Origin of the sequence: Alishewanella sp. HH-ZS, from assembly GCF_001704375.1 — a bacterium.
In the GTDB taxonomy this organism is placed as follows: domain Bacteria; phylum Pseudomonadota; class Gammaproteobacteria; order Enterobacterales; family Alteromonadaceae; genus Alishewanella; species Alishewanella aestuarii.
The window spans coordinates 1-57,671 of sequence record NZ_LZEJ01000013.1 but is presented as its reverse complement, the minus strand read 5'-3'; the positions used below and the strand labels follow the sequence as shown (position 1 = coordinate 57,671).

The window sequence follows — 57,671 nt, the reverse complement described above, 5'->3', positions numbered from 1 at the left end:
AGGTGGTGTTTGAGCATATTACTACTGCTGACGCCGCCAGCTTTGTCGCCGAAGCCTCAGCTAATGTGGCGGCGACTATTACACCACAGCATTTACTGTTAAACCGCAACGATATGTTAGTCGGCGGCATCCGGCCGCATAACTACTGCTTGCCGGTATTAAAACGCCGCACCCATCAGGAAGCGCTGCGGGCTGCGGTGGCAAGCGGTTCAGCCAAGTTTTTCCTCGGTACCGACTCGGCGCCTCATGAAAAGCACCGTAAAGAATCGGCCTGCGGCTGTGCCGGCTGCTACAGCGCGCATAGCGCGATCGAGTTATATGCGCAGGTGTTTGACGAGCTGGGCTGCCTCGATAAGCTGGAAGCCTTTGCCAGCCATTATGGTGCGGATTTCTATGGTTTACCGCGCAACAGCGGCACTATTACGCTGGTACAACAGGAATGGCAGGTGCCGGCCGAAATTATGCTGCCAAACGGTAATCCGATAGTGCCATTTTTCGGTGGCCAGACCCTGAAATGGAAATTACAGCGTGGTATTCAGTAAGTCCGCGGTGCAGGGCTTATTGTTTCAGGTATTGTAATAAGCGGTCCAGTGCCCGGTAACTGAGCGCCTCCAGCAAATGGGGGCGTTCGATCCTGCTACTGTGCTGTAAATCGGCGATAGTACGGCTAACTTTTAACAGCTTGTGGTAGGTACGGGCCGAAAGTTTCAGCTTTAACAGGGTGTGCTCGAGGAAATCGGCATCGCTTTGGCCAAGTCGGCAAAACTGGTCCAGCTCCTGCCCCTGCAAACGGGCATTGGCTTTACCCTGGCGGTTCAGCTGTAGGTTTCGCGCCGCCAGCACCCGCTGTTGTACTACCTTGCTGCTCTCTTCGGCTTGCGGTTGACTCAGGCTTCCAGCCGGCAACAACGGCACCTCGATTTGCAATTCAATACGTTCTAAAAACGGGCCTGACAGGCGGTTCAGATAGCGCAGGATTTCGCCATGATTAGCGCGGCCATCTTCGTGATGACCGGTCGGACTCGGGTTCAGTGCCGCCACCAGTTGAAACTGTGCCGGAAACTCCGCCTGACGCGCCGCCCGCGACACGTGAATTTTGCCGGTTTCCAGTGGCTCTCTTAGTACATCCAGCACCTTGCGCGGAAATTCGGTCAGTTCGTCGAGAAACAGCACGCCGTGCTGTGCCAACGAAATTTCGCCGGGCCTTGGCACTGAGCCACCCCCAACCAGAGCTACAGCCGAGGCGGTATGATGCGGCGCCCGAAAAGGCCTTTGTTGCCAATCCTGATGATCGCGGGCAATACCGGCGATGGAATACACGGCAGCTGCGGCCAGGGCTTCCTGCTCGGTTAAGGGCGGTAAGATCCCGGCCAAGCGCTGTGCCAGCATTGATTTACCGGTACCGGGCGGGCCAAACATCAGTAAATTATGCTCACCGGCAGCGGCCAGCTCCAGCACCCGTTTCGCCTGCTGCTGGCCTTTAACATCGGCCAGATCCGGCAGTGCGTGACGTTGTCGTACCGGTAATGGCGGTATCGGTGGCAGGGCTTGCTGCGCCAGTAAGAAGCTATGTACCTGCAGCAGATGGGTAGCGCCATGCACCGCCGCATCCGGGATCAGCTGTGCTTGCTGCGCATTGCTCATTGGCAGGATGGCGGCACGGCCGGCGTCGCGGCTGGCAATCGCCAGCGGGATCTCGCCAAGGATCGGTCTTATTTCGCCGGATAGCGCCAGTTCGCCACAAAATTCGAAGTGATCGCTGCATTTTTCTGGGAGTTGGCCAGACGCGACGATAATTCCCAGGGCAATCGCCAGGTCAAAGCGGCCACCTTCTTTCGGCAAGTCAGCCGGTGCCAGATTAACGGTAATACGTTTATCCGGAAACTGAAACCCACTGTTTAGCAGGGCGCTGCGTACCCGGTCCCGGGCTTCTTTTACCGAGGTTTCCGGCAGGCCGACCAGCTGAAAAGCCGGTAAGCCATTACTCAGGTGCACCTCTACTGTGACCAAGGGGGCGGCCAGACCATAGCGGGCCCGGCTGTAGATAATCGCCAGTGACATCGTTGCTCCCTGCAAGCTACGCCTGGTTAAAGTTTATTTTAATGTTAAATAAATGCAAGTTTTTAGGGCGTGTAATGGCGGTTGACGCCGGCCAGCCGTGGCAAGCCATTCAACAAACAGAAATTTTGTAGTTTTTCAGCGGCAGGCCGATAATTCCGATATACACTTTAACCACATTCTTAAAGATGGAGTAAGCGGTAATGGAGTACGCCCTATGGCTTCAGTTCAGCCTCTGATCCTGCGCGGCCGCTGGTTAATTCTGGCGCTATCGCTTTGTTTTATCGTATTAAGCAGCATCGGGCTGGGCCAGTTGTATTTCCGCGGTGATTATCGGATCTTTTTTGCCAAAGATAATCCACAGCTGCAAGCCTTTGAACAGATGCAGCTGGAATTTAACAAAAGCGACAATATTCTGATCGGCATAGCCCCGCGCAGCGGTGACGTCTTTACACCAGAGATACTGCAGTTAGTACAGGAATATACCGAGGCTGCCTGGCAAACGCCCTATTCGATCCGGGTAGACTCGCTGAGTAATTTTCAGCACACCACAGCCGAGGCCGACGATCTGGTCGTGGCCGATCTGGTGCCCGCCGAGCCACTTTCTGCCAGCGACCTGGCGGCGATCCGTCAGGTCGCCATTACTGAACCGACCCTAGTCAAGCGGCTGATTGCGCCCAACGGTGCCGTGACGGCAATCAATATCACAATGCAATTACCTGAGCCGACGCAGCAGCAACAGGTTACCGAGATCTGGAGTTTTGTCACTGAGTTATCTGCCCAGTTCGCAGAGCGCTACCCGCAGGTTGAGTTTTATCATACCGGTATCGTGGCACTGAATTATGCCTTTGCCTCTGAGGCTGAGCAGGATGTCCGCAGCCTGGTGCCGATTATGTTATTGGCAATAGTGCTGTTACTGGCCTTGTTATTACGCTCCGTTGCGGCGGCATTGGCGACCCTGCTGATTATTCTGGTCACGGTAACCAGCACGCTGGGCATTGCCGGCTGGCTCGGGATTTTCATGAGCACTGCGACCGTCAATGTGCCAACCATCCTGATGACGCTGGCGGTTGCTGATTCGGTACACCTGCTAGCATCGATGCAGTTTGCGCTCGGCGAGGGCAAAACGAAAACCCAGGCGATCCACTATAGTTTGCAGCGTAACTGGCAACCGGTAGTGATTACCAGTGTCACCACCGCCATTGGCTTCTTAACACTGAATTTCTCCGAAGTGCCTATTTTGCGCGATCTGGGCAACTTGACCGCACTTGGCGTAATGCTGGCATGCGTATTCAGCCTGACCCTATTGCCGATTATGATGAGTGTATTGCCGCTTAAAGCCGCTAAGGTACCGCAAGGCTCGGCCATGCTGGACCGCTTGGCAGAGTTGGTGATCCGGCGTCAGCGCCCGGTATTATGGGGCTTTGTGCTGCTGACGCTGCTTTGCTCTGCACTGCTTAGCCTGAACAAAATTAATGACGAACCGAATAAGTACTTTGCCAGCAGCACCAGTTTCCGGCAGGCGAATGACTTTATGGAACAAAACCTCAGTGGCTTTACCAGCATTGATTTTGCGTTTAATGGTGGCGTTGCCGGCGCTGTTAATCAGCCGGAATTATTGCAGGCACTGGAACGCTTCAGCAACTGGTTAGCCGAGCAGCCGGAAGTGATGCATGTCAATACGCTCAGTGATGTGCTGAAGCGGCTGAATAAAAATATGCATCAGGATGACCCGGCCTTTTATCGTCTGCCGGAAACAGCAGCAGAGGCGGCGCAGTACTTACTGTTATATGAAATGTCCTTGCCGTTTGGCCTGGATCTGAACAATCAATTGAATATCGATAAAAGCGCGACCCGTTTAACCGCAACACTGTATAACCTTGGCAGCAAAGAATTAATTGCGCTGGAGCAGCGGGCGCTGGCTTATTTTGCCGCTAACTGGCCGGACTATCAGCTAACCGCTGCCAGTGCCGCCCTGATGTTTGCCTATATCGGCGAGCGCAATATGGCGTCAATGTTAACCACCTTGCCGTTAGCCTTACTGCTAATCTCAATTTTATTGGTAGTCAGTTTGCGTTCCTGGCGTCTTGGCCTGATCAGCATTATTCCGAATCTGGTGCCGGCAGTTATCGGTTTTGGTTTATGGGGGCTGTTGGTGGGGGAAATTAACCTGGCATTGTCGGTCGTGGCCAGCATGAGCCTGGGGATCATTGTCGATGATACTGTACATTTTCTCAGTAAGTACCGCCATGCCCGCGAAGAAGGACGGGACAGTGAGCAGGCAGTGCGCTATGCTTTTCACAGTGTTGGCCGGGCGCTCTGTATTACCACGCTGGTACTGGTAGCCGGTTTTTCAGTGCTGATGTTTTCTGGTTTCCGGCTTAACTCCGATATGGGCCTGCTGACCTCAGGGATTATTTTGATCGCCCTGCTGGTTGATCTATTCTTTTTACCCGCTTGTTTACTCAAGCTCGACAAAACAGGGAGAACTGCCGATGTTAGTCCGGCCACAACAAAATCAATCTGACGCCTGCCGACAGCCGGGTCGTTTTGCCAGCGTCACAGGCTGGCTGCTGGCCGTTAGCCTGCTGTGCATACCGCTGGCGCAGGCAGATGCTGAAAAAGGCCTGGCGATTGCCACCGAGCAAAAGGCGCGTGACCGCGGTTGGGGTGACAGTGAAAGCGAACTGCAGATGGTGCTGCGCACTGCTCAGGGCCGGGAAAGTGTGCGCCGCATGCGTACCCTGGCGTTGGAAGTGCAGGGCGATGGTGATAAAAGCCTGACCATTTTTGATGAGCCGCTGGATGTGCGCGGTTCGGCTTTTCTAACCCATTCCCATCCCACTGCTGAAGATGACCAATGGTTATATTTACCCAGTGTAAAACGGACACGGCGGATTGCCAGCCGCAATAAATCCGGGCCCTTTATGGCCAGTGAGTTTGCTTATGAAGATATGACGTCCTTTGAGCTGGAGAAATTCAGTTTTAACTATTTGCGCGATGAACCCTGCGCTGAGCTGACCTGCTATGTGGTTGAACAAACGCCAACCGACAGTTTTTCTGGCTACAGCAAAATTCTGGTCTGGGTAGATCAGCAACATTACCGCGTGATGCGTGCAGAGTATTACGATAAGAAACAAAGTCTGCTGAAAATTCTGGAGCTGAGTGATTACCGGCAGTATCTGGATAAGTTCTGGCGGGCTCACAAGCTGAGTATGCAAAACCAGCAAACCGGCAAAAGTACCGACTTGTTGCTGGAGAGCATCCGCTTTAATACTGGCCGCAGTGCAGCAGACTTTGATGTCGCTGCCTTAGAGCGGGCACGCTAGGGAGTGATGATGTTAGGTCGCACTAGCTGTATTGCTTTGCTGGCGTGGGCATTACAACAGCCGGCCCAGGCTGCCACCTTGGGGCCGGTCGATGCCAATACGACACTCTGGCGACTGGCGCTGGCGGCGCGCCCCGATGAGCAAGTAACGATGCCGCAGGTGATCTATGCGCTGTGGCAGCACAACCCGGCCGCTTTTCGCGACCAGAATTTGCATTATTTATTAAAAGGCGCTCAGTTAAAGGTGCCAAGCCGCGAGCAAATGCTGGCCACTCCGGCGGAACAGGCGCATCAATGGTATTACGGCGAACTGGCGAAGCAACAATTACCGACCCGTTTAGCGGCTGCTCAACCGGCTAAACCTGAACCCGTTGCCACGGCGCCGGAGCCTGAGGTAGCCGTGGCAGTACCGCAGCCAATCCGCCCTCCGGCACAACCGGCTAAACCTGTGGCAACAACACCCCGTCCTGCGCCGTCTCCTGCAGTAACACCAGCACAGGCACCACAAGTTGCCAGTAGCACCAGCCGTTTGCAGCAGGAGTTGGGTTTTGAACAACGTTTTTTTGCAAGCCGGGGCCTGGCAGCAGCCGAGCGCTCACCGCAGCTGTTAAGTTATCGCGCACTGTGGTCGTATGAAGATGCCAGTCGCAAGCATCAGCTTAATCTGGAGCCGTATTTGCGCTGGCACAGAGCTGACAGTGACAGCAACCTGGTCGATCTGCAGCAGGCTTACTGGCGCTATATCGGTGATGGCTGGGAATTTAAAGCCGGTATCGATACGCTATTCTGGGGGGTAACCGAATCACAACATCTGGTGGATGTACTGAATCAAAGCGATTTAGTCGCCGGCGTTGAACTGGAAGCTAAACTGGGGCAGCCGATGCTGCAGCTTAGACGCAGTGGTAATGCCGGCACCCTGGATCTGTTTGTACTGCCGTATTTTCGCGAGCGCTTATTTCCCTCACCACAGGGCCGGCTTAGTCCGCCGCTGCCGGTAAACCATGACCTGGCCTGGTATGAATCCAGCTCCGGTAAACACAATCTGGACTTTGCCTTGCGCTATAGCCAGCGCTTTGCCGGTTTGGATCTGGGGCTGAGTTTTTTTAGTGGTAATAACCGCGAGCCGGTTTTAGTACCTACCGCAAACGCCGGGTTACGACCACTTTATTACCAGATGGAGCAGTACGGACTGGATTTGTCATGGGTGCAGGGCGACTGGCTCTGGAAGCTGGAGTCGATTTACCGCCGTAGTGGGCCTTTTGACTATGTTGCCGCCACCGGTGGTTTTGAATACACCCGGGTCGGCGTCTTTGGGCAAAGCTGGGATCTGGGCTGGATTGCCGAATATCAGTACGATAGCCGCGGCAAGGCCGCGACCCTGCCGGGGCAGAATGATCTGTTCTTCGGTTGGCGGCTGGCGCTGAATGATATTGCCGGCACCGAGTTTTTATTTGGCGTGCTGCAGGATCTGGATCAGCGACAAAGCCGCAGCATCAAGCTGGAGGGCGCCCTGCGCCTGACTGACAGCCTGCGGTTAAGCCTGAACGGTTGGCTATTTCAGAGTAATAACCCGCAAGATGCGCTGTTCTGGTTGCGTCGTGATGATTATCTTGCGCTGCAACTGACCTACTTTTTCTGATTTCTGCTTATTTAGGCTTTGGTCTGTGCTGCCTTTACGGTAGCATAGGTCTTTTGCCTGTTGTGTTACGCCGAGAAAAACGTGTCTGAGCAAGATCCTGTTGATACCAATTTTCCATTGTCGGATGCCAAACTGCTGCAGTGGTTTGATCCGGCGACGGTCCATCGTGCCCGCGCTTATCTGCAGGCCGGTAAAGTGCTGAAACTGGAATACAACGACGATCTGAGTCAAATCAGCGCCCAGGTGTGGGGCGCCGGTTTTGCCCCTTACCGGCAAAAAATCAGTCTGCGTGAACAACAAGGGCATTGGCAGTTAGAAGATAGCTGCAGTTGCCCGGTCGGCGGCCGCTGTAAGCATGTGCTGGCCGTGCTGCTGCGCTTAAAGCGCGATTATGCGCAGCAGCAACTGCGGATCAAACAAATGCCGTTGTTGCAGCTGGATAACTGGTTTGCTGAAGTGGCCAGAGTACGTGAACCTGATGCTGCCAGCAGCGAAGAGAGTATCCTGTATTTACTGAGTTATGGCCAAAGTGGTTTGCAGCTCTATCCGCGACGGGTCAAGGTGCTGAAAAAAGGCGGCTACAGTAAAGGCCAGCCTTTGGGTAAGTACGATCTGGTCGCGCCACAGCCGCCAAGCTGGCTGGCCGAAGAAGACTACCGCCTGTTGACGTTATTCCGCTCCCACAATCAACAGGATCAGCATTTGCTTGAGGGCCGCTGGGGTTATGAGTTGTTACAGGCGTTTCTGGCAACCGGCCGCTGCTATTTTGGCGAGGCCCGGCAACCCTTAAGCTGGCAGGAGGCGCGACCGCTGCAACTGAGCTGGCAGGCCAGCAGTGGTGGACAACGGCTGCAGTGTCAGATCGCAGAAGACGAGGCGAACCAGCCAATCTTTACTGACCCCCCCTGTTTTATCAATACCGATCATTATGAACTGGGCCCGCTGGATACGGCATTAACGGGGCGCGAGTTAAAGCTACTGAGTAAGATGCCACTGATCCCGCCGGCACAGCTAACCCAGCGGCTGGGCCAGCTGCAAAAGCTATTCCCGGCAGTCACCTTACCGCTGCCGGAGGGCGCAGCCGCCAGTCAGCTGGATGTGGCACCGGTACCGGTGTTGGCACTGCAAATGCGGGTGCAACAACCGAAAATGCCGGCCAGACCCGTCGCTATTCTGGCCTTTGATTATGGTGCCCACCGGCTGCCGCTGAATTTACAGCAGCGGCAAACCGAGATCGTAACGGCGGCGCAAAGTATCTTTGTGCTACGCCAGCGTGGCGTGGAAGTGGCCGCTTTAGAGCAGTTGCTGGCACTGGGGCTGGTCAGTTGTGAACTGCCGGCACCGGCGAATACGCTAAGCGCCTTCTCAATAGGGGAAGGGCCGGATAATCCAGAGCTATGGCAACCGTTGCTGGAAGCCTTGCCCGAACTGCGGCAGCAAGGCTGGCGCATTGAGCAGGACAGTGACTTTAATCTGCAAATTCTGGATGCCAAGCCCTATTTACAGGTCAGTGACGGTAAACAAAGCGGTTTTGAGCTGGCGATCCAGGTCGATGTCAGTGGTCAGCAGGTGCCGTTATTACCGTTAATTAGTCAGTATCTGCGGCATTATGGCCTGCCCACCGCCGGTGAAACCATCTGGCTGAGTCTGCCGCAGGGCAAACTGGCGATCCCGATGGCGTTAATTCAGCCGCTGATTGATACCATCGTTGAGCTGCTGAACTTACAGAAATCGCCGCTAACGCTAGAGTTACCGGACTATAAAGCCGCGATCCTGCCGCCACCCGGTGCGGCGGAGATTCAGTATCTGAATGCCAACCGCCTGCAGCGTCTGAATGAGCAGTTACACAATTTTCAGGGTATTAGTGAAGTGCCGCTGCCAACAGGTTTGCAGGCGACACTGCGCAGCTATCAGCAGCAGGGTTTGAACTGGCTGGTGTTTTTACGCCACTTTGGCCTGGGCGGCATTCTGGCCGACGATATGGGCCTGGGTAAAACCCTGCAAACCTTAAGTTTCTTGTTGCATGAAAAGCAGCAGGGGCGTTTAACCCAGCCGGCGCTGATTGTTTGCCCGACCTCACTCCTCGGCAACTGGCAGAATGAAGCGGCGCGTTTTACCCCAGCGCTGCGGGTACTGCAAATTTACGGTGCCAAACGCCGGCCTTTATTTGAGCAACTGGCAGAGTTCGATGTGCTGGTGACCAGCTATCCGCTGCTGGTGCGGGATCTGCCGCTGTACCGGCAGCGCGCTTTTAGTGTGGTGGTGCTGGATGAAGCCCAGCATATTAAAAATGCCGGCAGTCAGGCCGCGCAGAGCGTGCGGGCGTTAAAACGCGACTTTAGCCTGGCCTTGTCGGGCACGCCGCTGGAAAATCATCTGGGCGAATTAAAGTCACTGTTTGACTTTGTATTGCCGGGGCTGCTTGGCACCGAAGCCCACTTTACCCAGGTATATCGCAAACCGATTGAGAAACATGCCGATACCGAGCGGGCACAGGCATTAAAACAAAAAGTGGCTCCTTTTATGCTGCGCCGCACCAAACGTCAGGTAGCCGCGGAGTTGCCCGAGAAGACCGAAATTGTTCAGCTGCTGGAGCTGGAAGCCGATCAGCGCAACCTGTATGAAAGTATCCGCTTGATTATGGAAACCAAGGTGCGGGAGCTGTTTCTGCGTAAAGGCGTTGCCGCCAGCCAGATCGAATTTCTGGATGCCTTGCTGAAACTGCGTCAGGCCTGCTGTGATGCCCGTCTGGTACCGATCGAGCAGGCGCAGCTGGTGCGGCATAACGCCAAGCTCAGTTGGTTGCGGGAGAATCTGCCGGAAATGATTGAAGAAGGCCGGCGGGTACTGTTATTCAGCCAGTTTGCCAGCATGCTGCACCTGATTGAGCAAGAGCTGCAATTTCTCGGCATCAGTTACAGTAAGTTAACCGGCCAGACCAAAAACCGGCAGCAACAAATTGATGCCTTTCAACGGGGTGAAACAGAAGTCTTTTTAATCAGTTTAAAAGCCGGTGGTACCGGCCTGAACCTGACGGCTGCCGACACCGTGATCCATTATGATCCCTGGTGGAACCCGGCGGCAGAAAATCAGGCCACCGACCGCGCCCACCGCATCGGCCAGGATAAAGCGGTCTTTGTGTACAAACTGATTGCCCGCAATACGGTAGAAGAAAAAGTCCAACAACTGCAGCAATACAAGCAGGGACTGGCCGATCAACTGCTTAGCAGCGGCAAGGGCCAGCTATGGCAGGGGAATGCCGAGGACTTGCTGGCGCTGTTTATGGCTGACTAGGGCTGGGCAACAGCGCATAATAAGCGGCGAGCAGCGCAATATCGTCATCGGTCAGGCCGCGCGCCTGCGGGCTCATTAACGCATGTTTGCGACTGCCATCGCGATATTGCAGCAATGCCTCAGTCAGCTGTGCTTCTGGTAAGCCAGCCAGACTGGGGTATAACGCCTGGCGCGAGATACCATTAGCGCCATGGCACGCCGCGCAACTGCGGGCACGCAGGCTGCCCTGCTGCAGCAACTGCTGCTGTTCCGATGTAAAACGTGCCGTTAACTCCGGTTCAGGGGCGGGCTTACCGCAGGCCGCTAAACCCAGTACTGCAACGAACAATGACAAACTACTACGCATTACCGCCTTCCTTTTAAAAAAATCCAAGCCAATTATTCTTACACTCAACACTCAACATTCAACATTCAACATTCAACATTCAACATTCAACACTAGCCTGCCATAAAATCTGGCTATTGCCCAGTTAGCCAAAACGGGTAGTGACAAACGCAGTACCTCGACTAAAGTTGCAGCAGCAAGCGCCAACAAGCCCTGCAATTTTTCTGTTATGGTTAATGCAGCTTAACTTAACGGATGCCCTATGTCAGACGCTACCCCAGAGCTGCATCAACAACCCTTTACAGACCGGCTAAGCTGGCTGGAGCAGTTAGCCAGCCGGCATAGTGCGGCCTTTATTGCCGGCACCGCTGCCCGCGAGGCCTATTTGGCGCAGCATCCGACTAAAATTATTGCGCTAAAATGTATGGATGGCCGGATCCATTTGCCGCATGCTACCCAAACGCCGCTGGGGATTATTCAGCCCTACCGCAATTTGGGTGGCATTTTTAACCTCGGCTGGCCGTATCTGGGCGATTTGCTGTGTGATGATATCAATCAGGCGCTGGCGCAAGGCAGGCCGGTGCTGGTACTGATTAGCTATCATTTCTCAGCCGGTGCCAGAGAGCGCGGCTGTGCCGGCTTTCAACATGATCGTGATGCCGCACTGGCGCAAGCGCTGCAGATCCGCGACCAGCTACAGAGCATTTTTGCCGCCAGTGAGCAGTGTTATGCGCTGGTAGTTGGTTTTGAAACCGACAGCGACGCGCTGGTATTGCATGGCAGTACTGGCCGGATGCTGGATTTAAGCCAGTACAGTCCGGACCTGAGTCCGCAGTTACCGGCCTTGTTGCAACAGCTCTGCCCGTTATTGCCAGCGGCGATGCAGCGCGATTTACTACCGCTGTTGCTTGGTAATTTGCGGCACAGCGCCTTGCAGCGGCAACAACGGCGGCAGCTGGATATTGAGCATCGGGAGTGGATGCTCTGTCTGGGGCGAGGCTTTGATTTTTTGCATGTGCCTAATATTGCCCTTATTATCGGCCCCTTTAGCCCGGACCTGTCGCAGCCGGTGAAAAAGGCCGCCGCGATCATCCTCAATAATATTAAGCAGCAGCGGATCCCGGCAGACGGCGTATTACTGCTGGCCTCGGTACCTTATCAACAGGCCGGTATTGACCGGCGCCGCGCTGAGTTAAAGGCCGCGTTTTTTTGTCAGTTTGCTAAAACCGTGATTGCCGAACAGGAACCGGCATTATTGCCGCTGCTGCAAAGTCGCAGTGCCGTGATGTATTGGCCAGAGCGGCGGCTGGAGTGGTTATAAGCTGGCTAAAACTTGGTGATTTTTACTAAATAGTGGTTTTGACCTGGCAGCCTGCTGAGTTGGTGCAGTATAAGCATCTGTTTTTACTTGCTATAAATTTTGGCCATAAATTTGCATTAACCGGTTGATAGCAATCAACAAGCTTAAAACAGAGGCGAATAATAAAATGCATAACGTAAAAAATAAAAAACTATGGTTAGTGCCGGTATTAGTGTTAAGTGGTCTGTTAAGTGGCTGCATTGTCGTGGTCGACGCCGCGGAAAAAACCAACAGTAGTTATCAGGGTACGGCGCAGCAAGGTGATATTTCGCGGGTAAATGGCAGTATTAGCCTGAATGAACAAAGCCGGGCGGGCAAAGTCTCTACCGTTAATGGCAGCATCCGTCTGGCGGAGCAGGTACAGATTGACAGTGCCGAAACAGTGAATGGCAGTATTAAAGCGGCGCAAAATTTAACGGTACAACGCGGTTTAAGCACAGTGAACGGCAGTATTGAAACGGCGGCTGGCTCGACCATTAAAGCCGATATTAGTACGGTCAATGGCAGTATCCGCCTCAGTGGCAGCGAAGTCGGTGGCAAGCTGCAAACCGTAAACGGTAATATCAGTTTGCTGGCAGGGACAGTGGTAAAGGGCGACCTGATCTATGCTGAGCGCAAACGTCAAAGCGGTTGGTTTGGTAAAGATGACAGCAACCAGCCGACTCTGACCATCAGTGCCGACTCGCGTGTGGAAGGGAAAATTATCCTGCGTCAGCCGGTACAGCTAAAGCTGGAAAATGCCAGTCTGGCTGCCCGGGTGGTGCGTGAGTACTAGATTTTCAAAAGGTTTCAGTAACTAAAGTGTTGTTGCAGGCGGCTAAATTCGTTCTGATAGACGATGATAGCCGCCGCCAGCTCATCTCTCACCAGATTGGCCTGTCCCAGGCTTTCATTTAGTTTGGCTAACTCATCGCGGATCTTAATCCGTTGCTCGCGGCTCAGACCATCGGCAACCAACTGCTCATTTAACTGACTAATGGTTTTTTCCAGTTGTTGCAGTTCCTGCTGCACTTTGCGTAATTCGCTGCGCGCGCCATCTAACTGGCTTCTGGCCTGATAGAGGGTCTGACCATCGCGATAACCGGCCGTAAAGGCACTGGCAAATTCGGCCGGACAACTGTTCTGATAACTGTGATTGCCACTGCCCTGGGCAAAGCCATTTTTGGCGGTACAAAACTGTGCTGAACCCTCAAAATGTCCGGCGCGGTAGGCATCCAGATCCGGCGTGATGCCATGTTTGGCACAGTCTTGCCGGTATTGCCGGATCTGACTTTCGTTGCGGCCTTTAATGCCATCTTCAAAACCCAGGGTGCGCCAGTCCGCATTGATACAGCCGGCCTGATCCAGACTACTACAGCCGCTTAACACCAGGGCAGCAAGCCAGAGTGGGTAGGTTTTTGCATAGGACATAGCGGGATTTCCTTTAATCAGTAGCGGACTGATCCGCCAAAATGGTTTCAATGCGGTTGCGGCCACGTTGCTTTGCCTGCATTAAGGTTTTGTCAGCCCGGGCGAACAATTGGTTAAAGCTTTCATCGCTTTGCTGTTCACAGATACCGAAGCTGGCAGTAACCTGTTGTCCGGCGGCTGCGATATGCAACTGTTCGATACTAAGGCGCAAACGTTCACAGATTTTGCTGGCTTCGCGGGTATCGGTATCGGGTAACAATAGCATTAGCTCATCCCCGCCGAAACGCCCCAGCAGATCCTGCTGTCGCAACTGGCGCTGTAAGGTTTGGCATACCTGCTGTAGCACTTCATCACCGATCTGGTGCCCCAGTAAATCATTCACCTGTTTAAAATGGTCCAGATCCAGCACCGCTAAACAGACTTTATCTTTGCGACGCCCGGCCCGGCCTAACAGTAAATTGGCCTGCTCGATAAAGCCTTGCCGACTTAGCACGCCGGTTAGCGGATCGGTATGCAGGCTGCGTTGTAACTGTTGATTGGTATTCTGCAATAAGGGCACTGCAGTGCCATACAGCATGGCAACCGCGATCATCGCAATGGTAAATTGATAAATGGCGGCATAACTATCCAGCTCCAGTAAGGCTGTCAGTAACACAATCGCCAGACTGATCACCGCCAGGCCGCTAAAGCTGCGCCAAATTGATTCGGTATAAACCAGCCACATCGCCGGTAAACTTAAGAACAGGATCAGAAAGGTAATTTCCTGCGCCCGAACCTGATGGGCCAGCAACATGCTAAAGGTGAGTAGCAACAGACACAGGACGAGTTTTAGCAGGAAGCTGTGTCGGGGGCCATGACCATGTTGCAGCAACCAGGGCGCCTGTGCAGCAATAGTTTTACCGGTAAAGCGATCAAGTAGCAGTACGAGAAACGGGCTCAGTGACAAAATAGCCACCAGATCGCCAATCCACCAACCCAGCCAGATCGCCAGGCGCTCACTCTGTTCAATGACACCGGCCAGCTGTAAAGACCAGGCACCGCTGTAAGCGGCAAGCAAGGCGGCAATCGCCGCCAGGATCAAATAAGCAACCAGAGTGCCGGAGTAATTAACCCGGCCACTTTGGATCAGGATGCGCAACAATAGGGCGCCCAGCAGGTAGCTCATGCCATGCGCCATCGCTGGCAAGATAGCTGCAGCGTAAGGGATCTGCTCGGCCGGATGATAGCGCTGAAAATGCCAGACGCTCATCAGGAAGCAAACCAGTAACAAAGCCGGGAAGGCTCTTAAACCAAATAGGGTTAAGGCGGCAAAACTCAACGCAGCCGGCGGATACCATAAGCTGGCATGGGGGCTGTACTCCAGCAACTCCGCACTCTGATAAAGCAGTACCCAAGCTAGCATCAGCGCCAGTTGTAAACCGAGCTGAGAACTGATGCGTCCAACTGACGGCATAGCCGCATCCCTACGAAAACATTAGTAAATTGAGTTTAACGCGACTTTATGGCTTTGCCTAGTCACTATAACTTATGGGTTAACCGTGGCGGTTATTGCAGATTGCGGCTTTGCAATAGCTCACTGACAGTAACAAAGCGATAACCTTTCGCCTGCAGTCCCTCGATAATGAGCGGCAGTGCCTCGCGCGAACTTTGCCGGCTTTGGTACATTACATGTAACAGGATAATACTACCGGGGCGGGCGTTGGCAATCACCGCCGCCGCCAGCGCTTGGGGATCCGCTGCCAGCTTTGGCTCGGACTCTGGCTCTAAATCCCACATTATGGTTTTGCGTTGTTGCTGGCTAAGATACCAGGGCAGGGTAAACAGTTTTTTGCCGTAAGGTGGCCGAAACAGGATCTCGTCGGTAAAACCGGCCTGCCGGATTTGCTGATCGGTGCGCTCCACTTCTGACGCTACGGTAGCCGGTGATACCAGTAACATACGCTTATGGGTGTAACTATGATTGCCTAACTGATGCCCGGCCTGCACCAGTAAGCGGCCTTGCTCCGGATAGCGCGCGAGTTCATGGCCGGTGACAAAAAAAGTAGCCGGCACCTGATAGCGAGCCAGCAATTCAACCACTTCGGCGGTGTAACGCTCAGAGGGGCCATCGTCAAAGGTGAGGGCAATTAACGGCTGTTCTGTTTCTACCCGGGCGATCAGCTCGCCAAACAGCTGATACTGCCGTGATGACGCCAGTTGATACAAGCCAAGTAACAGCAGTAAGAACAGTGAGACAGTTGTAACAGCAGCGGTGCGTCTTTGCATTGAACGTCCTTGTGCAAACCAGATTAATATCCAGTTTGGTATATCGGAGCTGAACTGCCAATTAATGTTGAAAATTTATTCTGCCAGTACCGGGTGCGGCTCGATAAAGTGTGCCGGATAGTGGCTGCTGGGCCAGAAGTAAAAAGCCAGCACCAGGATAGCGCCCAGCATACTTAGCAATACTTTTCGCCGCATAGCGGTAATCTTTCTCCTGCACCTTGTCGTATCAGATAAGTATGTTATAGCGGAATCTTGCGATGCGATCATTATTCTGTTGCTGGTTATTGCTGCTCTCGACCGCTGCTATGGCCGATGATGCGGCCTGGCAGGCCTGGCGTGAGGGCAAGGCGGTACTAATGCTACGGCATGCCCTGGCGCCGGGTACCGGTGATCCGGCCGGTTTTCAGTTACAGGACTGTCAGACACAGCGCAATTTGAATCAACAGGGGCGGCAGCAAGCTAAAGCCTGGGGGCAAAAATTACGCCAGCAGTACAGTGGTGACATCCGGCTTTATAGCAGCCAGTGGTGCCGTTGCCTGGAAACGGCGCAGTTGATGGCGATAGCGCCGGTGCAACCGCTGCCGGCGCTGAATTCATTTTTTGCCGGGCGCGGTGATGGCCAGCAGCAAACTCAGGCCCTGCTGGACTTCTTTGCCAAGGCCAGCGAGATGCCGCTGGTTCTGGTTAGCCATCAGGTCAATTTTACTGCGCTGACCGGTATTTTCCCACAATCGGCAGCCGGAGCCATTTTAGCCTTACCGCTAACCCAGCCGGCGACGGTACTCGCCAGCGTCAGTTTGGATCAGCGCTAGTATCTTGCAATGCTTATTAGCCGTTGTATAGTGGTTAACAGCTTATCAACATTCAGGGGCGCGCTATGAGTAAAGCTGTGGTACTGGCCTTGTTAAGTGCCGGGTTATTCTGTGCTGTGGGTAAGGCGCAGGCTGTTTCGGCAGAGTTACAATGTCAATTACAGGTGCCGGCGGCAGTGCACGGTACCTCTGTGTGGTATCAAATGGGTTATCCGTTTAACCTGACGGCCAATAATCTGGGCTTACTGCCGGGCAGCACCCTGTATCAAATGGCGGAGCAGGCTTTTGGTTTATGGCAACAAGGTGTCAGCGAAACCGCCGTTATGGCGCAGGTAAGTCAGCGCTGTGCCAGCTTTAGTGCGGTTGAGCTGAATCGCGAGTATTCGTTTTTCGAAGAAGAGGGGAATACCCCAACGCACCTTACCGCCTGTGGTGATATGACTACCACCGTAGTGCAAAGCTTTGCGCTGTTGGATGGCCAACCGCTGACCCTGAGTAACTTTAAAGCGGTGATTATAGGTGAGGAACAAAAGCCGGCAATTACCCGGTTAATTGTGCAGGCCTTTAATTTAAAACAGCAAGGCCAGCTGGAAACCGCCATTCTGGAGCAAACCTTTGCCTATTGTCAGCAACAAAGCGCCGAATTTAAACAACAACTGGCAGCAGAGTTCTATGCTGAATAACCTCTACGTTGCGGGAGTCGCGAAATTATGATTACAGCAGTCTATGCCGCCTTACTGGCGGTGCTGTTTGTGGTATTAAGTGTGGCGGTGATCCGGCAGCGCCGTCGCTTACAGGTGGCATTAGGCTCGGGAGGCCATAGTGCACTGCAACGGGCGATGCGGGTTCAGGCCAATTTTGCCGAGTACACACCTTTTGTGCTGTTGCTGTTATTTCTGACCGAATATAGCGGTTTGGCCGGGCTTTGGTTGCACCTGCTGGGCGCATTATTACTGCTCGGTCGTTTAAGCCATGCTTATGGGGTGAGTCAGGAACCTGAGCCGCTTAAATTCCGGGTTATCGGCATGGTGCTGACCTTTAGCGTGTTGTTGCTTAGTGCGCTGGCGATACTGGTGCTCTATGTCAGTCGTTGAACCGGTGGCGCGGCAACTCGCCGCTTACAATCAGCATAATCTGGCCGAGTTTATTGCCTGTTATGCGCTGGATGTGCGGATTTACCGCATGCCGGCCAGTGCACCCAGTTTGCAGGGGCGCGAGGCACTGGCACACTTCTATGCTACCGAGCGTTTTACCCTGCCAAAGTTGCAGGCGGCAGTACTAAGCCGGCAGGTTGTTGGCAATAAAGTCATCGACCATGAACGGGTGACCGGGCTACGGGACGAACCTTATGAGGTAGCAGTGGTCTATGAGGTCCAGGCAGGCCTGATTAGCCAGGTCTGGTTTTTTGCTGCCGACTAATAGCAGTTTCTCGCTAGTCGCCGATACCGTGGCCTTACCCTATACCCTTTATTCCCAAAGCAAACATGGCAGTATTGTTGTGAAGTAACTGCATTTGCCAGTGTTAGTGGCAGAACATCACCCAGGTTAACCATAACCGAGCTCCGACTCCGGTATGCTTGCCGTACCGGAGTCGCAACCTGCGATAGTGGGATTGGCACTTTTAGTTGATGTGACGACTGATTTGTAGCGGAGAAAGACAACTTTGAGCCCTAAACCCACCCCCGCAAATTACACCTGACTCCGACTCCGGTATGCTTGTCGTACCGGAGTCGCAATCTGCGATAGTGGGATTGGCACTTTTGGTTGCTGTGACGCTAGATTGTGGCGGAGATAGGTCGCTTTGAGTGAACAACTTGTTAACTGACTATCGCTCATTTTCAAGCTCATGCCATACTCGAAGGACAATGACTGCACTGGCGTGAACAGAATAGCGAACAACATATTTTCCAAAAACCATATCACGGATGATATCTGGGACTGGAGCCATCTGAACCGGCGTCCCCATCCTTGGGAATGCTGGCAACAACTCCATTTTTGCGATCAATTCTGCCGCTATTTTGCTAGCTGCAGTTGGATTATGAACTGCAATAAACTCCCGCAAACGCTTTAAATCTTCGATTGCATCATTGGTATAGACTAGCTTCACTTACCAGACCCCGGCGCATCCTGTTCTTTTTCTGTACCCCAACTGCTTAACCAGTTGTGTACTTCACTGGCGTCAACCACTTTTCCTTGAGCAGCTGACTCCATCGCAGCCAAAGTTTGTTTCCAACGTTCTTGCTGTAAATTCTGCTTATCAATGTATTCCGATAAGGCTTGGTTGATCACCCATCCTTTGCTCCGATGAAGCCTGCTCGCAATAGCGTCCAACTGATGCTCAACCTCTGCCTGTAAGCGAACTGTGGTAACACTCATGCTGATACCTCTCTCAACCAAAACACTGTAATACATTGTAGTCAAGAAGGGCTCGTATAGCAATTTAACGTTTAGTGAAGGAGCGGGCTTTAGCCCGTCCCAGTGAGCGAAGCGAACGATTTGAACCTGTTTTGTACGCTCAGCATGGGCATGAACTTATGATGTGAAAGTCCTCTGTAGGAAGACAAAAGACAACTTTGAGCACTTAACCCACCCCCGCAAATTACACCTGACTCCGACTCCGGTATGCTTGCCGTACCGGAGTCGCGATCTGCGATAGTGGGATAAGCACTCACACATTTTACTGGCTATCCAGGCCGCCGAATTTCGTCAGGGCATTGATTGACTGTTACATCGCGTCTGATCAGCCATCCTCTGTGTAACAATTTGTGCTTAATGCTCTAGTCAAGTTATCCTGTTGAAAAGTCTCAATTAGCACATAAAAATTTTTGCGCTCGAGTACCAACAACTAACAGTGCTTCAATATTCACGGTAATGGTGATAAACCAAGTTCTTTAAGAAATGCATTATGTTTATCCCGTGCATCCTCAATGGTTTTCTCCAGCGTGACTAACTCTGCATTAACTGCTTTAAGGTCTATTTCCTGTTCTGCTACCGCCGTGCTGATGTAGCGGGAAATGTTGAGATTGAAATCATTCTTTTCGATTTCAACCATTTCTACCCGGCGTGAGTAGCGCTCCTCTTCATTGCGGAATTGATAGGTCTCAATAATCTTAGCGATGTGCTCTTCGCTTAGTTGATTCTGTCGCTTGCCCTTTTCAAAATGCTCAGCGGCGTTTATGAATAGCACGTCATCGGGCTTTTTACATTTCTTAAGCACCAAAATGCACACCGGGATACCCGTGGAGTAGAACAGGTTGGCAGGCAAGCCGATAACGGTGTCGATATGGCCGTCTTTCAGCAGCTTGGAACGAATGCGCTCTTCGGCCCCGCCACGGAACAGCACGCCATGCGGCAAAATAATCGCCATCACACCTTCATCTTTGAGGAAGTGAAAGCCATGCAGTAAAAAGGCAAAATCAGCGGCAGATTTGGGTGCCAGCCCGTAGTTCTTAAAGCGCACGTCATCGCCCATGGCTTCCGTGGGTTCCCAGCGGTAGCTGAAAGGCGGGTTGGCGACAATGGCGTCGAAACTGGGTTTTTTGGCGGGGTTCAGTTCCCGCAGAATATCCCAATCATTGGCCAGCGTATCGCCGTGATAGATCTCAAACTCGGTATCTTTCACGCCGTGCAGCAGCATGTTCATGCGCGCCAGGTTGTAGGTGGTGATGTTCTTTTCCTGGCCGTAAATCTTACCAATGCCATGTGGCCCCATGCGTTTGCGCACATTCAACAGCAGCGAGCCAGAGCCAGAGGCGAAGTCGAACACACTGGCTAGCCGTTCTTTTTTGCCCGTGGCGGGTTCCTGGCTATCCAGGGTAACAATGGCCGATAAAATGTCCGAAATCTGCTGCGGGGTGTAAAACTCGCCCGCCTTCTTGCCAGAGCCGGCGGCGAACTGGCCGATCAGGTATTCGTAAGCATCACCCAGCGCGTCGATGTCGGTGGAGAACTCATTCAGCCCTTTGGCAATCTCCGAAATGATGCGGCACAGTGTGGCGTTGCGATCTTCGTATTTTCGACCGAGTTTATCCGAGCCAAGATTGATCTCCGAGAACAAACCGCTGAAGGTGCTTTCGAAGGATTCGTTTTCAATGTATTTAAAACCCGCCTGCAAGGTGCTGAGCAGCTCGCCATTTTGGGTGCGTGCCAAGTTGGCGACGCTATTCCAAAGGTGCTGCGGCTGGATCACATAATGCACTTTGCGGCGCATTTGTTTCTCAAACTCGGTGATGTCATCCGGGTTGTTGGCATACCACAATGCCAGCGGCACACGGCGGTCGTCGGCGTCGGGTGTGGGGTAGTCTTTGCCGAGTTCCTTTTTAGCTGCCGTCTCGTAATTGTCCGACAGGTAGCGCAGGAACAAAAAGGACAGCATGTAATCGCGGAAATCGTCCGCATTCATCGCGCCGCGCAGGGTATCGGCGATGGCCCAGAGGGTTTTACCTAGTTTGGTGTCGTTCATTTTTTAGGGCGTCTCTTAATCTTGTTTTCAAGGGCGTTCAGTTCGGCTTCGTCTTGCGCGTCGGCTGCCAACGCTTCTTGCTGTTTGCGGTGTTGGTCGTAGTTCAGATAGAGGGCGCTCGTTTTATTTTCCATCTGCTCGTGGCTGATGGCGCCCGCATGAGTGAGTAATGGGAAGCCGTTGGAGGTGATGATCTGGCCCACACTTTCCTTCCAAAAGCTCATCCGGGTTTCCTGGCGGCTCTTGGCGCGTAGTTCAGCGGTTTCAAGGAAGATCACCACCAGCCGGTTTAGGGTGTCGATCTCATCCTCGGTCAGGTAGTTCTTGGCCACGAGGATGTCGGTTTTGCGCACCTTGTCGCCCTTCCAGGCGAGCAGACCAAAATGCGGATCAGCAGGGTTTGCCCGTGCAGAAATCAGTTCGGCTGCCGTCTTTTGCGTTACGGCATAGACCAAAAGGTTTTGCACCGTGGCAAAGAACACCTGCGTGGCCTTGTCGCTCTTGTCGTAGTCGCTGGAGAGGGCAAAGAGGTCGCGCACCTTCTGGTAAAAGCGTTTTTCAGACGCCCGTATGTCGCGGATGCGTGCCAGCATCTCATCGAAATAGTCTGGGCGGCCATCCGGGTTCTTCAGCCGCTCGTCGTCCATCACAAATCCCTTGGTCAGAAACTCCTTAAGCACCGTGCTGGCCCAGCGCCGGAACTGCACGCCACGCGGTGAGCGTACGCGGTAGCCCACGGCCAGAATAGCATCGAGGTTGTAGAGCAATGTCTGGTAGCGCTTGCCGTCGGCGGCAGTTGTCAAGGATTCCTTGACAACTGAATCTGCGTCCAACTCCCCATCTTCGAAGATGTTCTTGAGGTGCAGGGAGATGTTCTGCTTGGTGGCGTCGAAGAGTTCCGCCATCTCAAGCTGAGTCAGCCACACGGTTTCGTCCTTGGCCCGCAGTTTGATTTGGCTTCGCCCGTCTTCGGTGGTGTAGAGGATCAGGTCGTTCATGGGGTGGCTACCGGGGCTGATGTTGTGCCTTGAGCGGACGCTGCGGCTTGGGGTGCCACCTCCGCAATCTCCGGCAATGTAAAGTTAAACGTGCTGATAAAGTCCGCCATGATGCGTCGAAATAGCTCTTTGTTGTCTTCGCCCATAATGGTCGGCTCCTGAATCGCGTATTTTCCGTGGCTGAGCAGATTGAGAACGCGATTATAGAGCGCCTGGTCTTCCTCGTTATTAAGCGCCTTAAGGCAGAATGAAATATCTTCATGCCCAAAGAAGGATGCTGTCTTCTCCATAATGCTTCTCAGCGCATTGAAGTGGAAAGTGTAGAGCGTGCCAGTTACAGGGTTGGCGGCACGTTGCAGTTCTGCCAAAGTAGCGACGTGGTGAAAGAACGGCGTATCGTCGGTGGCCCGTAAGGTATAAACACCGTCCCCATTGGCGCGGTGAAGAAAATAGCGCTTGTGTGTAACCTTGGGTTCGCCTTCTTTTGCTCTGCTGATCTCATTGCACATCACGTTAAAAAAGAGTGCGTGATGAGAGGAGAATACGACCTTGATAGGATTCGGCTCACCCCGGCTGTTCGTCCGGCTCGCAGCTCGCCGAAGAAGTTTGGCCAGATCGCAAGCGACCGAGACAGCGTTGTTGTCATCCAGAGATGAGATGGGGTCGTCAATGTAGAGGTATTTTACCCATTGATACGATTCGTGGCCGTCGAGCATTCGTTCGCAAATGGCCATAAAGAGGCACCAGATAAATATATTCTGTTCGCCACGGGAAATTTTTATATTTTCTTCATCATCTTTGCGGAACGTGATTTTCCAATCGGCATAGACAATATCGAACTCGAAGTCGGCATAACGGCTAAGGTAAACAGCGATAGTTTCGTCGAGGGCAAGGTCTTTAAGCGCGGCAAAGAACTTTGATTCGCCATTGAGTTGGAGATAACGAACACTGTCGCTTGCCAGATCGTTTTCCCAAGTGAATAAGTCCTCAGTAAACGCATTAAAATAAAGTGTATCTGCTTTACCTTCCGGGTTTTTCTTAGTTTTTCGCTTTCCCGAATCTTTGAACTCCATAGAAAGTCGTGTTTTGCCCGTACGGTTATAGGCGTAGAGCAGAATAAGATCGACACCGCCGTGATCATCACGCAGCTTCCTTGCCAGTGTTGTCAGGTTCGCATACTTGTTGATCTTTGGTTTATTGCTCATGCCTCAGCCTCCCCCAGCGATGGGAAAAGCTGCTGCATCAGGCCTTTTTTGTGTGCTTTAAGAGCTTCGAGCTTTTTAGTCTCAGTGGTAATGAGGTCGTCGAGGTTGGTGAGACAGTCGGCGATGCGTTGTTGTTCGTGGACTTCGGGGAAGAAGAGCTCAAACCCTTTGAGATGTTCTAGCTCTATCTTTCCAGCACCGATACCTGTTTCGTTGATCGGGATGCGCGATTGGAAGGCTGAGAGCTGATAGAGAAGGAAACTGGTGTTGATTGAGGTATCCACATCGAGCGCTTTCACATCTTGATTGAATGCAACATCAATTCCCGCTATGCAAATCGGCACACGTTTGAACAACATGCTTCCACGAACAAGAATCAAAATTGATCCCTTCTTGGCAATCCTCGTTCCTTTGCCGATCGCAAGAGGCGTCACATAATGATCCGCTTTCTTGATGATAAGGTCATACATCGACGAGGCGCTTACCCAAGGGATGCTTCCATTCCAATATGCAGGATTGTCTTTTGAAGGTGTTCCACCTGATGAAAACGAGGCAAAACTGCCCATCGTTTTTATCTCCCACTCCCCAGTGTTTTGAAATTCGGGGAAGCGGAAGCGAGGTTGGGTTTCGTCTTCGCGGGGGAAAAGCTGCTGCATCAGCCCTTTTTTATGGGTTTTGAGCGCGTCCAGTTTTTGGGCTTGAGTGGCAATCAGCTCGTCCACGGAGCTCAGGCACTCAGCGATTTTTTGTTGTTCGGCGGGGCTTGGCGTGGGAATTTCTACGCCAAAAAAAGTGTCTTTGCTGATGTTCAGCAAACCATTGCTCCGCGCCCCGCTCGTGATGTGCCGCTTTAGCTGTCTGCCATGCTGGTTCTGCTCGAAGCACTGCTGAAAGAAGCCGTTCGAGTAACCATCTTTCATTCGGAAACAGATGAAAACATTTGGCGCGGCGACTTGCCCCCATCTCTCAAGAAGATATATGCAGCCTTGCGGGAACTTTAGTGAATTGCCTTTGTTAAAAACAAAGTCGCCATCCCGAACCAAGGTGTAGAGCTGATACTGGTTGCCTGAAATGTCGCGTCCGAACCTCTCTGCCTGCGGCACGAATCCAATACCCGCCGAGATACTTACCGGCGTGAGTTTCCTCTCGCCCACGCGCTCAGTTACTGGCACAGATGCTTCTCCCAAGGCCACGGGAGTCCACCCAACCGCTCCCCGAAACTCAGGAAAGCGCAGCTTAGGCACCAAAGCATTTTTGCCCTCTTCCTTCGTGGTGGTGTTTTTCGTTGTATTACTCATACGCACTAAGTCCTGAGATGTCGCGGCCTTGGGCGCGTCTGGTGAGTAGCGGGTGCAGATCTGCCATTAACGCAAGTTCGGCCTGGGTACGAGCCTTCCAGCCGAGCTCCAGCGGGGCCATCAGGTCACTTAATTGATCGCCGTCGAAAATCATCCGCTGCAGAATACCGTCGACAAAGCTTTGCAGGGCGGCAGTGTCGAGACCGTGCTTGGCAGCGATAGCGGCGAGCTCAGCGGTGTCTTTTGCTGCCTTAAATTGGGTGTAGCCGTCGCGGATGGCTTGTTCGCTTAAGCCTTCGCCTGCTTTGAGGGTGGCGATGTAAGCGGCGATGTCGTCGCGCTCGTTCATAAACTTGGCATCCGACTGAATGAGGCTAATGAGCTGTTCGCGGCTCATCGTCGATTTGCCGGGGCCTTTGGCCGAGAACTTAGTGATAAGGCCCATAATGTAGTCGTAATCAATCAGTGAGGATGCAAACAGCACAAACTCGAAATCAAGCTGATCCACAGTGCTTGGTGTGGGTTTATCGCTGCCCTTGCCCTGTTGGGCCTGTTGTTTCAGCCGCTGGGCAGTTTCCAGATAGGCGCCACGAAAGCCGAGCAGGTTTTCTTTCGGGATAATTTGCTCGATGGCGGCGGCGTTATCCTCAGTTAAGTCGGTGTATTGGTCAAGCTGGGTTTTAAGCCGCTGCACTTCCTTGAAGTGGTTAATGAAAGCGGCGCGGGCTTCGTCACCCTTGAGGTTGTGCACAGCTTCGGGTGTTGTATCCAAACCTTGGGATTTCATGAAAGCGTCGAGCTTTTGCACGGCAACATCCAGCTTTTCGATAACCACCGGGGCTTTGTCCACCAGCCAGATTTCGCGGGCCTGCTCACCGGAGCCTTCCCCGGAAAACAGCGCAATGGCCGCATCCACGTTATCCTGCTGCTGGCGGAAATCGAGGATATTGCCGAATGGTTTTGTGCCATTAGGCTTCTTATCCTCGGCCTGAATACTGTTGAGTACACGATTGGTACGCGAGAAGGCCTGAATTAAGCCGTGATGCTTGAGGTTCTTGTCCACATACAGCGTGTTCAGGTATTTGGAATCAAACCCGGTGAGCAGCATGTCGACCACAATGGTGATGTCGATTTTTTGCGCATGCGGATGGTCGGCATTGGGCCATTGCTGGTCTTTAATACGCTTTTGTACATCCTGATAGTAAAGATCAAACTCGCTGATGCTGTGGTTGGTACCGTAGCGGCTGTTGTAGTCGGCCAGGATGGCTTTAAGCGCCGCTTTTTTCTGCTCAGGTTCAACGGCGTTGTCTTCTTTCTCCTGCGGCAAGTCTTCCTGGATTTGTTTGACATCAGCATCGCCCTCAGCGGGCGGCGAGAACACGCAGGCGATGTTCAGCGGCTGAAAATCGGGGTCGGCTGCCTGCTTTTCTGCTTGCACGGTCTTGAACAGCGCGTGGTATTCAATAGCGTCGTTGATGGACGCTGTGGCGAGCAAAGCATTAAAACGGCGCTGGCCAGTCGCAGCATCGTGCTTGGCCAGAATGGCCTCAATAACGGCGCGTTTGGCGATGGCCTCGCCGGGCTTAGGCAGCGTTTTGCCTTCCTCGACCTTGGGCTTGAAGTAATCGACATGGAAGCGTAACACGTTGCCGTCTTCAATGGCGTGAGTAATGGTGTAGGCGTGCAGCCGCTTCTGGAACAGGTCTTCGGTGGTTTTGAACTGGCCAGATTCGCCTTCGAATTGTTTGGCGCTGGCGTTGACCTCAAAGATCGGCGTGCCGGTAAAGCCAAACAGCTGGGCCTTGGGGAAGAACTCTTTAATCGCCTTGTGGTTGTCGCCAAACTGCGAGCGATGGCATTCGTCGAAGATAAAGACAATGCGTTTGTCGCGTAGCGGTGCGAGCTGCTCTTTATAGGTGGCCTGGCCGCTTTTGGCGCGTTGCTGGTTGCGCTTGCTATTTTCATCCAGCGCCAGACCCAGTTTTTGAATGGTGGTAACGATCACCTTATCGGCATAGTCATCTGACAACAGGCGACGCACCAGCGCGGCGGTGTTGGTGTTTTCCTCGACGCAGCCTTGCTGGAATTTGTTGAATTCCTCGCGGGTTTGCCGATCAAGGTCTTTACGGTCGACCACAAACAGGCATTTTTCAATGTCGGGGTTGTCTTTCAGCAGCGTAGAGGCCTTGAAAGAGGTCAGCGTTTTGCCGCTGCCGGTGGTGTGCCAAATGTAACCATTGCCGCAGTTCTGGTGGATGCTGTCGACGATCTGCTTCACCGCATACACCTGATACGGGCGCATCATCATCAGCTTTTGCTCGCTGGCGATCAGCACCATGTAGCGGCTGATGGTCTGGCCGAGGGTGCATTTGACCAGGAAGGTTTCAGCGAAGCTGTCGAGGTGCGTGATCTTTTTGTTTGCCTTATCGGCAAACTGATAAATGGGCAAAAAGCGCTCGTCGGCATTGAAGGCGAAGTGCCGGGCGTTGTTGTTGGCGAAATACCAGGTATCGGTGCGGTTGCTGACAATAAAGAGCTGAAGGAAGCACAGCAGCGTTTTGCTGTAGCCATTACCTGGATCGTTTTTATACTCGACGATCTGCTCCATGGCCCGGCGCGGGCTGACGCTGAGGGTTTTCAACTCTATCTGCACGCAGGGCACACCATTGATAAGCAGGATGACATCGTAACGATGGTGGCTGTAATCGGTGTTGATGCGCAGCTGGTTGATCACCTCAAAGGTGTTTTTGCACCAGTCTTTAATGTTCACCAGGGTGTAGTTCAGAGGTGTGCCGTCGTCACGAGTGAAGCTGTTGCGTTCGCGTAAGGTGCGTGCGGCGGTGAACACGTCGGGGGTGACGATTTCTTCGAGCAGACGTGAAAATTCACCATCGGTAAGCCGAACGCGGTTAAGGGCCTCGAATTTTTCACGAAAGTTCTGCTCTAACGCGGCGCGGTCGCGGATATCTTTACGGTATTCGTACTTGAGGCTTTGCAGTTTGCCGATGAAGCCGTATTCGATGCTGTCTTCCCGCACGCCGGAATTCGGCTTAGCAGAACGCTTGCTGTAGGTGCCTTCAAGCTCTGGTGATGAGTCTGTGGCGCTTTGCTCGATTTTTTTTTCGGTCATTTAGATATCCATTAATAACCAGTCCTTGCAGCACACGAGCATAATCCAAAAAATCACTTAGTAATATTCTCAGCTTGCTCAGCGAGCTGAGTATTAAATTTAATCACGGCCACATTAACAAGCCAGCTTAAATAATGTTTTTAACTCTTGTCGGCAAAGGTTTTGTTTTCATGAAGGTAATTTAACGCATCTAGAAACAAAGGGGTAGATGTGATTGGACGGTAATGTACTGGCTTGACTAATAAATATCAGTTGCCAGCTAATTTTGGCCACATCTTTGCTCAAACATTGAGTGCATACCATTCGTCAGATGTCTAACCCACTATCGCAGGTTGCGACTCCGGTACGCAAGCATACCGGAGTCGGGGTTTGGTGCTATTTGGGAGAGCGGTTTTGCGTTTGGTACAAAGCTTCTTTTCTTCGCTAAAGCTTTGTTTGCACATGAGGGCAAAGGTTTCTCACCCACTATCGCAGGTTGCGACTCCGGTACGCAAGCATACCGGAGTCGGAGTAAGGTGTAATTTGCGGGGGTGGGTTTAGCAGCGGCACCGGCGTAAGTGGCATCGCCTGCATCTGTTGCTGGCGCAGGCCTTTTAATTGTTGGCAGATGAGTTGCTGATAGGGGGTAAAAGCCGGGTGCATAGCCATGGCGGCTAAACCGGGTTGGAATTTTAACTGCTTGTTATCCAGCATCGCTGGGCTGGCAGCATGTTGAAATTGGCTTAGCTCGGGTAAGAGCATACTGCTACAACCTAAACTGATGGCGATGCTTAACCCCGCTAAATCGGCATCGCCAAAATAGATACAGGGTTTACCGGTTTGCGGCCAGGCATCACAGAGGACAGCACAGCCGCTGCTGTATTGCGTATCTCCTCGATAGATGATCAGTGGCAGCTGGTACGGTAGCGCCAGCGTAAAACGCTCCAATTGATAGAAGCAATCCAGGTTTTCGACCACTAATAAGGCGTCATAGGCGCTGAGCGGCAGTTGCTGCCAGTCGAGATCGCTAAACTGCAGTGCTGGCAAGCCTTGAGCAAAAAGCGGGGTGTTAAGCCTGACTAATACTCTATGTTGGCGCGGGCTGGCGCCAGCGCTTTTTAGCTCTTGCTGGCTGTATAAGCTTTGCTCCAGTCGATCCTGACTGCTTAACGGCTGGCGGAAACAGGCTTGCCCTAACGCTTGCTGGGCCTCTGCAATTTGCTCTAACAGCGCCCGGTTAAATGGCACTGTCGGTAAGCGCGCACTGTGTGCCGGTAATAATTGCTGTTCAATACACCAGGCAATTACCTGGGCAGCGATCTTACTGTCGGCTTTAATGGCTGCACTGCCGTCGCGTTGCAGGCGCTGCTCCAGCTTTAACAGCCAGTTTAGCGCCTGTAACCCCAGAGCCTTATGCATCAGGCTGCCTGCAAACCAATACTGATATCGCGGATCAGGTACAGGCTGTTAACGGCGCTGGCCGGGCTTTCTTCGCGTTGCAGCTGGAACATCTGCTTTTCTGCCACTGGTAACGCCTGATACTCGGCCAGGATCTGATAGAGCCAGATCTCGCAGTCCCAGGGCAGTTGTTGCTCTGTCAGATACTCCAGCGCACTTAAACTGCCGCCGCGGTCGATCACCCGCAAATAGAAGTTTTCGACATCGGTTTTTAGTGCCAACTGGCGGGCTGCGATTTCTTCATCCTGCAGCAGCTCACTAAAGCTGGCGCTTGGCGTATCAGACAGCGTTACCGCAACCTGCCGTGGCAGGGCGCGTACCAGTTCGGCCAGAATTTGCCGTTCACTGGCTTTATCCAACGCGATAGCGGCCTGTGGCCGGATGGCACTAGCCTGGTTAAACAGATCCGGTAGCTCGCTGCGGTTGGGATAATCGGCCGGCTGATACTTTGGATGCTGGCGTAAAAACGCCACCATATTGCTAATCAGCAAGGATCGCGATTGTTGCTGGCGGAACTTGGCCAGCAGCTCGACCAGGCGTTTTTGCACTTCCAGCAAGCTACTATGATGCGAGCTCAGCTGGCTTTGCAGCTGGCTAACCAGCAACTTGCGCAGATGGTTATTGCCTTCCGATAGCTCAATCAGCTCGGTAAAGTCGAGCAGATCCAGGCCATCGAGCAAGCGGCGCAGTTGTTTTTGCGCGCGCTCGTTTTCGCGAATTTTATCGTCCAGGCTACTAACAAAGCCAAAGTCGCTGTTCAGCCGGTGCCACAGGCTGTCGATCGCCTCTTCAAACTGGCCGCTTAAGTCATGTACATGCTCAGTTAACCGCTGCAGCTGTAACTCGGCCACCGCATAGTCGCCTTTGTACTGCGCATCGCGGTATGCCTGCACCCGGTTGCGGATTTGCTCCAGTTTTTCGGCCACGTCGGCGTTAATTTGCCGGCGGTTTTCATCAGCGACCATACTGGCGATCAGCTCGCTGACTAAAGGCCGCAGTGCCAGCGGTTGTTGTTCGTCTGGCCGCCACAAAATACGGGCGGCAATCAGCTTTTTCAGCGCCCCTTCGCTAAAGGCCGTTTCATCGACATAGCCATCCAGATAACCCTGCATCAGTTGCTTATGATACTTGCCGAGTAAAGCCAGCCGCTCAGCACCGGTATTAAACAGGTTGGAAGCGATGCACGGGGTCGGATCCAGCGGCGCCATCAGAGTAATGCCTCCTGCTGCGGGGTGTCTTCTACCGGCAGATGTTCTTCATCGCGGATAAAGCGAATCACATCAATCAGATAATCAATTTTACCGGTAACGATATAGTACTGGCGGTCGGCATGCGGCTGCAGCAGATAGCCATGTTCTTTTAAGCGACGGAAAATCAGCTTTACCTGACTATCCAGTTGCTCGCTCTGGCTATTAAAAAAGCGGTCGCTGGCCAGTGTATTCAGGCGTTGGCGCAGGCTCTGGTTATCTTCGGTACGTAGCACAAACTCCTGCAGCTTGATGGTATCGCCGGCGGTCAGGGCGCTATCCCGGCCCAGGGTTTCCTGTACCAGTTGCAACCATTCCAGCAGCGGCAGCAGTGACTGCACCGTTTGCGCAAATTGCTGACTCAGCTGCTCGCGTGCCTCTTTGCTCAGCTCGTAGTAGCCAAGAAAATACACGCTCTGGTCATCATTACTAACCAGCCGGCGGTTAAGCGGCCGCAGGTAATGATTGATGTCCTGCTGGGTTTGCTCGTTACTCAGATGTCGGTAGGCATCTTCATCGGTAATGCGGCAGATGAAATCGCCTGCCAGCAGGCGTTCCAGTAAGGGTCCGTGTTGCAGCATCAGTTGGCCTCCTGCTGTTTACTGGCTAAGCGCTCGGCTAAGCGGCTGATTTTGGGTTGAATACGTTTCAGGCGGCGCAGGCTGCTATTCTGCTGGTCCGGCTCAATTAAATAGCGGTGCTGGAATAACATTAACACATCGGATTCCGGGTTCGGGAAGGCGCCGACTATCACGATCTGATTGCTGCTACAGGCCTTAAACAGTTTCTCGACGTTGTGATAGGCCAGGGTACCGATTTCATCGATCGGCCAGTGGATGGTGACCTTAGCTGCACCGCGCAATAAGCGGGTAAAGGCCAGCAGGTACTTACACAGAATCAGATAAGCCATACCATGGCTGGAGGACTCCAGTAGCTGACGGTCGTTTTTAATTACCAGCTCGGAGCCGCCTTCGCTTAAATGCAGCTCAAGGCGTAACAGCGATTCTATACTGTACTGCTCATCGGCGCGCAGCAGCTCTACCACATCGGCCAGCGCATTCAGATACTGCTCCGACGGTAAGGCTTTACCGGAGGCGCCCCAGTCATCATAGAGCTTGGCAAAATGCTTCAGCGGCTGCCAGAAACCCAGCTCGTCGATGGTCGATAAAATCCGTACTTCCGATTTGCTGATCCCTTCCAGTACCAGATCGTCGGCCACGGCTTCGCTTAAGCGGCGGCTTTGCAGTGCAATGCGGCGGTTAATATCACTAAAGACGGTAAAGAATTTTTTCAGATCGCCGCCGATATTCTCGCCCATTTCCAGCAACTGTTGCTGGGCATCTTTCAGAATTTGCAGCAGGTTTTGCAGAATCGGCAGCTGGTCGCGCTCTTTCGCGTATTCCGGTAGTTTGCGTTTTTCATGCTCCAGCCGGTCGAGGAATTCCGGGCCGGCGTCTTTACTAAGCATGCCCTCAAACTGCGCCAGTGCTTGTTTCAGCAGGCTTTCCAGTTTGTTACGCTGCTCCAGTGCTTCATTAGCCCGGGCCAAACGTTCAATGATATCCGCACTCGGGTTCGCCGCGGCCGGGCTAATGCTGGCCAGCTGCAGTTCCTGCAGCTTGTAGAGCACGGGCTTTAACTGCGCCAGTAAGTGCTCGGCTTGCTGCATCTGCTCCTGTACGCTGCGCTTTTGTTCTTCCAGCTGTTTGCTGTTGGCGCTGTATTCGGTTTTTAACTGCTCCAGTGCCTGCTTGCTGCTACGCAGCTGCTGCTTTAAGCCGGTTTCCTGCTCCAGTAGCTGCGGCCGCAGTTTCTGCCAGTCCAGCGCCATAAAGCTTTGCCAGGCGGTTAGTTCATCCTGGCGGCTCTCAACGGCTTTGATCTCGCTGCGTAGCTGATCCTGTTTCTGTTTTAGCTCGGTCAGGCGGCGCGGATCGATACCTTTCGCCGACAGTTCTTCGTTAAAGGCTTGTTGCAGCTCTTTAATTTGCTGCTGGTTATCATCGCGTTTGCGCTCAAGCTGCCGTTCCAGCTCGTCGATCTGCTCGTCAAACACCTGTAGCTCAGCCTGCCAGTCGGCTTTTAGCTCCATGCGCTGGCTGTGGTGATCATCTTTCAGCGCCTGCAGGTCCTGCTGCTGTTGCTGCTTAGTTTTGTCCAGCTGTTGCTGCTGGGCAGACAGCTCGGCTTTAACTTTGGCCTGGCGCTGGGTCACCAGCTCACGCTGCTGTGCTTGCAGGCGGTTACGGGCATCGCGGGCGTACTCGATATTCTGCTCGTACTGGGTAAACTGCCACTCAGCCTGCTCGACCTGAGCCCGCAATAGCTCGGCCTGTTCAAAGCGCTCTTTTAACAGCTTTTCGGCCTGCTGTTTCTGGCTTTGCAGTTGTTGCACCTGCTGTTCGGCGGCTTGAATACGGTGGCGGATCGCGGCTTCATCCTGGGCATAATCCGGGGTATCAATGGCAGTCAGCTCCAGCGTCAGGCCATAGAGGTTGTCGCTAAGCTCACTCAGATGCGGCTGTAAGTCCTGCCGGTCCAGCAGGCGCTCGTCCAGCACCTTACCGAGTTTTTGCTCCCAGCCGTTATAGTGCAGGCGCAGGAAATGCCGCAGACTGCCTTGTTCCGGACTGAGCTGGCGGTGTAGTTGCTGTAGCTGTTGCTCGGCACTGTGCAGTGCTTTGCGGCCTTGCTCCAGTTGCTGATCGGCCTGTTCGCGTGCTTCGCGGGCCTTTTGATACTGCTGCTGTAATTGCTGCAGTTGCCGGGCCTGCTGCTGTGCCTGTTGCTGCGCTTGCTCCAGCCGCAGCTCGGCAACGCGCTGCGCTTCCAGCTCCTCTTCGGTTAAAGCCGGGCTGTTAAGCTGGCTTTGTAATACGGCGATCTGGCTGCTTAGCTGGGTTAGCTGGTCGGCATATTGCTGCTGGGCCTCTTGCAGGCGGCCCTGGAAGCCTTGCTCCAGTGTCGCCAGCTTGTGTTCCTGCTGCTCACGGGTCTGATCTTTTTGTTGTTGTAAGGTGCGCGCCTTGGCGCGGTGTTGCTCACTTAAGCGGTTAAAGGCTTCGGCCAGTTTGGCTTTGCGTTGCTCCAGCTGGCGTTCTAAATCGCCATGCTGCTCCACCATCAATTGATACTGCTCGGCCAGCTCCTGCAGGGTTTCACGCCACAGAGGCAAGGCATCGGTATCCCGCTGCAGTTTTGGCATATCCTTGCTGTCGTAGTCGTCATAGCGCTGCTGCAATTGGTCCAGACGGGCGCTGGTTTCATGTAAACCGGCTTCGGCCTGGGCCAGCTTGCTGCTCAGCTCCAGCTGTTGGGCGCTATACACATCCTTGGCGGTTTGCAGCTGCCCCCGCAGCAGATGCACCTGTGCTTCAGCATCGGCTTTACGTTGTTTTTGCTGCTGCTCATCGTCTTGTAGCAGCGGTAGCAGCGCCGCTAACAAGGCTTCACAGCCGTCGAGTTGTTGCGCCAGTTGCTTCAGCCGCTCAAAATCCTGTTGCAGCCGGTCCAGTCGCATCGACTGCCGCATCTGCTGGATCCATTCCCGCGCCTTGGTGTTTTTAACCTTAGTGGTGGGCAGAGTGACGCCGTCTTCTTCAAAGATCGCTGCCAGCATCGCTTTGAGCGTATCCATTTTGCCTTCTTTGGCATGCACGGCGCTGACCAGCTTTTCGATATGCCGCAGTTTATGGCCACTGGCAACCAGGCTGTAACTGCTGGCCAGGCGGCGCAGTTTAAGACTATCGGCATTGTTGCCGCGCAGCGCGGCGGCATCGTTCTGAATAATGCTGCGATACTCGCTGGTGGCACTGATTTTTGGCGACACCTGTACATCCGGGCGGGCGCGCATTGCCGCTGCCCAGTCACTGTAGCTCATACCTTTGGCGCCTTCGCTGCTGTGCTGCAGATAAAAGTCGCTCTGGTAGGGCGCGCCGACAAAGCGGTAATCAACACCACCGTCGCTTTTCCGGGTTAGCACCACCTGGCAAATTTCGCCGCCTTCGCGCCGGTATTCATAGATCAGATAGCTGTTGGTATAAGGCAGGTAAAATTCATCGAATTTTTTGCGGGTTTTTGGCACCACCCGGTTCGGCTGTTCACCGTAAAATACCGGTACCAGCCGCTGCAAGGTCGTTTTACCCGAGGCGTTGGTACCGCATATATTAGTATGCTGATCCAGTTGTAATTCCACCACACCCGGCAGGTGGGTATGGATCAGCACAATACGAAGTAATTGAGACATAGCGCATCCTATCGGCGGCGCAGAATCGCAGCGCCGCTATCTTCTGATTTTGGCGGTTATTATCCATGGAATGACAGGAATTGCTAGTCGGCCAATTCTTTTACCATTATGGCACCGGCACTGATATTTTGCAGTTGCAGGCACAGTGCGTCATGCTGTTCCAGCGGGAGCTGCACTTGCAGCATAACTTGTTGTTGATAATCTGCTGTCAGTAGTTCCGCCTGATACTGTGCCATTAGCTGCCGCACCCGCGCTTCCAGCGCGAAATCAAGCTGCAGTTGTAGCCGGGCTTTTGGGCTGACAGTTTGCAGGTTGGCTTGTTGTGCTGCCTGCGATACTGCTGCGGAATAAGCGCGGACCAGGCCGCCGGCGCCGAGCTTAATACCACCAAAATAGCGTACCACCACCGCCAGACAATTTCCCAGTTCGCGCTCGGTCAGTACATGCAGCATCGGTTTGCCCGCTGTACCACTGGGTTCGCCATCATCACTAAAGGCCTGAGTCTGTGGCTGGCGGGTATTACCAATAATGTAGGCCCAACAGACATGGGCTGCGTCTTTATAGTGTTCGCGGTAATGCTGTAGCCAGTGCAGCGCCTGTTCACGATCGCTTACCGGTTGCAAGAAGGTAATAAACTCGCTGTTTTTCTCCAGCAACCGGTGTTCAACGGCGGTAGCCAGAATACTGTAACGGCTCATTGTAGGCCTGTGTTATCTGAAACCAGGTTGCTATTATAAGATCGAATAGGAGGCGGGATCACTCCCGCCGTCCTCTCACACGTTCGCCGGGCATGGCGCGCCAGATAAAAACCGGCAGTCAGGCTGCCGGTTTGCTTTATGACACTAAGCTTTCGAATCAGAAGTTAACGACTAAATCGCCTGAACATATCTGAGTACCAGCTAAACACAGTTTATAGGTACTGGTTGGCGCCGTTGAGGTAAAGCGGTCGCGGTAACGATCACCTACCACTGTGTCGATTAGCGTACCATCACGATACACATCTACAGCCGCACCAATATCGTTCATCCGTAAATCAACAATAGTTGAGCCTGTTCTGGCGCGGGTAGCACGCAGCAAACTCAGGTTAAAGTTGATGTCAGCAACAGAAACCTGTTGTGAACTGGTACTGGTTAAACCGGTATCATCTGTTACGGTCAGCGATACAGTGTAGTCACCAGCCGCAGCGAAGGTATGGCTTGGGTTTTGCTGTGATGAGGTTGCGCCATCACCAAAACTCCAATCCCAGGCTACGATACTGCTATCTTCATCTGTTGATAAGTCAGTAAAGCTGGCAGTTAAACCGGAGATGCTGTAGCTAAACGCAGCTACCGGTGCAATCGGATCTACCGGGCCATCGTTTAATGCCGACAGATTCAGACGCCAGCTGTTCAGAGTACCGGTATCCAGACTTGCATTATCCGATACGAAAAGCACCCAATCGCCACTCATCTGTTCGCCGTTAAAGCTGCTGATTGGATAGTTACCGATCAGATCCCGTGCGCTGCCCCCGGTGCGGTTATGCAGAACATGCTGGGTGCCCGTTGGTGAGGTTAAGCGAACAAGCAGATCACCACGCCAGGTGTGGGTAATATTCAGGTCCACAGATGCACTGAAAATGGTGCCGTCATCCGGTACTGAAATAACGCTGGTAATACCTGCCGCATTATTATCAGGAATAGCAACAGGTGTATCGTTGATATAGCTGTAATCCTGTAAGAATGCCGGCGTAATATTTAAGCTGGCATTAACAGTACGCTGCAGTTCGCCAGATGAGTCTGTTGCGGTGATCGCCAGATTATAATCACCCCAGGCCGTGGCGGTGTCGGTATTAACTGTGAGCACTACGACATCACCAGGCATAGCACTGTTTGCAGACAGCGTCGCGCCTGACAGAGCAGGAGATGCGTCCAGCGACAGGTTAACGACTTGCATCCAGTCGGCTACGCTGTTGATATCCAGCGTAAAGGTCGCAGTGTCGCCAGCGACAATATTCTGGTTACGTGGCGTAAGTGCCAGGCGGAAGCCCGGAGCCGGATCCGCTTCCTCAAGCGCTCTGGCTAAGTTTAAACGTTTACCAGAGACGGTCTTACCCTCAAGAGCTGGCAGGCTGTCACCCGTCTCCATCAGAATGGCTTTCATTTCTAACGGTGTAATATCCGGGTTGACTGACCACAGCAGGGCTGCAGCACCGGCGACGTGCGGCGATGCCATGGAAGTACCTGAGTATGCCGCATAGCCGTTATTCGGAATGGTCGACAAGATTGCTGAACCCGGCGCACCTAAGTCTACACTGGTTAAACCATAGTTTGATGCGCCACTGGTAAAGACTGACAGGTTGTCGTTACGATCAGTTGAGGCAACTGATACGATAACATCCAGGTCGTATGCGGCAGGGTACATGGGGTTAACATCAGCATCACGACCGGCATTACCTGCCGCGGCGATAAACAGAATACCTGCATCGCCACCTGACTGAATGGCGGCGCGCAATGTTTCAGAGAAACCACCACCACCCCAGGAGTTATTGGTCGCTTTAATATCTACACCATGGTTTAGCTTAAGGTTAGTGTAGTAGTCGATACATTCAATGGCACCAGCGGTTGAGCCGCCCTGAGGTCCAAGGAATGAACATGGCAGTAATGTGACATTCCAGTTTACACCAACAACGCCAATACCATTGTCACCTGCAGCACCGATAGTTCCGGCGACATGAGTACCGTGAGAGTCGGTATCCATTGGATCACGATTTGGATTTAATGATGAATAACCATATGGATGGCCTGGCAGATTGCCTGGGTTGACCCAGCGGTTAGCGATAAGATCCGGATGGTTGTAGTCCATACCAGAGTCGATTACCCCGATAATGACACTATGGTCGCCTGTCGTCGTTTGCCAGGCATCCAGAGCTTTAATATCTGCACCGGCACGGCCACCGGCTTGTCCCGTATTATGTAAACCCCATAAATCACCAAAGCGTGGGTCGTTTGGCGGGGTAACAGCTGCACGGGTACTCTGGACCAGGTAGTTTGGTTCTGCGACCTCAACAGCAGGATTTCGGGCCAGTTGCTTCATAACGAAGTCTTTATTCACGCCTTTCGGAACCCGAACTTTTACGATCCGGCCATCCGCAACGTGTTGAAATGCCAGATCACGACCTTGAGCATCTAATTGACGCAGGCTGGCGCCTGTTCTGCGGATCAGTGTTTCTCGTTGTTGTTTATTAACACCTGGCTTGAACATTACCAGTATTGAGTCATCTGCGGCTGGAGCCTGCTCTTTGGCGAAGGCGCTACCGCTGATTAGCGCAGTACCCACAGCCAGGGCAATGAGAGATTTTTTTATCATAAACGTACCTGTTTTATTTTATAAGTTTGTGAATGGTGCTAACAGATCGCACAAAGGATAAATATCACAAAAGCTTCTGCGCGGGAGAGGATGCGCAATTTATAGGCCGGAAGAGCTAGCTCTGAGGCAGGTGTCCATGCTAATGAAACGATATAAGCCATTGTTTTTTAATGTTAATATTATTTTTCGTGTTAAGGGAAATTTCCGTTAATTAGGCCGTTCTTCCGATTGTCTGTTTGCGTCACTGCATTAGTCTTGGTTAACCAATAGTAAAAAAGGGGGAGGGCATGCAGTTTGTAATTACAAGGTGCTGGCAAGGGCTGCTACTGGTATCGGCTCTCTTAGTGGGCGTCGCTGAGGTTAGTGCAAACGACGCTTCTATCTCGCTAGCACAGTTGTTGGACCGGCATGGTAACAGTAATGCTTTGGTCATTTTACAGCGCGGCACAGTAAACAGTGCTGATGTCACGCAAAGCGGTTTAGCTAATGTTGCTGAGTTACAACAAATCGGCATGTTGAATGAGATTGCATTACAACAAGCCGGGGTGGGGAATCAGGCAAGTGTCCGGCAAGTAGGATTTGGTAATCAGGCCAATCTCGCACAGCTGGGAAATGCTAACGCTATTTCGCTGGAGCAATGGGGGGGGCAAAGTTTCGACCTGACCCAGATTGGCAACGGCATTGAAATATCTATCGTCCAATACTAATTAAATCGAGAAAGGAAGAACCAATGTTTAAGTTCACGTCACGTAAAACACTACTAGCTTTATCTGTCGCCGCTTGTTTATCAGGTCAGGCAGTTGCCAACGATACAGCAATAGTATTGCAAACGAACACTGGTAATCAGGAGAATCTGGTACAACTGGTGCAAACCGGCACTGCCACTTCAGATAACTTTATTATCGCGCAGCAGGTCGGCAGTGGGAATGAGACAGACATTCAGCAGAGCGGCACAGCTAATGAGATCGACACTTACAGCGGTGGTGACGCCAACTCAGTGCTGTTAAAACAAGATGGATCCAGTCATTTAATGCTGGTTGAGGTTGAGGGTAACAATAACCTGGTCGAAGTCAATCAGATGGGCGTCGCTCAAGAAGCAACAGCATTAGTGCAGGGTGATGACAATCAGATCTCTATTGTTCAGGACGGCGGTTTGAACTGGACTCTGGCCGAATTCAGAGGCAACGGCAACAGCTATGAAGCTCTGCAGGACGGTGTGTTCAACGAATCGGCAGTTATCGGTGGCCTGGGCAATGACAACACTGTTGCTATTGAGCAGGACGGTTTTGCCAACGTTGGCGGTATTGTTGGGCTGCGGGGTAACAATAATGATATTGCCATTCAGCAATTTGGTGATGAAAACGTATTTATTGCCCGTACTTTCTCCGGTAACAACAACGAATTAAATATTTTTCAGGATGGTTCTGGCAACGAGTTCCAGATTAATCCGTTAAATGGCAATGATAATGTGGTGTTTGTTGATCAGGTTGGTGCGAACAACCTAATTGAAGCACCGATCGGAATTAGTGGTGATAACAATACCTACGACTTCGTGCAGGCCGGTGACGATAATTACATTTTCTTTGCCAGTGTAGGATCAGGCCACGATCTGATGATTTCACAAACCGGCAATAACAATAATGGCGAGATGATTCTGGTAGGTAGTGCTAACGTTGGTACTATCGAAACAACCGGAGACAACAACTATGCCGGCATCGGCCTGGTTGGTAATGCCAACAATGGTCGAATCAGCCAGAATGGTAGTGATAACTTCGCGCTGCTTGATGTGGCAGGTGATCGTAACCGTTTAAATGTGAATCAAGCTGGTAATGCCAACGAAGTTATTGTCACCGGTGAATCGGTCAACAACAACAATGTTACTGTTAATCAGCGTAACGGCGATCTGAACCTGGTAGACGTGTTACTTGAAGGTAATGGCAATACATTAAATGTATTGCAACGTGGCAGCCAAAACTGGGTTGGCGGTGATAATGCGCCGTCGTTCCGGGTTGCCGGTGATAACGGCACAGTGTTAATTACTCAGCAAGGTAGCGACAACCTGGTACTGGGTGCTCAGGGTGGCGTTGATAATGTGCTGCAAGTGGTACAAATTGGCTCATTCAACACTGCTATTGTGAATCAAAACGCACCAAATTAAATATTCGGGTTGTTTGTTGATCAGATGTTTAATATAGTGCGATAAGATGTTTTGAATGTATAGAACGGAGCGGTGCAAGCCGCTCTGCTAATTATGAGAAATGGATTTTTCGCACTTATTATCCTTATTTGTTGCCTCTCGCCTGCGAAAGCAGAGATTGAGTTGAGCGGCATGGTGCTGGATAGAACGATTTCCCGCTTTGGCAAAGACTTTGTCTTTTACTTCTCTTCCTATTGGCGTGAAGTGCCGTCTACAGACGGCGTTACTATCGTCGTGTACGAGCAAATCTATCCTCAGGCAGGAACCTTTCTTTGGGTTGAGTTGGACCAAAGACGGATCTATCAAAACTATTTTGGTCGCCGGCAAAATGACGTCAAGCAGATGGCTGAGCAAGCGATCTTAATCGCGGTGGATGAATTGGTAAAAATTAAAACAGAGGAGTGGTTCGGTGCTGAATCGACTTTCTAAGCAAGCATGTTTTCTGACTTTGTTAGTGTGCAGCGGGACCTTAATGCCTGTTAGCCAGACGCTGGCGACTGAACTGGTGTACACGCCGATAAATCCCAGCTTTGGTGGTAATCCACTAAATGGCAATTTTTTGCTGCAAAAGGCGCAAAGTCAAAATGCGCATTCCTTACAAAGGCCTGCATTATCGTTTGTCGACAAATTCCGGGAAGCTCTGGAGCGAAATATTATCAACTCGCTGACCAGACGCATTGCAGATGGTGAGCTGGTTGAAGGTGTATACGACACTGGTGAATATCGCATCGAAGTGATTCAGGATACTGACGGCAGTGTCCTGGTCACGATAACCAATCAAAACACTGGTGATACCACCATTATTCGTATTCCCGTTTTACCGAGGTAAGTATGCGTTTTAGCATTGTTTTGTTATTCAGCGTATTGAGTAGTTGCGCTTTTGTACCTAAACCCACCTTAAATCTGACGCCGGCTGAAATCAATCCGACGTCTGCCGCTATGTTGAGCCTCAAATCAGATAAGCAGCCGCGACATCCTATCCCGGTTTCTGTTTATGCGTTTCGCGATCAAACAGGACAGTATAAGCCCCAGGCTAATGTGTCGAGTTTCTCAACGGCGGTGACTCAGGGCGCGACCTCTATGCTGACCCAAACGCTGATTGAGAGTGGCTGGTTTTCCCCGTTAGAGCGGGAAGGATTGCAAAATCTGCTTACAGAAAGGCGGATCTACACTTCAAATAAAGGCGCTCCTGAACTGCCACCGATGAAAGAAGCCCGGTTGTTGCTTGAAGGCGGCATTATTGGTTATGAAACCAATCTAACTACCGGTGGTATCGGTGCTGAATACTTTGGTATTGGTGCCTCAGAACTCTATCGCGAAGACCAGGTTACGGTTTATTTGCGTGCTGTTGATGTGTTCACCGGCCAGGTTTTACTCTCGGTATCAACGACTAAAAAGGTTTTCTCTCAAGAGTTGAGAGCTGGATTATTCCGCTTTGTCTCTCTCAATCGTTTGGTTGAAGCTGAAGCCGGTTATACAACCAACGAGCCGGTGATGTTTTCGGTTAAGCAAGCAATCGAGTTAGCAGTGATGGAATTGGTGGAGCAGGGTGTTGCAAAAGGCTTCTGGCGGCCAGAAGCCTAGTCAAGGCCTAGATATAAGAGGGGGAGCGTGCAGCTGGCACTCCTTGGGCAATCTTAATTAATTCTACTCTGTTGCGGGCTTGGGTTTTGCGCAAAATAGTGGAAACATGAGCTTTCACCGTGTGAGTACTAATGTTGAGTTGGTCGGCAATTTCCTTATTGCGTGCACCCTCAGCAATAAGTTTAGTGATCCGTTTTTCCTGTTTGGTCAGGATCAGAAATTTTTCTGAGCTGAACAACACATCACTGCTTTCCTCCGGCATAAGTGTCTGGTCAACAAAGGCAGAGAGCTCTCCTCTTGAATAGTACAACTGACCTTTCATCATATTACTCAGAGCAGACAAGACTTTATCTAATTGTTCATCACGATAAATTACGCCCCGGATACCAGTTTTCATTGCCAGAGCGCTATTGATAACATCACGCTCGGCATTAAATAAAAAAACAGAGCCGCATTTCCGAACAGACTGTAATAAGGTATTGAAGCTGTTCTTACCCACACTGACATTTTTTAACTGTATACCGATCAATGTGTTTTGCGGCAGCTCCTGCTGTGCCTGGAATTCGGTTGCTGATAACTGCTTTACCGGTATGCCCAGCGATTTCGCCAGCAGCACCAAATTACAGCTGATACTGACATCCGATAAGATTAATAGTTGGTTATAAGGCATCACTGCGTTTTCTCCACTGCCATTCCAGACAAAACTCCCTGTGGACTTTGTATATCAAATTGTGAATAAGTTATCAATTTATATTTCAGATATGTATGTGACATATGGAGCTGATGGGTGAGCCATGGTTAGTATCAGCGCTACTGTGGTCAGGGCGATTGATTGGTAATAGTTGTAGCAGTGGCCAGATGCGCTGGATCCAACAAGTTGGCCAACTCCTCCCGATCGATCCCGGTTTGCTCGGCGGCGACATCCAGAATAGGCCGCTGTTGTTGATAGGCTTGCTTGGCAATACGCGCTGCCTGTTCATAGCCGATGCGGCTGTTAAGTGCCGTAACCAGGATCGGGTTTTGCGCCAGACTGGCAGCAATATGTCGCTCGTTGACGGTAAAGCCGGCGATGGCCTGTGTAGCCAGTGCGTCACAACTGCCGCTGAGTAAAGCTATGGCTTGCAGTAAGTTATCGGCCACCAACGGCAACATCACGTTAAGTTCAAAGTTGCCGGATTGGGCAGCGATGCTAATCGCTGTATCACAGCCAAATACCTGAGCACAGGCCATAGCAACGGCTTCCGGAATAACCGGGTTCACTTTGCCGGGCATAATGGACGAGCCTGGCTGCAACGCCGGCAGGCTGATTTCCGCTAAACCCGCTAAGGGGCCGGAATTCATCCAGCGCAGGTCGTTAGCGATCTTTAGTAAGGCGGCCGCCAGCGTTTTCAGGCAACCCGATAACGCCAGGGCGCTATCCTGCGAGCTGAGGTTAAAGAAAAAATCCGGGCTGACGCTTAACTTGAGACCGGTTTGCTTACTGAGCTGTTGGGCGAACCTCGCCGCAAACTGGGGGGGGGCGTTAATGCCGGTTCCTACCGCGGTGCCGCCCTGCGCCAGTTGGCTTAATAGCGGTATCTGCTGCTGTAATTGTTGTGCGGCATGTTGCAACTGACTGTGCCAGCCACCCAGTACCTGCGCGAAGGTCACGGGCATCGCATCCATTAAATGGGTGCGACCGGTTTTAACAATATGGCCGACAGTGGCAGATTTTTCGCTGATCGTCTGCTGCAAGCCCTGAATCGCCGGTAGTAACTGCTGCTGTAACGCCAGCAAGCAGCTGAGCTGGATCGCGGTTGGTATCGTATCGTTGCTGCTTTGCCCCAGATTTACCTGATCATTAGGGTGTATTTTGGCACCGCTGAGCTGGCTGGCCAAGGTCGCCAGCACCTCATTCACATTCATATTGCTGCTGGTACCCGAGCCGGTTTGTAGCACCGGCACCGGAAATTGACTTAAGTCGGTGTCGTGCAGTAGTTGCTCTGCTGCCTGACTGATTGCCTGGGCCTGCGGCGCGGTCAGTAAGCCAAGTTCGGCATTGGTGAGGGCTGCGGCTTTTTTAATCTGCAGTAAGGCTTTGATAAAACCCACTGGCATTGGCTTGCGGCTAATCTGAAAGTTTTGTACGGCACGCTGAGTTTGTGCCTGATACAAGGCTTGCGCAGGTACTTGCAGCTCTCCCATCGAATCATGCTCAATCCGAAAACTCATGTTACACCCCCTGATAAAAAATCTGGTTTAAACTGGCTTGTAGTGCCAGTTGCCGGCTTTTGCCGTCGTGCTGTTGTTGATAAAACCGGTTTAACGCCAGCAATAACAGGTACAGCTGATCCAAGCACGGTTGTTGTGCGGCAGGATTGCCTTTATGCCGCATAGCGGCTTGAGCCAGATTAAACAGGCCCTGGCGTAGACACCATTCCTGCAATAACGGGTTAGCATTGAACGCCAGCTGACTGGCCAGGCGGCAACTACAGGCAACATAGTCCGATACCAGACGGCCATATTGTTGTTTTGCATCAAAGGGTTTAAACAACTGGTACTCCAGGCGCGACCAGCTTGACCACAGGTTTTGCATATTCCGATAGTTCTTGCTTGTGATTAAATGATAATAGTTATCATTAACCAAAAGTCAAGCTATCGATAATCAACAACGGCAGACCAGCTGCCGTTGCGATGCCGGGGATTAGGCCGCAGGCAGGATATAACTGATATGTTGATAAAAACGTACAATCAGATCCTGGCGCTCTGCCGGAATCTCCAGTTGCCGGGCGAAGCTGCGTAGCGCGTCTTCGACCTGGTTCATAAAGCGGCCATAGCCAAACTCGGTGTTGTCGTCTTTATCGGCCACAATAATAAAGTGTGCGCTCTCAACCAGCTTATCAGCCTGCCAGAAGGTGAGCAGCTGGGGCTCAGTACAATCCGGGTTAAAACTGATTTTCTGCAGCTCGCGGTTCTGCTCGATTTGGTCCCACTTGCTGCTGCGCACTACCGGTGTCAGACCATTGGCAACGATGGCCAGCCGGTCCAGCTTTTTACCGGCACAGGCTTCGACAAAGCGTTGTTGCAGCTGCTGATACAGCGGGCTAAAGTCGGTTGCTCCCGCTGCAAGCCACTGCTGTTTTAGCTGCCGGGTAAGGGGCAGGGTAACAGTGACGTAAGTCAACTCGCTGTGTTCGTCCGGTAGTGCACAGTGCCGGGCTTTGTAGCGTGGGTAGAGGCCGCGCAGTTTATAGCCATAACTTTCTTTATGACCTTTAGTTTTTGCAAACAGATCATAAGACAGCTGCTGATGGTCGCGCAGTTTCAGTGCCGGCTTACCAGGTAACTGTTGCTGCCAGGCCTGCAGACACTGTACTACTTTGCTGTGAAATGCTGCAGCCTGGGATCGCAGCTCTTCGCCGGTGGCCAGAAATACCACCCGGATCTTGCGTGCCTGATAATCAGGCTGGCTGAAGATACCCTGACCTTCATGGTATTTAGGGTTATAGAAAAACAGGATCTGCTTTTCGGTTTGTAAGGTATAGGCCTCCTGATGGAAACGGACCACCGGCAGTTTGTCATTGGCAATTAATTGCACATTGCGCAAATCATATTGCGGCAGTAGCGCAAACAGCTGTTGGGCTAACTGCTGATAGCAGGCTTCATGACTGCTGAACTGCTGGTAGAACGCGGCGTCGGGCTTAAATTCTGCCAGTAAATACTGATTAGAACGGGCTGTGGTACTGATATAAACACGATGCGGATTGTGGCTGGCCATAGTAGCTCTCCTTAACCATTAACTGCGGCTAAGTGTAGCGAAAAGGGCCGGCCGGATTGTTGCGGTAGATTAAAGTATCGGCCGCCATTTTAGTGCTCTGTTCAGGGTTCGTTCAGCTCCTGATGATGCTTGCCGAATACCGGAATGGTAATGTGCCAGCGGATCGCCGCCAGCCGCAACAATAATAAGCCCAGCATACCGGCCAGCATGGCATACAGCTGCGGTACCGCCAGTGCCAGTAGCGAGGTATAGATAATGCCGCCGAAAATACAGGTTACTGCATAGAGCTCGCCGCGAAACACCATCGGTACTTCGCGGCACAGCACATCGCGGATCATGCCGCCACAGACGCCACTCATGGTGCCGAGCATAATGGCCACCATGCTGGAGGTACCATGATCCAGCGCCTTCTGGGTACCCATAATCACAAAGAACGCCAAACCAAAGGCATCGGCAATTTGCAGGGTATTATTGGGAATGGTCAGCCGGTTACGTACCAGCAGGATAGTGCCAATAGCGGCAACAAAGATGGCATAAAAATAGGTATTATTATTTATCCAGATCACCGGCACATCCAGGATCAGGTCGCGCAGGGTACCGCCGCCGATGGCGGTAACACTGGCCAGCACGATCACGCCAAAGCCATCCATATGGTTACGCCAGGCCGCCAGGGTGCCGGAAATGGCAAACACCGCTATCCCCAGTAAATCAAACCATAAAAAATATTCCGGCATCTTCTGTATTCCATGGCGAACTTCGGTCAATTGTAACAGTCTGCTGTTAGAGCGTGCTGACGTTTGCTGCTTGTTTTTGCAGCAAACGTCAACACGCCTTAACTACACCTTAAAATAACACTGTCAAAACTTTATTGCGACGATAAGGCTATGGTAGTCTGCACAATTTCGCGGAAGATGTTGTAGAACTGATGAAAAAAACACTGATTATTTCGCTCGGCGCGCTGCTGATGGCAACCGCGGGGTTTTACTATGGCAATTATAAAGCTGAGCGCTTGATCGCCGGCCAGATTGAATTGATTAACAGCTCCTATGCCGAGATGGCGAGTCAGGGGCTGATGCCGGCAGTACAGCTAAATTACAGCAAAATCCGCGCGAACTACTGGCGCGATCATTACCGCTTAAGTGGCTTACAGCTGCAAATCGCCGGTGTGGGTACCGTGGCTGAAATTGGCCGCTTAAGTATCCGCGGTTTTAAACCCGGCAAGTTGTCGCAGCAGGGTGAATTACGGATCCAGCAATTGCAGCTGAGTAACCTGCTACAGCAGATGCTGCCGCCGGAAGTCGGAAAATTATTGGCTGCATCGCCGCTATGGCTGGATTACCGGTATCAGTACCAACCAACGCAGGATCTGTTGACCTTGCAGCAGCAACTGCGGGTTGGCGATGCGATGCGGTTAGAGCTGCAACTGCAACTGACAGCGGTACAGGCGTTATGGCAGTTAGGCAGTGAGCTGGCGGCGATGGATCTGGAACAGCAGCAGGCTTATCAGCAGGGTAAGCAGCAGCCGAGAGTGCAGCAGGCGCTGGCGGCGCTGCAATTGGTCAGTGGTGAACTGACGCTGGAAAATAACGGCTATTTGCAGCAACTGCAGCCCGTGCTGTTAGCACAGCCGGCTACGGCGCAGCTGGCAGAGCTAAAGCCACAACTGGAAGTCTATGTGCAAAGCACAGAGTTGGTGACCGAGCGCATTCGCGAGAATCTGCTGCTGTTTTTGCATGAACCACAGCGCCTGAAGCTGAGCTTTAATTTGCAACGGCCGCTGACCTGGCAGCAGCTGCAAAGCGGTGAGTTGGCAGAGGAGTTGACCACCCCCGAACAGTGGGTGGCCTTTACCGGCTTACTGGTCGAAGCGAATTAAGCGCTAAAGCCAACGTGCGTTGGCTTCGTATTATGGTGGCTTACCTTAACCCAGCCAAGGCAAGTTAGCCCGTCGCTGCGCTTCGAAGGCGGCGATCTGGGGATTTAACTGCTCGCTGGAGCCGATAAAATCCAGCCCGGAGAGTAAGCGCTGTTTAATATCCGGGTCGATATTAAAGCCCATCGCTGCGTTATTGCCGAACAGGATCTCCTGACTTGCCAGATCGATCTGCCACTGCTGCGGCCCCTGGGCACAGCGGTTAAACAACAGCTCGATATTGGTTTTGCTTAAGGTAATTAATAACATGCCGTTATTTACGCTGTTATTGAAAAAAATATCGGCAAAACTTTCGGCAATAATCACATTAAAGCCATACTGCTGCAGCGCCCAGGGCGCATGCTCGCGGCTGGAGCCACAGCCGAAGTTGGCGCGGGTTAATAAAATTGACGCGCCCTGATATTGCGGATAATTCAGCACAAACTCCGGGTTAGCAGCGCCATCAGCCAGATAACGCCAGTCATAAAACAGCGCTTCAGCAAAGCCATCGCGGCTCACCGAGGTTAAAAACTGCTTGGGAATAATCTGGTCGGTATCGACGTTATTTTTATCCAGCGGACACACCAGGCCTTGTTTAAAAATCTGGCTCATTGGGCGGCTCCTTCTAAACGGGCGACATTAACAAACTTACCGGCGATGGCGGCAGCGGCAGCCATGGCTGGGCTAACTAAGTGCGTACGGGCACCACGGCCCTGACGGCCCTCAAAGTTACGGTTACTGGTGGAAGCGCAGCGCTGACCGGCGGCGACTTGATCGTCATTCATACCCAGACACATTGAGCAGCCCGGTTCCCGCCATTCAAAGCCCGCTTGTTTAAAGATCTCGGCCAGACCTTCCTGCTCGGCCTGCCGCTTGACCACGCCGGAGCCCGGTACTACCAAGGCCCGCACGCCGGGCGCGACCTTGCGATCCCGCACGACGCTGGCGGCGGCACGTAAGTCTTCAATCCGGCTATTGGTGCAGCTACCGATAAAGACCACATCAACAGCACAGTCGGTCAGTTTCTGGCCGGCGCTTAAGCCCATATATTGCAGGGCGCGTTCCGCAGCCTGACGCTTGGTGTCGTCGCTAAAGCTTTCCGGTGCCGGGATCGGCTCATCAACGGCAATCACCTGCTCAGGGTTAGTGCCCCAGGTAATTTGCGGGCTGATGCTGCTGGCATCCAGGCTGATAGTTTTATCAAATACGGCATCGGCATCAGAATGCAGGCTCTGCCAATAGCTAACGGCAGCGTCCCAATGCTCAGCCTGTGGCGCATGGGCTTTGCCTTTTAAATAGGCAAAGGTAGTGTCATCCGGGGCAATTAAACCGGCTTTGGCACCCATTTCAATACTCATATTGCACAGTGTCATCCGGCCTTCCATACTCATGCCGCGAATGGCGCTACCGCAAAACTCGGCGACATAGCCATTACCGCCAGCCGTACCTAATTTGCCAATTACCGCCAGGATCACATCTTTAGGCGTAACATGGGCCGGCAGTTCACCACTAATTTCCACTTTCAGGGTTTTCGCTTGCTGCTGTGGCAGGGTTTGGGTGGCCAGCACGTGTTCAACTTCCGAGGTACCGATACCAAAAGCCAGAGCGCCGAAAGCACCATGCGTCGAGGTATGCGAATCACCACAGACAATAATCATCCCCGGCTGGGTTAAGCCTTGCTCCGGGCCAATCACATGCACTATGCCCTGATCGGGGTGGGTCAGATCCAGCAGTGGAATACGGTGCTCATCACAGTTGGCGGCCAGGGCTTCTAATTGCTTGCGCGAGGTTTCACCGGCCGCATCCAGGCTGCGGCGTTGAGTAGAAACATTATGGTCCATGGTAGCAAAGGTCAGATCCGGGCGGCGCACGGCGCGGCCAGCCAGTTTTAAGCCGGAGAACGCCTGCGGTGACGTCACTTCATGAATTAAATGCCGGTCGACAAATAATAAGTCGGTGCTGGCGTTTAATTTGCCAACCACATGGCTGTGGTAAATTTTCTGATACAGGGTCTGGCCCATCAGTATGTCTCCTGCTGTAAGGTGGCGACAATGGCCGCGCCAACGGCGGCGGTGCCATAAGTAGATTTCGGGTCGATATCACGGGTGACGATATGCTGCTCTAAACACTGCTGCACTGCGCGCTCAATTGCCTGGGCTGCGGCTTCTTCGCCAAAGCTGTAACGCAGCATAAGGGCGGCACTTAATATTTGCGCAATAGGGTTGGCGATACCCTGGTCGGCGATATCCGGCGCACTGCCACCGGCGGGTTCGTACAAGCCAAAGCCGCTGCCATTTAAACTGGCTGACGGTAGCAAGCCCAATGAACCGGCGATGGCGGCAATTTCATCAGATAAAATATCGCCGAACAGGTTGTCGCACAGCATCACGTCGAACTGCTGTGGGCTGCGGATCAGCTGCATCGCTGCATTGTCGATGTACATATGCTCGAGCGTGACATCCGGGTAGTTTTTGGCCACCTGTTCCACGGTTTCGCGCCATAAAATACTGGTTTGCAGTACATTGGCTTTATCAATAGAGGTGACTTTTTTGCCGCGCTTTTGCGCCGCCTGAAAGGCTACTTCGGCAATGCGGGTCACTTCTGCCACGCTATAGCGCTGGGTATCAAAGGCAGTGTCGCCGCTACGACCCTTTTCGCCAAAATAAATGCCGCCGGTTAATTCGCGGATACACAGCACATCCATGCCTTTGCTGCTGACCCTTGGGTGCAGTGGCGATAAGTCGGCAAAGGCCGGATAAATTTGCCCCGGACGCATATTGCAGAATAAGTCGAAGGTTTTACGCAGTGGCAGCAAAGAGCCACGCTCAGGTTGCATATCCGGTGCCAGGCCAGTCCACTTCGGACCACCGACGGAACCAAACAAAATGGCATCGCTGGCTTTACACAGAGCCAGCGTGTCCGGCGGCAGTGGTACGCCGGTGGCATCCAGGGCGGCGCCGCCAATCAGCGCTTCGGTTAACGTTAATTGGAACTGAAATTTATCCGCCACTACTTGCAGTACCTTAATCGCCTCGGCCATGACCTCCGGGCCGATACCGTCACCGGGCAATACCGCGATCTTGTAATGCTTACTCATATTTCACCTGCTGCTTGTTTAATTTGGGATTCGTTCGCTTTGGCCTGTTTATGGGCGTCGATGGTTTGGGCGCGTTGGATCATATTCAGTACATGCACATAGGCCAGCACTGAGGCGCGGACGATATCGGTGGCCAAACCGGCACCGTGGAAGCGTCGCCCTTCATGTTCGGCAATAATATCGACCTGACCCAGGGCGTCTTCGCCGCTGCCTTTCGCCGACAGGTTAAAATCGACCATCCGGATCTGTAATTTGCTAATGCGCTGTACCGCCTGAAACGCGGCTTCGACCGGGCCATTGCCGGTGGCGGCTTCGATAAAGATCTTGCCGCCGCAACTTAAGCCTACTGTGGCGCTGGCGACATGGCCGGTATGGGTCGAGGAGCTTAAAAACTCCAGCTTGTAGAACTCGTCCTGCTCCTGCAGGTTCTGGAAAAACACCAGAGCTTCTAAATCGTAATCAAACACCCGGCCTTTCTGATCAGCCAGTGCGACAAAGCTGCTGTACACCGCTTCCAGATCGTAGTCGTCTTTGGTGTAACCCAGCTCAGCTAAGCGGTGCTGAATAACATGACGGCCCGAGCGTGAGGTCAGGTTTAATTCGTTCTGGCGGATACCGACCTGTTCAGGTGAGATAATTTCGTAGGTGCTTTGCGCTTTTAACACGCCATCCTGGTGAATACCCGAGCTGTGGGCAAAGGCATTTTCGCCAACGATGGCTTTGTTTGGCTGGATGGGCATATTGCAGATCTGGCTGACCAGATGGCTGCTGCGGTAAATCTCGGTGGTTTTAATGTCGGTATACAGCGGCGCTAAAATATCCTTGCGGGTATTGATAATCATCGCCACTTCTTCCAGCGAGCAGTTACCAGCACGCTCACCAATACCATTGACGGTACATTCAATTTGCCGCGCGCCGGCCTGAATGGCGCTGATACTGTTCGCCACCGCCAGCCCCAGGTCATTATGACAATGCACACTTAGGCGCGCCTTATCAATATTTGGCACCTTAGATCGCAGCGCATGAATAATGGCGGCAAACTCATTGGGAATGGTATAGCCGACCGTATCCGGAATATTAATGGTGGTGGCGCCGGCGGCAATGGCCCGCTCGACTATCCAGCATAAATCATCAATCGGGGTGCGGCCGGCATCTTCGCAGGAGAACTCAATATCATCGGTATAGCGGCTGGCCAGTTTAATGGCGGCGACCGCCTGATCTGAGGCTTCGGCCAGGGTTTTGCGCAGCTTGTACTGCAAATGCAGCGGGGAGGTGGCTATAAAGGTATGAATCCGGCGGCGTTCCGCATCTTTTAACGCAGCGCCACAGGCTTCAATATCGGCTGCCACTGCCCGCGCCAGGCCGCAAATAATCGGGCCTTTTACTTCGCGCGCGATACGTTGTACCGAATCAAAATCACCGGGGCTGGACACCGGGAAGCCCACTTCCATCACATCGACATTTAAGCGGGCAATGGCATGCGCCAGCTGGATTTTTTGCTTCTGGCTTAAACTGGCACGCAGTGCCTGCTCGCCATCACGCAGGGTGGTATCGAAGATCCAGATTTTGTTATCAGCACTCATTACGCAATCCTATGTTATCAAATCGTGGCGTACTGCTTGCCGGGATAAAAACAAAAAACCCCGGCCTTGGGCACGGGGTTTTAGGTTTATCGGTAAGGTTTTTTCACCAATAAGCACGGCCCCGCGCAGCGCAGAGGAGCACGAGGAGGAGGCTATTGAAACGCACTAATACCGAAGAAATCATTTACTGCCTTTAAAGTCGAAGTTGCAGAACGCCATTAGTAATACCATGGTTATTTTTTATCTGCAACAGTATAGATGGCTAAATGGATAAATTTTTGCAGAAACTTTAGTCGCATAAGGCAACGCATATTGCGTAACCTTTGACTCACCGCTAGATTAGCCGACATTCTTCCCATTGCAGGATTGCGAATGAAAACCCTATTTAAACCTTTAACGGCGCTGCTGTGCAGTAGCTTGTTACTAACCGCTTGTGGCAAGCCAGCAGAACCGGTGCAGAGCGAGCCCGCCGCAGCGATCAGTGTCGCCGTGTTGGATGAAGCTGCCGAGCACTATGTGAAACTGGTGCTGGCACTCGGCCAATATGATGGTAACTATGTGGATGCCTATTATGGCCCGGCTGAATGGGCCGAGGCAGTAAAACAGCAGCCGCAGCCCCTGCCAGAGCTACTTGCTGAAGCTCAGTTGCTGCGCGATGCGTTACAGGCGCATAGCGAAACGGATGCGATGTTAAAGTTGCGGCTGCATTATTTACAGCGGCAGCTAACGGCGCTGATTAGCCATGCCGATACGCTACAAAACGGCACTGCGGCCAGCTTTGAACAACAAGCTAGCGAACTCTACGATACCCAACCACCGCAGCAGGACCTTAGCAGCTTTGCCCCTGTGCTGGCTGAGCTGGAGCAACTAGTACCTGGCGAGGGCAGCCTGACCGAGCGGGTAGTAGCCTATCGCAAAAATTTTGTTATTCCGGCGGATAAATTACAGCTGGTGTTTGAACGGGCGATCGCGGAATGCCGCGACCGGACCTTACAGCGCATCAGCTTGCCGGCGCAGGAGAATTTTACGCTGGAGTTTGTGACCGACAAACCCTGGAGCGGTTATAACTGGTATCAGGGCAAGGCTTATAGTCTGATCCAGATTAATACCGAGCGGCCGATTGATATCTCCCGCGCTGTCGATCTGGGCTGTCACGAGGGCTACCCCGGCCATCACACCTATAATGCGCTACTGGAAACCGAGCTAAAACAACAGCGTAACTGGGTGGAGTTTAGTGTTTATGCGCTATTCAGCCCGCAGTCGTTAATCGCGGAAGGCACCGCCAACTATGGTATTGATATCGCCTTTCCCGGTGAGCAAAAACTGGCGTTTGAACGCGACGTACTTTACCCGTTAGCCGGGCTGGATCCATCGCAGGCCGCCAGCTACGACCGCTTTTTAAAACTGATGGCACGCCTTAGTTATGCCGGTAATGAAATCGCCCGTTTATTGCTAAATGGCGAGATTGACGAAGAACAATTTGTTGCGCTGCAACAGCAATATTTGTTGCAAAGTGAGGCCGAAGCGCGGCAGCGGCTACGTTTTGTCAGAAGTTACGGCGCCTATGTGATTAACTATAACTGGGGCAAAGATCTGGTAAAACAGTATGTCGAGCAGGCAAGCAGCGAAGATGAGCGTTGGCAGCGTTTTATTAGCTTATTATCGACGCCGAAACTGCCATCTTCATTAGCCTGGTAACAGAGTAAAAACGCGGCCGCGTCAGGCTTGAAGCTACGCGGCGCGCCCCCATTATTGAGCAAGATATTTTAACAGGAATTGTTATGGAACGTTATTTTGAACGTTTAATGTATGCCACGCGCTGGATTATGGCGCCAATTTACCTTGGCTTAAGCTTGTGCTTGCTGGCGCTGGGTATTAAATTTTTCCAGGAAGTGTTTCACTTTATTCCGCTGATTTTTAGTATGAAAGAAGTGGAACTGATCCTGATTACGTTAAGCCTGATCGATATCGCCCTGGTTGGCGGCCTGATTGTGATGGTGATGTTTTCCGGCTATGAGAACTTTGTCTCGCGTTTAGACTTACATGGTCACGACGATAAGTTGGGCTGGCTGGGTAAGCTCGACTCTAATTCCCTGAAAAATAAGGTCGCGGCCTCTATTGTTGCCATCTCGTCGATTCACCTGTTGAAGGTGTTTATGAATACTGAGCAAATTGAGAATGACAAGATTATGTGGTACCTGTTAATCCATATTACCTTTGTCATCTCTGCTTTTGCGATGGGTTACCTGGATAAAATCTTACGCGATAAACCAGACCCGAAAATTGTTGTGCCTGATCACACACAGAAATAACTTGCATATCGGCGCAGCCTTAATTAAGATGCGCGCCGTTCTGTCGGTGCCCACGCACAGTATGCCCGGGTGGTGAAATCGGTAGACACAAGGGATTTAAAATCCCTCGGGGGAAACCCCGTGCCGGTTCAAGTCCGGCCCCGGGCACCATTTAAAGCTGCTGATTCTAAATAGATTTTTAATCAGGCAGCGCTAAGAACCACAGGCAATACCAGATTGCGATGTGCGAAAGAAGTGCAACACAATGCGAGTTTAGCTCAGCTGGTAGAGCGCGACCTTGCCAAGGTCGAGGTCACGAGTTCGAACCTCGTAACTCGCTCCAAACTCCGAAAAAGCCGCTTTGAAAGCGGCTTTTTGCGTTCTTACGTCTAAGCCGCACCGCGCCCCGTCTCCGGTATGCTGGCGTACCGGAGACGCCATCTGCGATTTAAAAAAGTACGCCTATCCAGACGCCTGTTGCTACTCAGTCTGAAACATCCGCGCATTTTGGCAGACAGCCAGTAATATTCTGAAATTATACTTTGCGGACTCGCATGGATGCAGGCAAAGTCTTAACAAGACTTATACAACTGCTATAAAGGTTGACTATGAGGTGCCTGGTCAAGATTTCCTTTATGGTGTCAAAACTGAGATGATGGCAATAATGTATCCTAGCCTGACATATACTTGGAATGCTGATTAATTGAGCATAGCGCCGGAAGTTACAGCAGTTTATAATTTTGGGGCGGTTTGAGCATTTTGCTTGAAAGGTGGAATTAATGAATAACGCAAAAATCAACAAAGCTATGCTGACATGGGCGCGCGAGCGTTCCGGCTATGCTTTGCCTGAATTTGCGCGCAAATTGAATGTGACTGAAGAAAAAGTCAGTGAATGGGAAGCTGGCGAGCGGGATATTACCTTCGTGCAGGCAATGACGTTTGCCAATAAAGCTCATGTGCCTTTTGGTTTCCTGTTTTTAAGCCAGCCTCCTGTTGAAAATCTACCGATCCCTGATTTACGCACTGTGGATTCCGCAGAGTTAAAGCGTCCAAGTACTGAGCTGATGGATTTACTCAAGAATATGCTGGAATGTCAGGACTGGTACCGCGACTATGCCCGTAATCAGCTGCTAGAGCCTATCAGTATTGTCGGGAGCTTCCGAATTGAAGATGGGGTGGCAGCTGTTGTGGCAGATATGCGCAATAAGCTTAACATTCCACCTCACCCAAAGCGGGGTTCTTGGGACGACTACTACCGCGATTTAGTAGAGCGAATCGAAGCGCTTGGTATTTTGGTGATGAGGCAATCTAGTCTTGGACATCACAGCAGACCTTTTAGTGTCGATGAATTCCGTGGTTTTGCGATGTGTGATGAGTTTGCGCCAATTATCTTCGTCAATCATGCTGATGCACCCGGTGCCCGATTGTTTACCCTTATCCATGAGCTATGCCATATCTGGATAGGGCAAACCGGCCTTTCTGATGGCGATGCTAACAGTCATCGCGCGGAAGAGCGTTTTTGTAACGCGGTGGCAGCTGAGTTACTCGTTCCTACTGATGAATTCCGGGCGCGTTGGCACATCGACGTTGATAACTGGCAACAAAACCTACCTGAGTTAGAAGCGCATTTTCATGTTAGCCCCTTGGCCTTGGCGCGGAAAGCATTAACGCTGGCATTGATTAGCCAGGGTGAATACGGAGCCTTCATTAAGGCGCAAAGAGAAGCATTTAAAGAGCGCGAAGCTAGCGGTAGTAGCCCAGGCTATTTTAAAACCAAAAAGGCGCAAATTAGTCAGCTGTTTTCTAAGGCCGTTGTCAGTGAAGCGTTGAATGGTAAGTTGTTGTTGCGTGATGCTGCTTGGCTGCTTGGAATGAAACCAGCCAACGTGACTAAATTCGCGCAGGAGCTTGGGTTTTGATTTATCTGCTGGATGCAAACACCTATATCGAAGCTAAAAACAGCTACTACAGCATGGATTTTTGCCCCGCCTATTGGTCTTGGTTAGATCACCAATTTGCGGCCGGTATAGCGGGTAGTATTGATATGATTGGTCGAGAGCTGAAAGAGGGTAATGACGAGTTAGCGGAATGGGTTGAAGCCCGTAAAGGCCAGTTTATTGCTAACGATGATGATGCCACCCAAACGGCTTTTGTGCAAATCATTGAGTATGTGATGGCGCAAAACTTTAACCCTGCTAATCGAGATCAAAAGCGGACCCTTGGTTAATTGCTAAAGCGATGTCGAGCGGCGCTATAGTTGTAACGCATGAAAGTTTGGTTAGTGACGCGACGAAGAAAGTTAAGGTACCTAATATCTGTAAACAGTTCGGTGTTCAATGTATTAATACGTTTGAATTCCTGCGGCAGACAAAAGCCAAGTTTGGCTTGATTTGAATGTGTAACAACTTAATTGCGTTAGATATTCGGTAAATCCAAATTCCGAAAAAGCCGCTTTTAATAGCGGCTTTTTTGCTTTCTTACGTCTAAGCCGCACCGCGTCCCGTCTCCGGTATGCTGGCGTACCGGAGACGCGATCTGCGATTTAAAAAAGTACGCCTATCCAGACGCCTGTTACGACTTAACCTTATACACGGGCTTATTTTTGTCGGAAAATCTGTAATGTGCTGAAAATTATACTTTGCAGACTTGTTCGATTGCTGGCAAAGTTTTAACAAAATTTATGCTGGTTGGCTAAAGGTTGGTTATGGCTCAATTTCAAGTTGCAGAGTCCTTTTGTGAATAACATGAACTGCTTATTAACCATTTTTTAGTAGCGAACTCCGGCATGTTGATATTCACATGTTCATAAGCATAGTCAAAATCTCGCCTGTTGGGCATTTGCGATTAATGATTATTGAGAATAATTCAACATTCTAAAAATCCAGGCTAAGGAGATAAGTTATATGCCCGCAATTTGGGAAATGGTTAAGGAAGCGGCTTTGAGTATTGGACGAGAGGCTACCTACTCTGAAATAAAGCAGCACGTAAGATCTGTGTATGGTGAGATAAATGAGTCATCATTAACGTGCTCAATCATATCCTCTTCAGTGAATCATCCATCGCGTATTCACTACCAAGAAAATAAGAGGCCCAGGGTTTGCTTAGGGGAGCATGACTTTTTGTTTAATACCGGGCGAGGCCGTGTAGCACTCTATAACCCATCTATTCACGGCACGTGGGAGATTTATATCAAGGAGGAGGGCCTTTACGGTGTGAGGGTTGTTGAGGGTAATGAAGATTCTGAAATTCAATTAGTAAGTGACGCTTCAGTTGAGAGCTCACTTTTCGCTTTAGAGAGCCATTTGCGTGACTATTTGGCAAAGAACCTACCAAAGTTGAATGTATTTGATTCAAAGCTGTCTATCTACCCTGAGGTATCCCCAGAAATTTT

Annotated in this window: 50 protein-coding genes and 2 tRNA genes (1 of these 52 running past the window's edge); 25 read left to right on the top strand and 27 right to left on the bottom strand. The window is 52.0% G+C overall.

Annotated elements, in window-relative coordinates:
* A protein-coding gene (pyrC, locus tag A9165_RS07195) for a dihydroorotase (RefSeq protein WP_065955409.1) crosses the window boundary here: on the top strand, window positions 1-542 show its 3' portion. It extends 502 nt beyond the left edge of the window; only the last 542 of its 1,044 coding nucleotides appear in the window; its start codon lies off the left edge, out of view; its stop codon occupies window positions 540-542.
* 16 nt (window positions 543-558) lie between these two features.
* Here the strand turns inward: pyrC and A9165_RS07190 are convergent, their stop codons facing one another.
* On the bottom strand, window positions 559-2,061 hold the full coding sequence (locus A9165_RS07190) for a YifB family Mg chelatase-like AAA ATPase (protein WP_065955408.1): 1,503 nt from the start codon (window positions 2,059-2,061) through the stop codon (window positions 559-561).
* A 214-nt stretch (window positions 2,062-2,275) separates the two neighbouring features.
* Here A9165_RS07190 and A9165_RS07185 point away from each other — a divergent pair, with 214 nt between their 5' ends.
* The 4 genes from A9165_RS07185 to A9165_RS07170 all read left to right on the top strand — a co-directional run bounded on the left by A9165_RS07185 (window position 2,276) and on the right by A9165_RS07170 (window position 10,319).
* A complete protein-coding gene (locus tag A9165_RS07185) occupies window positions 2,276-4,585 on the top strand; it encodes an RND family transporter (RefSeq protein WP_065955407.1) in 2,310 nt (769 codons plus the stop codon).
* The gene (locus tag A9165_RS07180) at window positions 4,554-5,387 is read left to right on the top strand and encodes an outer membrane lipoprotein-sorting protein (protein WP_065955406.1); all 834 of its coding nucleotides are present in this window, start codon (window positions 4,554-4,556) and stop codon (window positions 5,385-5,387) included. The genes A9165_RS07185 and A9165_RS07180 overlap by 32 nt, the downstream gene beginning before the upstream one ends.
* A gap of 9 nt (window positions 5,388-5,396) precedes the next feature.
* The gene (locus A9165_RS07175; protein ID WP_065955427.1) at window positions 5,397-7,025 is read left to right on the top strand and encodes a FimV family protein; all 1,629 of its coding nucleotides are present in this window, start codon (window positions 5,397-5,399) and stop codon (window positions 7,023-7,025) included.
* Window positions 7,026-7,106: 81 nt separating this feature from the next.
* On the top strand, window positions 7,107-10,319 hold the full coding sequence (locus A9165_RS07170; RefSeq protein WP_065955405.1) for a DEAD/DEAH box helicase: 3,213 nt from the start codon (window positions 7,107-7,109) through the stop codon (window positions 10,317-10,319).
* On the opposite strand, the gene A9165_RS07165 is transcribed toward A9165_RS07170, so the two are convergent.
* Window positions 10,306-10,665 carry a c-type cytochrome gene (locus tag A9165_RS07165; RefSeq protein ID WP_083216240.1) on the bottom strand — a complete coding sequence of 120 codons (360 nt, stop codon included), beginning with the start codon at window positions 10,663-10,665 and terminating at the stop codon, window positions 10,306-10,308. The genes A9165_RS07170 and A9165_RS07165 overlap by 14 nt on opposite strands.
* A gap of 241 nt (window positions 10,666-10,906) precedes the next feature.
* Here A9165_RS07165 and A9165_RS07160 point away from each other — a divergent pair, with 241 nt between their 5' ends.
* Together A9165_RS07160 and A9165_RS07155 are read left to right on the top strand one after the other, a co-directional pair.
* The gene (locus A9165_RS07160) at window positions 10,907-11,965 is read left to right on the top strand and encodes a carboxysome shell carbonic anhydrase (protein WP_065955404.1); all 1,059 of its coding nucleotides are present in this window, start codon (window positions 10,907-10,909) and stop codon (window positions 11,963-11,965) included.
* A 166-nt stretch (window positions 11,966-12,131) separates the two neighbouring features.
* On the top strand, window positions 12,132-12,779 hold the full coding sequence (locus tag A9165_RS07155) for a hypothetical protein (RefSeq protein WP_065955403.1): 648 nt from the start codon (window positions 12,132-12,134) through the stop codon (window positions 12,777-12,779).
* Window positions 12,780-12,793: 14 nt separating this feature from the next.
* Here A9165_RS07155 and A9165_RS07150 read toward each other — a convergent pair whose 3' ends face one another.
* From A9165_RS07150 to A9165_RS07140, 3 genes are all read right to left on the bottom strand, one after another.
* A complete protein-coding gene (locus A9165_RS07150) occupies window positions 12,794-13,414 on the bottom strand; it encodes a DUF2799 domain-containing protein (RefSeq protein WP_065955402.1) in 621 nt (206 codons plus the stop codon).
* A 13-nt stretch (window positions 13,415-13,427) separates the two neighbouring features.
* Window positions 13,428-14,867, bottom strand: a complete 1,440-nt coding sequence (locus tag A9165_RS07145; protein WP_065955401.1) for a diguanylate cyclase — start codon at window positions 14,865-14,867, stop codon at window positions 13,428-13,430.
* 92 nt (window positions 14,868-14,959) lie between these two features.
* The gene (locus A9165_RS07140; protein WP_065955400.1) at window positions 14,960-15,679 is read right to left on the bottom strand and encodes a polysaccharide deacetylase family protein; all 720 of its coding nucleotides are present in this window, start codon (window positions 15,677-15,679) and stop codon (window positions 14,960-14,962) included.
* 257 nt (window positions 15,680-15,936) lie between these two features.
* Here A9165_RS07140 and A9165_RS07135 point away from each other — a divergent pair, with 257 nt between their 5' ends.
* The 4 genes from A9165_RS07135 to A9165_RS07120 all read left to right on the top strand — a co-directional run bounded on the left by A9165_RS07135 (window position 15,937) and on the right by A9165_RS07120 (window position 17,910).
* Entirely contained in the window at window positions 15,937-16,491 is a 555-nt protein-coding gene (locus tag A9165_RS07135) for a histidine phosphatase family protein (RefSeq protein WP_065955399.1), read from the top strand.
* Between the two features lie 65 nt (window positions 16,492-16,556).
* Complete coding sequence (locus A9165_RS07130) at window positions 16,557-17,174, top strand: hypothetical protein (RefSeq protein WP_065955398.1); 618 nt, start codon at window positions 16,557-16,559, stop codon at window positions 17,172-17,174.
* Between the two features lie 27 nt (window positions 17,175-17,201).
* A complete protein-coding gene (locus tag A9165_RS07125) occupies window positions 17,202-17,585 on the top strand; it encodes an MAPEG family protein (protein ID WP_083216239.1) in 384 nt (127 codons plus the stop codon).
* The gene (locus tag A9165_RS07120) at window positions 17,572-17,910 is read left to right on the top strand and encodes a nuclear transport factor 2 family protein (RefSeq protein WP_065955396.1); all 339 of its coding nucleotides are present in this window, start codon (window positions 17,572-17,574) and stop codon (window positions 17,908-17,910) included. The genes A9165_RS07125 and A9165_RS07120 overlap by 14 nt, the downstream gene beginning before the upstream one ends.
* Before the next feature lie 406 nt (window positions 17,911-18,316).
* Here A9165_RS07120 and A9165_RS07115 read toward each other — a convergent pair whose 3' ends face one another.
* The 13 genes from A9165_RS07115 to A9165_RS17185 form a co-directional block, all read right to left on the bottom strand.
* A complete protein-coding gene (locus tag A9165_RS07115) occupies window positions 18,317-18,598 on the bottom strand; it encodes a type II toxin-antitoxin system RelE/ParE family toxin (protein ID WP_039924833.1) in 282 nt (93 codons plus the stop codon).
* Window positions 18,595-18,867, bottom strand: a complete 273-nt coding sequence (locus A9165_RS07110) for a CopG family ribbon-helix-helix protein (RefSeq protein ID WP_039924835.1) — start codon at window positions 18,865-18,867, stop codon at window positions 18,595-18,597. Before A9165_RS07110 ends, A9165_RS07115 begins: the two co-directional genes overlap by 4 nt.
* A 487-nt stretch (window positions 18,868-19,354) precedes the next feature.
* Window positions 19,355-20,953, bottom strand: a complete 1,599-nt coding sequence (locus tag A9165_RS07105) for a type I restriction-modification system subunit M (RefSeq protein ID WP_008606536.1) — start codon at window positions 20,951-20,953, stop codon at window positions 19,355-19,357.
* The gene (locus tag A9165_RS07100; protein ID WP_008606537.1) at window positions 20,950-21,951 is read right to left on the bottom strand and encodes a virulence RhuM family protein; all 1,002 of its coding nucleotides are present in this window, start codon (window positions 21,949-21,951) and stop codon (window positions 20,950-20,952) included. Before A9165_RS07100 ends, A9165_RS07105 begins: the two co-directional genes overlap by 4 nt.
* A complete protein-coding gene (locus A9165_RS07095; RefSeq protein ID WP_065955395.1) occupies window positions 21,948-23,156 on the bottom strand; it encodes an AAA family ATPase in 1,209 nt (402 codons plus the stop codon). Before A9165_RS07095 ends, A9165_RS07100 begins: the two co-directional genes overlap by 4 nt.
* Complete coding sequence (locus A9165_RS07090; RefSeq protein WP_065955394.1) at window positions 23,153-24,454, bottom strand: restriction endonuclease subunit S; 1,302 nt, start codon at window positions 24,452-24,454, stop codon at window positions 23,153-23,155. Before A9165_RS07090 ends, A9165_RS07095 begins: the two co-directional genes overlap by 4 nt.
* The gene (locus A9165_RS07085) at window positions 24,447-27,584 is read right to left on the bottom strand and encodes a type I restriction endonuclease subunit R (protein ID WP_008606542.1); all 3,138 of its coding nucleotides are present in this window, start codon (window positions 27,582-27,584) and stop codon (window positions 24,447-24,449) included. The genes A9165_RS07090 and A9165_RS07085 overlap by 8 nt, the downstream gene beginning before the upstream one ends.
* A 465-nt stretch (window positions 27,585-28,049) precedes the next feature.
* Window positions 28,050-28,982, bottom strand: a complete 933-nt coding sequence (locus A9165_RS07080) for a DUF2220 family protein (protein WP_008606543.1) — start codon at window positions 28,980-28,982, stop codon at window positions 28,050-28,052.
* Window positions 28,982-30,229: a hypothetical protein gene (locus A9165_RS07075; protein ID WP_065955393.1), complete on the bottom strand. Its 1,248-nt coding sequence runs from the start codon at window positions 30,227-30,229 to the stop codon at window positions 28,982-28,984. Before A9165_RS07075 ends, A9165_RS07080 begins: the two co-directional genes overlap by 1 nt.
* A complete protein-coding gene (locus A9165_RS07070; RefSeq protein ID WP_008606548.1) occupies window positions 30,229-30,849 on the bottom strand; it encodes a hypothetical protein in 621 nt (206 codons plus the stop codon). The genes A9165_RS07075 and A9165_RS07070 overlap by 1 nt, the downstream gene beginning before the upstream one ends.
* On the bottom strand, window positions 30,849-34,514 hold the full coding sequence (locus A9165_RS07065) for an ATP-binding protein (protein WP_008606549.1): 3,666 nt from the start codon (window positions 34,512-34,514) through the stop codon (window positions 30,849-30,851). The genes A9165_RS07070 and A9165_RS07065 overlap by 1 nt, the downstream gene beginning before the upstream one ends.
* A gap of 83 nt (window positions 34,515-34,597) precedes the next feature.
* Window positions 34,598-35,212 carry a YigZ family protein gene (locus tag A9165_RS07060; RefSeq protein ID WP_008606550.1) on the bottom strand — a complete coding sequence of 205 codons (615 nt, stop codon included), beginning with the start codon at window positions 35,210-35,212 and terminating at the stop codon, window positions 34,598-34,600.
* Between the two features lie 157 nt (window positions 35,213-35,369).
* On the bottom strand, window positions 35,370-37,859 hold the full coding sequence (locus A9165_RS17185) for a S8 family serine peptidase (protein WP_065955392.1): 2,490 nt from the start codon (window positions 37,857-37,859) through the stop codon (window positions 35,370-35,372).
* 287 nt (window positions 37,860-38,146) lie between these two features.
* On the opposite strand from A9165_RS17185, the gene A9165_RS07050 reads away from it, so the two are divergent.
* From A9165_RS07050 to A9165_RS07030, 5 genes are all read left to right on the top strand, one after another.
* Entirely contained in the window at window positions 38,147-38,566 is a 420-nt protein-coding gene (locus A9165_RS07050; RefSeq protein ID WP_083216238.1) for a curlin subunit CsgB, read from the top strand.
* A gap of 23 nt (window positions 38,567-38,589) precedes the next feature.
* Entirely contained in the window at window positions 38,590-40,017 is a 1,428-nt protein-coding gene (locus tag A9165_RS07045; RefSeq protein WP_008606558.1) for a hypothetical protein, read from the top strand.
* A gap of 72 nt (window positions 40,018-40,089) precedes the next feature.
* Window positions 40,090-40,485: a curli production assembly/transport protein CsgE gene (locus A9165_RS07040; protein ID WP_238534530.1), complete on the top strand. Its 396-nt coding sequence runs from the start codon at window positions 40,090-40,092 to the stop codon at window positions 40,483-40,485.
* A gap of 43 nt (window positions 40,486-40,528) precedes the next feature.
* Window positions 40,529-40,885, top strand: coding sequence for a curli assembly protein CsgF (locus tag A9165_RS07035; RefSeq protein ID WP_008606562.1), 357 nt, complete (start codon window positions 40,529-40,531; stop codon window positions 40,883-40,885).
* Between the two features lie 2 nt (window positions 40,886-40,887).
* On the top strand, window positions 40,888-41,640 hold the full coding sequence (locus A9165_RS07030; RefSeq protein WP_008606564.1) for a CsgG/HfaB family protein: 753 nt from the start codon (window positions 40,888-40,890) through the stop codon (window positions 41,638-41,640).
* A gap of 7 nt (window positions 41,641-41,647) precedes the next feature.
* On the opposite strand, the gene A9165_RS07025 is transcribed toward A9165_RS07030, so the two are convergent.
* The 5 genes from A9165_RS07025 to A9165_RS07005 all read right to left on the bottom strand — a co-directional run bounded on the left by A9165_RS07025 (window position 41,648) and on the right by A9165_RS07005 (window position 46,131).
* Window positions 41,648-42,310 carry a response regulator transcription factor gene (locus A9165_RS07025; RefSeq protein WP_065955391.1) on the bottom strand — a complete coding sequence of 221 codons (663 nt, stop codon included), beginning with the start codon at window positions 42,308-42,310 and terminating at the stop codon, window positions 41,648-41,650.
* 149 nt (window positions 42,311-42,459) lie between these two features.
* Window positions 42,460-43,851 carry a lyase family protein gene (locus tag A9165_RS07020; protein WP_008606568.1) on the bottom strand — a complete coding sequence of 464 codons (1,392 nt, stop codon included), beginning with the start codon at window positions 43,849-43,851 and terminating at the stop codon, window positions 42,460-42,462.
* Window position 43,852: 1 nt separating this feature from the next.
* Complete coding sequence (locus tag A9165_RS07015; RefSeq protein ID WP_065955390.1) at window positions 43,853-44,215, bottom strand: hypothetical protein; 363 nt, start codon at window positions 44,213-44,215, stop codon at window positions 43,853-43,855.
* Between the two features lie 108 nt (window positions 44,216-44,323).
* Window positions 44,324-45,397: a DUF3083 family protein gene (locus A9165_RS07010; RefSeq protein WP_008606571.1), complete on the bottom strand. Its 1,074-nt coding sequence runs from the start codon at window positions 45,395-45,397 to the stop codon at window positions 44,324-44,326.
* A gap of 101 nt (window positions 45,398-45,498) precedes the next feature.
* The gene (locus A9165_RS07005) at window positions 45,499-46,131 is read right to left on the bottom strand and encodes a trimeric intracellular cation channel family protein (RefSeq protein WP_008606572.1); all 633 of its coding nucleotides are present in this window, start codon (window positions 46,129-46,131) and stop codon (window positions 45,499-45,501) included.
* 191 nt (window positions 46,132-46,322) lie between these two features.
* On the opposite strand from A9165_RS07005, the gene A9165_RS07000 reads away from it, so the two are divergent.
* Window positions 46,323-47,273, top strand: coding sequence for a hypothetical protein (locus A9165_RS07000; protein ID WP_065955389.1), 951 nt, complete (start codon window positions 46,323-46,325; stop codon window positions 47,271-47,273).
* Between the two features lie 45 nt (window positions 47,274-47,318).
* Here the strand turns inward: A9165_RS07000 and leuD are convergent, their stop codons facing one another.
* The 4 genes from leuD to leuA are packed head-to-tail and all read right to left on the bottom strand — an operon-like array spanning window position 47,319 to window position 51,989.
* Window positions 47,319-47,921, bottom strand: coding sequence for a 3-isopropylmalate dehydratase small subunit (gene leuD, locus A9165_RS06995; RefSeq protein WP_008984797.1), 603 nt, complete (start codon window positions 47,919-47,921; stop codon window positions 47,319-47,321).
* The gene (gene leuC, locus A9165_RS06990) at window positions 47,918-49,330 is read right to left on the bottom strand and encodes a 3-isopropylmalate dehydratase large subunit (protein ID WP_057787000.1); all 1,413 of its coding nucleotides are present in this window, start codon (window positions 49,328-49,330) and stop codon (window positions 47,918-47,920) included. The genes leuD and leuC overlap by 4 nt, the downstream gene beginning before the upstream one ends.
* On the bottom strand, window positions 49,330-50,406 hold the full coding sequence (leuB, locus tag A9165_RS06985) for a 3-isopropylmalate dehydrogenase (protein ID WP_065955388.1): 1,077 nt from the start codon (window positions 50,404-50,406) through the stop codon (window positions 49,330-49,332). Before leuB ends, leuC begins: the two co-directional genes overlap by 1 nt.
* Window positions 50,403-51,989 (bottom strand): 2-isopropylmalate synthase, encoded by a 1,587-nt coding sequence (gene leuA, locus A9165_RS06980; protein WP_065955387.1) that lies wholly within the window; start codon window positions 51,987-51,989, stop codon window positions 50,403-50,405. Before leuA ends, leuB begins: the two co-directional genes overlap by 4 nt.
* A 372-nt stretch (window positions 51,990-52,361) precedes the next feature.
* Between leuA and A9165_RS06975 the strand changes: the two genes are divergently transcribed.
* From A9165_RS06975 to A9165_RS06945, 8 genes are all read left to right on the top strand, one after another.
* Window positions 52,362-53,687 carry a hypothetical protein gene (locus tag A9165_RS06975; protein WP_065955386.1) on the top strand — a complete coding sequence of 442 codons (1,326 nt, stop codon included), beginning with the start codon at window positions 52,362-52,364 and terminating at the stop codon, window positions 53,685-53,687.
* A gap of 83 nt (window positions 53,688-53,770) precedes the next feature.
* Entirely contained in the window at window positions 53,771-54,301 is a 531-nt protein-coding gene (locus A9165_RS06970; RefSeq protein ID WP_008606580.1) for a TIGR00645 family protein, read from the top strand.
* A gap of 63 nt (window positions 54,302-54,364) precedes the next feature.
* Window positions 54,365-54,451, top strand: a tRNA-Leu gene (locus tag A9165_RS06965).
* 96 nt (window positions 54,452-54,547) lie between these two features.
* Window positions 54,548-54,623: transfer RNA gene (locus A9165_RS06960), tRNA-Gly, on the top strand.
* A gap of 436 nt (window positions 54,624-55,059) precedes the next feature.
* Window positions 55,060-56,199 (top strand): ImmA/IrrE family metallo-endopeptidase, encoded by a 1,140-nt coding sequence (locus tag A9165_RS06955; protein ID WP_008606581.1) that lies wholly within the window; start codon window positions 55,060-55,062, stop codon window positions 56,197-56,199.
* Window positions 56,196-56,507: a DUF4411 family protein gene (locus A9165_RS06950; protein ID WP_008606582.1), complete on the top strand. Its 312-nt coding sequence runs from the start codon at window positions 56,196-56,198 to the stop codon at window positions 56,505-56,507. Before A9165_RS06955 ends, A9165_RS06950 begins: the two co-directional genes overlap by 4 nt.
* Before the next feature lie 11 nt (window positions 56,508-56,518).
* On the top strand, window positions 56,519-56,674 hold the full coding sequence (locus tag A9165_RS17085; RefSeq protein ID WP_255365668.1) for a DUF4411 family protein: 156 nt from the start codon (window positions 56,519-56,521) through the stop codon (window positions 56,672-56,674).
* A gap of 509 nt (window positions 56,675-57,183) precedes the next feature.
* A partial coding sequence (locus tag A9165_RS06945) for a hypothetical protein (RefSeq protein WP_218060731.1) occupies window positions 57,184-57,671 on the top strand: 488 nt, incomplete at its 3' end.

Excerpts from the sequence above, each read along its gene's own strand:
- A9165_RS07190 (WP_065955408.1), bottom strand. The coding sequence starts at position 2,061 with ATGTCACTGGCGATTATCTACAGCCGGGCCCGCTATGGTCTGGCCGCC.
- A9165_RS07185 (WP_065955407.1), top strand. The coding sequence starts at position 2,276 with ATGGCTTCAGTTCAGCCTCTGATCCTGCGCGGCCGCTGGTTAATTCTG.
- A9165_RS07180 (WP_065955406.1), top strand. The coding sequence starts at position 4,554 with ATGTTAGTCCGGCCACAACAAAATCAATCTGACGCCTGCCGACAGCCG.
- A9165_RS07175 (WP_065955427.1), top strand. The coding sequence starts at position 5,397 with ATGTTAGGTCGCACTAGCTGTATTGCTTTGCTGGCGTGGGCATTACAA.
- A9165_RS07165 (WP_083216240.1), bottom strand. The coding sequence starts at position 10,665 with ATGCGTAGTAGTTTGTCATTGTTCGTTGCAGTACTGGGTTTAGCGGCC.
- A9165_RS07160 (WP_065955404.1), top strand. The coding sequence starts at position 10,907 with ATGTCAGACGCTACCCCAGAGCTGCATCAACAACCCTTTACAGACCGG.
- A9165_RS07155 (WP_065955403.1), top strand. The coding sequence starts at position 12,132 with ATGCATAACGTAAAAAATAAAAAACTATGGTTAGTGCCGGTATTAGTG.
- A9165_RS07150 (WP_065955402.1), bottom strand. The coding sequence starts at position 13,414 with ATGTCCTATGCAAAAACCTACCCACTCTGGCTTGCTGCCCTGGTGTTA.
- A9165_RS07145 (WP_065955401.1), bottom strand. The coding sequence starts at position 14,867 with ATGCCGTCAGTTGGACGCATCAGTTCTCAGCTCGGTTTACAACTGGCG.
- A9165_RS07140 (WP_065955400.1), bottom strand. The coding sequence starts at position 15,679 with ATGCAAAGACGCACCGCTGCTGTTACAACTGTCTCACTGTTCTTACTG.
- A9165_RS07135 (WP_065955399.1), top strand. The coding sequence starts at position 15,937 with ATGCGATCATTATTCTGTTGCTGGTTATTGCTGCTCTCGACCGCTGCT.
- A9165_RS07130 (WP_065955398.1), top strand. The coding sequence starts at position 16,557 with ATGAGTAAAGCTGTGGTACTGGCCTTGTTAAGTGCCGGGTTATTCTGT.
- A9165_RS07125 (WP_083216239.1), top strand. The coding sequence starts at position 17,202 with ATGATTACAGCAGTCTATGCCGCCTTACTGGCGGTGCTGTTTGTGGTA.
- A9165_RS07120 (WP_065955396.1), top strand. The coding sequence starts at position 17,572 with ATGTCAGTCGTTGAACCGGTGGCGCGGCAACTCGCCGCTTACAATCAG.
- A9165_RS07110 (WP_039924835.1), bottom strand. The coding sequence starts at position 18,867 with ATGAGTGTTACCACAGTTCGCTTACAGGCAGAGGTTGAGCATCAGTTG.
- A9165_RS07105 (WP_008606536.1), bottom strand. The coding sequence starts at position 20,953 with ATGAACGACACCAAACTAGGTAAAACCCTCTGGGCCATCGCCGATACC.
- A9165_RS07100 (WP_008606537.1), bottom strand. The coding sequence starts at position 21,951 with ATGAACGACCTGATCCTCTACACCACCGAAGACGGGCGAAGCCAAATC.
- A9165_RS07095 (WP_065955395.1), bottom strand. The coding sequence starts at position 23,156 with ATGAGCAATAAACCAAAGATCAACAAGTATGCGAACCTGACAACACTG.
- A9165_RS07090 (WP_065955394.1), bottom strand. The coding sequence starts at position 24,454 with ATGAGTAATACAACGAAAAACACCACCACGAAGGAAGAGGGCAAAAAT.
- A9165_RS07085 (WP_008606542.1), bottom strand. The coding sequence starts at position 27,584 with ATGACCGAAAAAAAAATCGAGCAAAGCGCCACAGACTCATCACCAGAG.
- A9165_RS07080 (WP_008606543.1), bottom strand. The coding sequence starts at position 28,982 with ATGCATAAGGCTCTGGGGTTACAGGCGCTAAACTGGCTGTTAAAGCTG.
- A9165_RS07075 (WP_065955393.1), bottom strand. The coding sequence starts at position 30,229 with ATGGCGCCGCTGGATCCGACCCCGTGCATCGCTTCCAACCTGTTTAAT.
- A9165_RS07070 (WP_008606548.1), bottom strand. The coding sequence starts at position 30,849 with ATGCTGCAACACGGACCCTTACTGGAACGCCTGCTGGCAGGCGATTTC.
- A9165_RS07065 (WP_008606549.1), bottom strand. The coding sequence starts at position 34,514 with ATGTCTCAATTACTTCGTATTGTGCTGATCCATACCCACCTGCCGGGT.
- A9165_RS07060 (WP_008606550.1), bottom strand. The coding sequence starts at position 35,212 with ATGAGCCGTTACAGTATTCTGGCTACCGCCGTTGAACACCGGTTGCTG.
- A9165_RS17185 (WP_065955392.1), bottom strand. The coding sequence starts at position 37,859 with ATGATAAAAAAATCTCTCATTGCCCTGGCTGTGGGTACTGCGCTAATC.
- A9165_RS07050 (WP_083216238.1), top strand. The coding sequence starts at position 38,147 with ATGCAGTTTGTAATTACAAGGTGCTGGCAAGGGCTGCTACTGGTATCG.
- A9165_RS07045 (WP_008606558.1), top strand. The coding sequence starts at position 38,590 with ATGTTTAAGTTCACGTCACGTAAAACACTACTAGCTTTATCTGTCGCC.
- A9165_RS07035 (WP_008606562.1), top strand. The coding sequence starts at position 40,529 with ATGCCTGTTAGCCAGACGCTGGCGACTGAACTGGTGTACACGCCGATA.
- A9165_RS07030 (WP_008606564.1), top strand. The coding sequence starts at position 40,888 with ATGCGTTTTAGCATTGTTTTGTTATTCAGCGTATTGAGTAGTTGCGCT.
- A9165_RS07025 (WP_065955391.1), bottom strand. The coding sequence starts at position 42,310 with ATGCCTTATAACCAACTATTAATCTTATCGGATGTCAGTATCAGCTGT.
- A9165_RS07020 (WP_008606568.1), bottom strand. The coding sequence starts at position 43,851 with ATGAGTTTTCGGATTGAGCATGATTCGATGGGAGAGCTGCAAGTACCT.
- A9165_RS07015 (WP_065955390.1), bottom strand. The coding sequence starts at position 44,215 with ATGCAAAACCTGTGGTCAAGCTGGTCGCGCCTGGAGTACCAGTTGTTT.
- A9165_RS07010 (WP_008606571.1), bottom strand. The coding sequence starts at position 45,397 with ATGGCCAGCCACAATCCGCATCGTGTTTATATCAGTACCACAGCCCGT.
- A9165_RS07005 (WP_008606572.1), bottom strand. The coding sequence starts at position 46,131 with ATGCCGGAATATTTTTTATGGTTTGATTTACTGGGGATAGCGGTGTTT.
- A9165_RS07000 (WP_065955389.1), top strand. The coding sequence starts at position 46,323 with ATGAAAAAAACACTGATTATTTCGCTCGGCGCGCTGCTGATGGCAACC.
- leuD (WP_008984797.1), bottom strand. The coding sequence starts at position 47,921 with ATGAGCCAGATTTTTAAACAAGGCCTGGTGTGTCCGCTGGATAAAAAT.
- leuC (WP_057787000.1), bottom strand. The coding sequence starts at position 49,330 with ATGGGCCAGACCCTGTATCAGAAAATTTACCACAGCCATGTGGTTGGC.
- leuB (WP_065955388.1), bottom strand. The coding sequence starts at position 50,406 with ATGAGTAAGCATTACAAGATCGCGGTATTGCCCGGTGACGGTATCGGC.
- leuA (WP_065955387.1), bottom strand. The coding sequence starts at position 51,989 with ATGAGTGCTGATAACAAAATCTGGATCTTCGATACCACCCTGCGTGAT.
- A9165_RS06975 (WP_065955386.1), top strand. The coding sequence starts at position 52,362 with ATGAAAACCCTATTTAAACCTTTAACGGCGCTGCTGTGCAGTAGCTTG.
- A9165_RS06970 (WP_008606580.1), top strand. The coding sequence starts at position 53,771 with ATGGAACGTTATTTTGAACGTTTAATGTATGCCACGCGCTGGATTATG.
- A9165_RS06955 (WP_008606581.1), top strand. The coding sequence starts at position 55,060 with ATGAATAACGCAAAAATCAACAAAGCTATGCTGACATGGGCGCGCGAG.
- A9165_RS17085 (WP_255365668.1), top strand. The coding sequence starts at position 56,519 with ATGTCGAGCGGCGCTATAGTTGTAACGCATGAAAGTTTGGTTAGTGAC.